The sequence below is a fragment of the Sinisalibacter aestuarii genome (genome assembly GCF_027923545.1).
In the GTDB taxonomy this organism is placed as follows: Bacteria; Pseudomonadota; Alphaproteobacteria; order Rhodobacterales; family Rhodobacteraceae; genus Sinisalibacter; species Sinisalibacter aestuarii.
The window spans coordinates 335,298-390,963 of record NZ_BROH01000001.1 but is presented as its reverse complement, the minus strand read 5'-3'; the positions used below and the strand labels follow the sequence as shown (position 1 = coordinate 390,963).

Annotated in this window: 54 protein-coding genes and 1 tRNA gene (2 of these 55 only partly in view); 24 read left to right on the top strand and 31 right to left on the bottom strand. The window is 65.2% G+C overall.

What is annotated here, in order from left to right:
• From phnE (QMG28_RS01985) to QMG28_RS01945, 9 genes are all read right to left on the bottom strand, one after another.
• Positions 1-393: the beginning of a phosphonate ABC transporter, permease protein PhnE gene (gene phnE / locus QMG28_RS01985; RefSeq protein WP_281840489.1), read on the bottom strand. The gene continues 915 nt to the left of window position 1, outside the view; only the first 393 of its 1,308 coding nucleotides appear in the window; it begins with the start codon at positions 391-393; the stop codon falls past the left edge of the window.
• 1 nt (position 394) lies between these two features.
• Positions 395-1,246, bottom strand: a complete 852-nt coding sequence (phnE, locus tag QMG28_RS01980) for a phosphonate ABC transporter, permease protein PhnE (protein WP_281840488.1) — start codon at positions 1,244-1,246, stop codon at positions 395-397.
• Positions 1,247-1,307: 61 nt separating this feature from the next.
• Positions 1,308-2,213, bottom strand: a complete 906-nt coding sequence (gene phnD, locus QMG28_RS01975) for a phosphonate ABC transporter substrate-binding protein (RefSeq protein ID WP_281840487.1) — start codon at positions 2,211-2,213, stop codon at positions 1,308-1,310.
• Positions 2,214-2,248: 35 nt separating this feature from the next.
• Positions 2,249-3,067, bottom strand: coding sequence for a phosphonate ABC transporter ATP-binding protein (gene phnC / locus QMG28_RS01970; protein ID WP_281840486.1), 819 nt, complete (start codon positions 3,065-3,067; stop codon positions 2,249-2,251).
• Positions 3,068-3,173: 106 nt separating this feature from the next.
• Positions 3,174-5,057 (bottom strand): bifunctional sugar phosphate isomerase/epimerase/4-hydroxyphenylpyruvate dioxygenase family protein, encoded by a 1,884-nt coding sequence (locus QMG28_RS01965; RefSeq protein ID WP_281840485.1) that lies wholly within the window; start codon positions 5,055-5,057, stop codon positions 3,174-3,176.
• 4 nt (positions 5,058-5,061) lie between these two features.
• Positions 5,062-6,372: a TRAP transporter large permease gene (locus tag QMG28_RS01960; protein ID WP_281840484.1), complete on the bottom strand. Its 1,311-nt coding sequence runs from the start codon at positions 6,370-6,372 to the stop codon at positions 5,062-5,064.
• The gene (locus QMG28_RS01955; protein ID WP_281840483.1) at positions 6,365-6,886 is read right to left on the bottom strand and encodes a TRAP transporter small permease; all 522 of its coding nucleotides are present in this window, start codon (positions 6,884-6,886) and stop codon (positions 6,365-6,367) included. The genes QMG28_RS01960 and QMG28_RS01955 overlap by 8 nt, the downstream gene beginning before the upstream one ends.
• A 67-nt stretch (positions 6,887-6,953) precedes the next feature.
• A complete protein-coding gene (gene dctP / locus QMG28_RS01950) occupies positions 6,954-7,931 on the bottom strand; it encodes a TRAP transporter substrate-binding protein DctP (protein WP_281840482.1) in 978 nt (325 codons plus the stop codon).
• Between the two features lie 2 nt (positions 7,932-7,933).
• Positions 7,934-8,857 (bottom strand): shikimate dehydrogenase, encoded by a 924-nt coding sequence (locus tag QMG28_RS01945; RefSeq protein ID WP_281840481.1) that lies wholly within the window; start codon positions 8,855-8,857, stop codon positions 7,934-7,936.
• Between the two features lie 207 nt (positions 8,858-9,064).
• On the opposite strand from QMG28_RS01945, the gene QMG28_RS01940 reads away from it, so the two are divergent.
• The 7 genes from QMG28_RS01940 to QMG28_RS01910 all read left to right on the top strand — a co-directional run bounded on the left by QMG28_RS01940 (position 9,065) and on the right by QMG28_RS01910 (position 16,884).
• Positions 9,065-9,673: a TetR/AcrR family transcriptional regulator gene (locus tag QMG28_RS01940; RefSeq protein WP_281840480.1), complete on the top strand. Its 609-nt coding sequence runs from the start codon at positions 9,065-9,067 to the stop codon at positions 9,671-9,673.
• Complete coding sequence (locus tag QMG28_RS01935) at positions 9,673-10,596, top strand: alpha/beta hydrolase (protein ID WP_281840479.1); 924 nt, start codon at positions 9,673-9,675, stop codon at positions 10,594-10,596. The genes QMG28_RS01940 and QMG28_RS01935 overlap by 1 nt, the downstream gene beginning before the upstream one ends.
• Positions 10,596-11,060, top strand: a complete 465-nt coding sequence (locus QMG28_RS01930) for a DUF3237 domain-containing protein (RefSeq protein WP_281840478.1) — start codon at positions 10,596-10,598, stop codon at positions 11,058-11,060. Before QMG28_RS01935 ends, QMG28_RS01930 begins: the two co-directional genes overlap by 1 nt.
• An 80-nt stretch (positions 11,061-11,140) precedes the next feature.
• Entirely contained in the window at positions 11,141-12,055 is a 915-nt protein-coding gene (locus tag QMG28_RS01925; RefSeq protein WP_281840477.1) for a LysR family transcriptional regulator, read from the top strand.
• Positions 12,056-12,145: 90 nt separating this feature from the next.
• Entirely contained in the window at positions 12,146-13,804 is a 1,659-nt protein-coding gene (locus QMG28_RS01920; RefSeq protein ID WP_281840476.1) for a sulfatase-like hydrolase/transferase, read from the top strand.
• Positions 13,797-15,887 (top strand): TRAP transporter permease, encoded by a 2,091-nt coding sequence (locus QMG28_RS01915; RefSeq protein ID WP_281840475.1) that lies wholly within the window; start codon positions 13,797-13,799, stop codon positions 15,885-15,887. Before QMG28_RS01920 ends, QMG28_RS01915 begins: the two co-directional genes overlap by 8 nt.
• Before the next feature lie 28 nt (positions 15,888-15,915).
• Positions 15,916-16,884 (top strand): TAXI family TRAP transporter solute-binding subunit, encoded by a 969-nt coding sequence (locus QMG28_RS01910; protein ID WP_281840474.1) that lies wholly within the window; start codon positions 15,916-15,918, stop codon positions 16,882-16,884.
• An 86-nt stretch (positions 16,885-16,970) separates the two neighbouring features.
• On the opposite strand, the gene QMG28_RS01905 is transcribed toward QMG28_RS01910, so the two are convergent.
• From QMG28_RS01905 to QMG28_RS01875, 7 genes are all read right to left on the bottom strand, one after another.
• Positions 16,971-20,351 (bottom strand): error-prone DNA polymerase, encoded by a 3,381-nt coding sequence (locus QMG28_RS01905; protein WP_281840473.1) that lies wholly within the window; start codon positions 20,349-20,351, stop codon positions 16,971-16,973.
• Positions 20,348-21,826 carry a Y-family DNA polymerase gene (locus tag QMG28_RS01900; protein ID WP_281840472.1) on the bottom strand — a complete coding sequence of 493 codons (1,479 nt, stop codon included), beginning with the start codon at positions 21,824-21,826 and terminating at the stop codon, positions 20,348-20,350. Before QMG28_RS01900 ends, QMG28_RS01905 begins: the two co-directional genes overlap by 4 nt.
• Complete coding sequence (locus tag QMG28_RS01895; protein ID WP_281841045.1) at positions 21,741-22,319, bottom strand: ImuA family protein; 579 nt, start codon at positions 22,317-22,319, stop codon at positions 21,741-21,743. Before QMG28_RS01895 ends, QMG28_RS01900 begins: the two co-directional genes overlap by 86 nt.
• A 118-nt stretch (positions 22,320-22,437) precedes the next feature.
• Positions 22,438-22,513: transfer RNA gene (locus QMG28_RS01890), tRNA-Thr, on the bottom strand.
• Between the two features lie 182 nt (positions 22,514-22,695).
• Positions 22,696-24,234, bottom strand: coding sequence for a heme biosynthesis protein HemY (locus QMG28_RS01885; RefSeq protein WP_281840471.1), 1,539 nt, complete (start codon positions 24,232-24,234; stop codon positions 22,696-22,698).
• A 10-nt stretch (positions 24,235-24,244) separates the two neighbouring features.
• Positions 24,245-25,438: a COG4223 family protein gene (locus QMG28_RS01880; protein ID WP_281840470.1), complete on the bottom strand. Its 1,194-nt coding sequence runs from the start codon at positions 25,436-25,438 to the stop codon at positions 24,245-24,247.
• A gap of 158 nt (positions 25,439-25,596) precedes the next feature.
• Positions 25,597-26,268 (bottom strand): uroporphyrinogen-III synthase, encoded by a 672-nt coding sequence (locus QMG28_RS01875; protein WP_281840468.1) that lies wholly within the window; start codon positions 26,266-26,268, stop codon positions 25,597-25,599.
• A gap of 73 nt (positions 26,269-26,341) precedes the next feature.
• Between QMG28_RS01875 and tsaD the strand changes: the two genes are divergently transcribed.
• From tsaD to QMG28_RS01850, 5 genes are read left to right on the top strand one after another with little or no spacing between them, the layout of a single operon-like run.
• Positions 26,342-27,439 (top strand): tRNA (adenosine(37)-N6)-threonylcarbamoyltransferase complex transferase subunit TsaD, encoded by a 1,098-nt coding sequence (gene tsaD, locus QMG28_RS01870; RefSeq protein ID WP_281840467.1) that lies wholly within the window; start codon positions 26,342-26,344, stop codon positions 27,437-27,439.
• Entirely contained in the window at positions 27,436-28,386 is a 951-nt protein-coding gene (locus tag QMG28_RS01865; protein ID WP_281840466.1) for an NAD(P)H-dependent glycerol-3-phosphate dehydrogenase, read from the top strand. Before tsaD ends, QMG28_RS01865 begins: the two co-directional genes overlap by 4 nt.
• Position 28,387: 1 nt before the next feature.
• The gene (locus QMG28_RS01860; protein ID WP_281840465.1) at positions 28,388-28,654 is read left to right on the top strand and encodes a YciI family protein; all 267 of its coding nucleotides are present in this window, start codon (positions 28,388-28,390) and stop codon (positions 28,652-28,654) included.
• A complete protein-coding gene (locus tag QMG28_RS01855; RefSeq protein WP_281840464.1) occupies positions 28,654-29,073 on the top strand; it encodes an EVE domain-containing protein in 420 nt (139 codons plus the stop codon). Before QMG28_RS01860 ends, QMG28_RS01855 begins: the two co-directional genes overlap by 1 nt.
• A 59-nt stretch (positions 29,074-29,132) precedes the next feature.
• Positions 29,133-29,528 (top strand): DUF1761 domain-containing protein, encoded by a 396-nt coding sequence (locus QMG28_RS01850; protein ID WP_281840463.1) that lies wholly within the window; start codon positions 29,133-29,135, stop codon positions 29,526-29,528.
• Positions 29,529-29,773: 245 nt separating this feature from the next.
• On the opposite strand, the gene QMG28_RS01845 is transcribed toward QMG28_RS01850, so the two are convergent.
• The 3 genes from QMG28_RS01845 to ahcY form a co-directional block, all read right to left on the bottom strand.
• Positions 29,774-30,115, bottom strand: coding sequence for a DUF2853 family protein (locus QMG28_RS01845; protein WP_281840462.1), 342 nt, complete (start codon positions 30,113-30,115; stop codon positions 29,774-29,776).
• Between the two features lie 104 nt (positions 30,116-30,219).
• Entirely contained in the window at positions 30,220-31,182 is a 963-nt protein-coding gene (locus QMG28_RS01840) for a ketopantoate reductase family protein (RefSeq protein WP_281840461.1), read from the bottom strand.
• Positions 31,182-32,573, bottom strand: coding sequence for an adenosylhomocysteinase (gene ahcY / locus QMG28_RS01835; RefSeq protein ID WP_281840460.1), 1,392 nt, complete (start codon positions 32,571-32,573; stop codon positions 31,182-31,184). Before ahcY ends, QMG28_RS01840 begins: the two co-directional genes overlap by 1 nt.
• 124 nt (positions 32,574-32,697) lie before the next feature.
• Here ahcY and QMG28_RS01830 point away from each other — a divergent pair, with 124 nt between their 5' ends.
• The 3 genes from QMG28_RS01830 (at position 32,698) to QMG28_RS01820 (ending at position 35,000) form a co-directional block, all read left to right on the top strand.
• The gene (locus QMG28_RS01830; protein ID WP_281840459.1) at positions 32,698-33,288 is read left to right on the top strand and encodes an HD domain-containing protein; all 591 of its coding nucleotides are present in this window, start codon (positions 32,698-32,700) and stop codon (positions 33,286-33,288) included.
• A 26-nt stretch (positions 33,289-33,314) separates the two neighbouring features.
• Entirely contained in the window at positions 33,315-33,761 is a 447-nt protein-coding gene (locus tag QMG28_RS01825) for a GNAT family N-acetyltransferase (protein WP_281840457.1), read from the top strand.
• Positions 33,762-34,112: 351 nt separating this feature from the next.
• On the top strand, positions 34,113-35,000 hold the full coding sequence (locus QMG28_RS01820; RefSeq protein ID WP_281840456.1) for a LysR family transcriptional regulator: 888 nt from the start codon (positions 34,113-34,115) through the stop codon (positions 34,998-35,000).
• Here the strand turns inward: QMG28_RS01820 and QMG28_RS01815 are convergent.
• The 3 genes from QMG28_RS01815 to QMG28_RS01805 all read right to left on the bottom strand — a co-directional run bounded on the left by QMG28_RS01815 (position 34,985) and on the right by QMG28_RS01805 (position 36,609).
• Positions 34,985-35,344 carry a hypothetical protein gene (locus QMG28_RS01815; RefSeq protein ID WP_281840455.1) on the bottom strand — a complete coding sequence of 120 codons (360 nt, stop codon included), beginning with the start codon at positions 35,342-35,344 and terminating at the stop codon, positions 34,985-34,987. The two genes, QMG28_RS01820 and QMG28_RS01815, sit on opposite strands and share 16 nt — an antisense overlap.
• On the bottom strand, positions 35,341-35,895 hold the full coding sequence (locus QMG28_RS01810) for an ActR/PrrA/RegA family redox response regulator transcription factor (RefSeq protein WP_281840454.1): 555 nt from the start codon (positions 35,893-35,895) through the stop codon (positions 35,341-35,343). The genes QMG28_RS01815 and QMG28_RS01810 overlap by 4 nt, the downstream gene beginning before the upstream one ends.
• A gap of 90 nt (positions 35,896-35,985) precedes the next feature.
• Entirely contained in the window at positions 35,986-36,609 is a 624-nt protein-coding gene (locus QMG28_RS01805; RefSeq protein WP_281840453.1) for an SCO family protein, read from the bottom strand.
• An 86-nt stretch (positions 36,610-36,695) separates the two neighbouring features.
• Between QMG28_RS01805 and regB the strand changes: the two genes are divergently transcribed.
• From regB to trxA, 6 genes are all read left to right on the top strand, one after another.
• A complete protein-coding gene (gene regB / locus QMG28_RS01800; protein ID WP_281840452.1) occupies positions 36,696-38,093 on the top strand; it encodes a sensor histidine kinase RegB in 1,398 nt (465 codons plus the stop codon).
• 71 nt (positions 38,094-38,164) lie between these two features.
• Positions 38,165-39,763: a PAS-domain containing protein gene (locus QMG28_RS01795; RefSeq protein WP_281840451.1), complete on the top strand. Its 1,599-nt coding sequence runs from the start codon at positions 38,165-38,167 to the stop codon at positions 39,761-39,763.
• A 42-nt stretch (positions 39,764-39,805) separates the two neighbouring features.
• Positions 39,806-40,303 (top strand): tRNA (adenosine(37)-N6)-threonylcarbamoyltransferase complex ATPase subunit type 1 TsaE, encoded by a 498-nt coding sequence (gene tsaE, locus QMG28_RS01790; protein ID WP_281841044.1) that lies wholly within the window; start codon positions 39,806-39,808, stop codon positions 40,301-40,303.
• Complete coding sequence (gene addB / locus QMG28_RS01785) at positions 40,296-43,235, top strand: double-strand break repair protein AddB (protein ID WP_281840450.1); 2,940 nt, start codon at positions 40,296-40,298, stop codon at positions 43,233-43,235. The genes tsaE and addB overlap by 8 nt, the downstream gene beginning before the upstream one ends.
• On the top strand, positions 43,232-46,609 hold the full coding sequence (gene addA, locus QMG28_RS01780; RefSeq protein ID WP_281840449.1) for a double-strand break repair helicase AddA: 3,378 nt from the start codon (positions 43,232-43,234) through the stop codon (positions 46,607-46,609). The genes addB and addA overlap by 4 nt, the downstream gene beginning before the upstream one ends.
• 34 nt (positions 46,610-46,643) lie before the next feature.
• On the top strand, positions 46,644-46,964 hold the full coding sequence (gene trxA / locus QMG28_RS01775) for a thioredoxin (RefSeq protein WP_281840448.1): 321 nt from the start codon (positions 46,644-46,646) through the stop codon (positions 46,962-46,964).
• Positions 46,965-47,107: 143 nt separating this feature from the next.
• On the opposite strand, the gene QMG28_RS01770 is transcribed toward trxA, so the two are convergent.
• Positions 47,108-47,296 (bottom strand): hypothetical protein, encoded by a 189-nt coding sequence (locus QMG28_RS01770; protein WP_281840447.1) that lies wholly within the window; start codon positions 47,294-47,296, stop codon positions 47,108-47,110.
• 123 nt (positions 47,297-47,419) lie between these two features.
• Positions 47,420-48,013, bottom strand: a complete 594-nt coding sequence (locus QMG28_RS01765) for a L,D-transpeptidase (protein WP_307726334.1) — start codon at positions 48,011-48,013, stop codon at positions 47,420-47,422.
• A 191-nt stretch (positions 48,014-48,204) separates the two neighbouring features.
• On the opposite strand from QMG28_RS01765, the gene dalA reads away from it, so the two are divergent.
• Positions 48,205-48,717 (top strand): divisome-associated lipoprotein DalA, encoded by a 513-nt coding sequence (gene dalA, locus QMG28_RS01760; protein WP_281840445.1) that lies wholly within the window; start codon positions 48,205-48,207, stop codon positions 48,715-48,717.
• Between the two features lie 12 nt (positions 48,718-48,729).
• Here the strand turns inward: dalA and QMG28_RS01755 are convergent, their stop codons facing one another.
• The 5 genes from QMG28_RS01755 to hslO form a co-directional block, all read right to left on the bottom strand.
• Positions 48,730-49,224: a L,D-transpeptidase family protein gene (locus QMG28_RS01755; protein ID WP_281840444.1), complete on the bottom strand. Its 495-nt coding sequence runs from the start codon at positions 49,222-49,224 to the stop codon at positions 48,730-48,732.
• 73 nt (positions 49,225-49,297) lie between these two features.
• Positions 49,298-50,512 (bottom strand): class I SAM-dependent RNA methyltransferase, encoded by a 1,215-nt coding sequence (locus tag QMG28_RS01750; protein WP_281840442.1) that lies wholly within the window; start codon positions 50,510-50,512, stop codon positions 49,298-49,300.
• On the bottom strand, positions 50,509-51,672 hold the full coding sequence (locus QMG28_RS01745; protein WP_281840441.1) for a CCA tRNA nucleotidyltransferase: 1,164 nt from the start codon (positions 51,670-51,672) through the stop codon (positions 50,509-50,511). Before QMG28_RS01745 ends, QMG28_RS01750 begins: the two co-directional genes overlap by 4 nt.
• Positions 51,669-52,265: a CoA pyrophosphatase gene (locus tag QMG28_RS01740; RefSeq protein WP_281840440.1), complete on the bottom strand. Its 597-nt coding sequence runs from the start codon at positions 52,263-52,265 to the stop codon at positions 51,669-51,671. Before QMG28_RS01740 ends, QMG28_RS01745 begins: the two co-directional genes overlap by 4 nt.
• A complete protein-coding gene (gene hslO, locus QMG28_RS01735; RefSeq protein ID WP_281840439.1) occupies positions 52,252-53,241 on the bottom strand; it encodes an Hsp33 family molecular chaperone HslO in 990 nt (329 codons plus the stop codon). The genes QMG28_RS01740 and hslO overlap by 14 nt, the downstream gene beginning before the upstream one ends.
• Before the next feature lie 71 nt (positions 53,242-53,312).
• Here hslO and QMG28_RS01730 point away from each other — a divergent pair, with 71 nt between their 5' ends.
• Positions 53,313-53,750 (top strand): NUDIX domain-containing protein, encoded by a 438-nt coding sequence (locus tag QMG28_RS01730; RefSeq protein ID WP_281840438.1) that lies wholly within the window; start codon positions 53,313-53,315, stop codon positions 53,748-53,750.
• Here the strand turns inward: QMG28_RS01730 and QMG28_RS01725 are convergent.
• A complete protein-coding gene (locus QMG28_RS01725) occupies positions 53,738-55,027 on the bottom strand; it encodes a PP2C family protein-serine/threonine phosphatase (RefSeq protein ID WP_307726333.1) in 1,290 nt (429 codons plus the stop codon). The two genes, QMG28_RS01730 and QMG28_RS01725, sit on opposite strands and share 13 nt — an antisense overlap.
• A gap of 145 nt (positions 55,028-55,172) precedes the next feature.
• On the opposite strand from QMG28_RS01725, the gene QMG28_RS01720 reads away from it, so the two are divergent.
• The gene (locus tag QMG28_RS01720; protein WP_281840437.1) at positions 55,173-55,481 is read left to right on the top strand and encodes an Hpt domain-containing protein; all 309 of its coding nucleotides are present in this window, start codon (positions 55,173-55,175) and stop codon (positions 55,479-55,481) included.
• Here QMG28_RS01720 and ilvA read toward each other — a convergent pair.
• On the bottom strand, positions 55,478-55,666 hold the end of the coding sequence (gene ilvA, locus QMG28_RS01715; RefSeq protein WP_281840436.1) for a threonine ammonia-lyase IlvA. It continues 1,059 nt past the right edge of the window; 189 of the gene's 1,248 nt are visible here — the last part of the coding sequence; its start codon lies beyond the right edge, outside the window — the gene reads right to left on this strand; its stop codon occupies positions 55,478-55,480. The two genes, QMG28_RS01720 and ilvA, sit on opposite strands and share 4 nt — an antisense overlap.

Below are 55,666 nucleotides of genomic sequence, written 5' to 3'. Positions count from 1 at the left end.
CAGCCCGAAGCCCGGCACCTCGTAGCTCAGCGCATTGTCGGGCAGGAAGCGCACGATATGACCGTCTCCAAGCTCGATCACCGTTGTCTCGCCATCGAGCGCAACCCAGTCGGGAGCCGTCCCCTCGGGATAAGTGCCCTTCTTCTCGCCTTCGATCGCCACTGAAACGCTGCCCGCGCGATTGTCACGGGTGACATGCACCTTGTGGCTCCAGGTATCCGACAACAGGATCGCCCCGTTGTCCCACCGCGCACGGGAGGCCAGGCCCGAAATGTCGAAGGCAAGGAAGACGTAGACCAGATAGGCGAGGATCGCGGCCGGGATGGCGATGGCGATCACCCGCTTGCGGGCAAAGCGCCGGTCGGCATCGGCGTAAAGCGCGGCATCGGCCATGTCAGTGTCCTCCCTTGTGGGCCAGTCCGTTGCGGACATGGCTCGAAAGCTGGTCGAACAAAACGATGCTGCCAAAGAGCAGGATGAAGATCGCCGCCGCCTCGTCGAACCTGCCCTGCCCCCAGGACATTGCATTTTTCAGCTCGTAGCCGATCCCGCCCGCCCCGACGAAACCAAGGATGGCCGAGGCGCGCACGTTGATCTCGAACCGCAGAAGCGCGTAGCTGAACCAGTTCGGCAACACCTGCGGCACCACGCCGAGCCACATCTGCTGGCCCCAGCGCGACCCGACAGAGGCGAGGCCCTCCACCGGCTTAAGATCGGCATTCTCGTTCACTTCCGAAAACAGCTTGCCCAGCGCGCCGACCGTGTGGAAGGCGATGGCAATCATCGCCGGCACCGGCCCGCCGCCCAGCACAAAGATCAGCACCAGCGCGATCACGATCTCCGGCACCGCGCGCATGATGTCCATCATCCGGCGAAACAGCCCGATCAGCCGCGGCCAGCGCGCGAGGCCTCGGGTCGACAGAAGCGAAAGCACAATGGCGAGCAGCGCCCCGATCAGCGTGGCCGTGGCAGCGATGTTGATCGTCTCGATCAGCGACGGCAGGAAATGCAGCATATGCCCGGGAAGCTGATCGAGCTTCGGCGCCGTATCGCGCACCACATCGGCGGGAAAGTCGAAAACCTTCGGCAGCCCATCCCAGAACCCACCCGCGTTGCGTGCATCGGCCAATCGAAAGCCGGACGCGAGCAGCAGGACGAAAATGACCAGCATCACGCCTCCATAAAGGCGCTTGCGGCGAACCAGATCGAAGTAGCTGTCGTGATGGTGGGTCGTGGGATGGGCCATATGGGCCTCCGAGCAGACGAAGGCCCCGCCGGCAAAGCAGCGGGGCCCCGATATGGAACGCTTATTCCGACTGCGACTGACGGGCCGCGATGATCGAAAGATACGCCTCATGGTCGATCGGATCGAAGCCCAGGCTTTCGCCGGCCGAGATATTGTAGGTGCATTCGGGGTCGGCGTCGTACATGCCGTCAACCAGTGCGATCATCTTGGCCTTCACATCCGCCGGCAGCGACTTGCGCAGAACCACCGGGCCTTCCGGGATCTCTTTCGAGCGCCAGATTTCCACGAGATCGTTCATGTCGATCAGACCGGCATCCACCGCCTTGCGCAGCGCGCCGGAATTGTAGCCGTCTTCCCAGGCGCCCTGGCCATCGGCCCAGGTCACGCCCGCGTCGATATCGCCATTGTTCACGGCGACGATGGTTTGCTCGTGGCCGCCGGTGAACACCACATCGCCGAAATATTCGCCCGGCGCCATGGTCACACCGTCTTTGTATTGCGGGATTTCGATCGCCGGGATCAGGTAGCCCGAGGTCGAGTTCGGATCGCCGAAACCGAAGGCTTTGCCTTCCATGTCGTCGAGTGAGGCAATGCCCGAGTCGATCCGGGCGAACCCGATGGAGTAGTAGCCGCGCGAACCGTCCATGTTGATCTTCACCAGCACCGGCTCAACCGCTTCCGGATCGGCCAGATAGGTCGCGGCGTAGCCCGAAGCGCCGAGCCAGGCCATGTCGATCGTGCCCCCCAGCAGGCCCTGAATCACGCCGTTATAATCGGCGGGGGCGAAAAGCTTCACCGGCACGCCCAGCGCTTCTTCGGTATAGGTCTTCAGGCATTCGTGGTTGGCCAGACGGTCCTGGGCGTTCTCGCCGCCGAGGATGCCGATGTTGAACCCGGCAATGTCCTGGGCCGCGAGCGGGGTGACAAGGGCCGTCGTCGCAAGGGCGGCAGCAATGAGCGTCTTCATCATGTATCTCCGTTAGGTTGTGATGAAAGGGTCGTTCAGGCGGGCGCGGCCATGCTCGCGGTGTGAGTCCGCGCGGCGTGGTCGCGAATTTCAGTCGACGTGGCTTCTTCGGAAAAGTCGGCGCCCGCGCCATAGATATCGCGCGCCACGCCGGTGGTAAGCTGCTCCGGCGTGCCGTCGAACACGATCCGCCCGTCGCGCATCCCGATCACCCGGTCGCAATAGCGCCGCGCGGTGTCGAGCGTGTGCAGGTTGGCGATAACCATGCGCCCGTCTTCCTCGTGAATACGGCGCAGCGCCTCCATCACGGTCTGGGCGTTCATCGGATCGAGCGAGGCGATGGGTTCGTCGGCAAGAATAATTTTCGGGTCCTGCATCAGCGCCCGGGCAATCGCCACCCGCTGCTGCTGCCCGCCCGAAAGCGCCTCGGCGCGCTTAGGCCCATGTTCGGCGATGCCGAGCCGGTCGAGAATGTCGATGGCCCGGTGAATGTCCTCACGCGGAAACAGGTTGAACAGCGTCGCCAGCGTCGAGCGCCGCCCAAGCGTGCCGTGCAGCACATTCGAGACGACATCCATCCGCGGCACAAGGTTGAACTGCTGAAAGATCATCGCGCAGTCCGATTGCCAGGCGCGCCGCGCCCTGCCCGAAAGCCCGAGCACGTCGCGGCCCTCGAAGGCGAGCATGCCCGAGCTGGCCTCGGTCAGCCGGTTCATCATCCGCAAAAAGGTGGATTTGCCCGCGCCGGAGCGCCCGATGATCCCGATCATCATCGGCTGGTCCACGGTGAAGCTCACGGCATCCACAGCCGTGTTTGCGCCGAACCTCTTGGTCAGCTCTTCGACAACGAGCATTGTGTCCCCTCAGGTTTTTCCCGGCGGACATGACGCTCAAACCGTCACCCTTTCATGACGTTTGCCAAAAAGTTTTATGACGCTTCGCCCGCGAAAGCCTGCAAGCCTAGCGCGCGGGCACCCCTTTTGCGCGGCCCTGCCGCTTTTGCGCGGCGATGCGGAACGGGGCATTGGGTGCACCAAACCCGGTATAGCCAGAATCGCGCTGGACGATCTCGAAGAACAGCCCGCCCGTCACCGCCCGCGCATAGCACTGGAAAAAGGCGCCGCGCTCGTCACGGTCATAAAGCACATTCGCGGCCTGCATCCGCCCGATCAGCCCGGCGGGAAAGTCGAACCGGGCGGCAAGATCGTCATAGTAGTTCTGCGGCATCGGCAGCGGATCAAAACCGCGTGCTGCAAGGGTCTCCAGCGTGGCGAAGATATCGTCGGTGGCGAGCGCAAGGTGCTGGACCGAGGCGCCAAACGTCTCCGACAGGAAACGCCCGGCAAGGGTGCGCCGGCTGTCGGCCCCGTTCAGCGTGACCCGCAGCGCGCCATCGGGCGATTCCACCACCTGGCTGCGCACCAGTCCATCGGGGTCGAACACATCCACCATCGGCGTTTTCTTCATGTCGAGCAGAGAGGTGTAGAACAACGTCCAGCTCAACATGTCTTCATAGCTCATCGTCTGAGCCACATGGTCGATCCGGGTCGGCCCCGCGCCCGCCGGGTTCGCCCCCGCTCCGAACTCCAACTCCCAGACCCGGTCGAGCCCGCTCGCCTCGTCGATGAAATGGAGGACCGAACCGGAGAAGCCACGGATCGCCGGGATATCGAGCTCACCCGGCCCGATCGGCTGGCTGAACGGCTCTGTGCCCAGCGCTTCGGCGCGCTGCACCACGGCCTGAGCATCGCTTACCGCGAGGCCAATATCGCACACCGTCGTGCCGCGCGCGTTCCACGCCGCCGCCGCATGGCCGGTTATCTCTTCGTTCAGCACGATGCGAATGCCACCCTGCTGCCAGAGCGTCACCGCCTTGTTGCGATGATTGCCTGCCCGCTCGAAGCCCAGTGTCTGCAACAGCGCCTCAAGCGCGCGCGCTTCGTCACCCCGTGTGGCGAATTCGACGAAGCTCACGCCATCCGCCGCCACCCGCGCCGGGATCGGCGGCAGATCGACTTCAAGCGCCGGTTCGGCCCTTCGCACATCGTCCATCAGCGCAATCAACGAACGGTAGCCATCGCGCGCCACGCCCTTGGTCGAGCCGCCGCGGAACTGGTCGTTGAAAATCTCAAGACTGATCGGCCCGCCATATCCGGTGGCCATCACCGCCCGCATGAAACCGGTCACGTCCAGATCGCCCTCGCCCGGCATATTGCGGAAGTGGCGCGACCAGTAGAGCAGATCCATCTCGATCGCCGGGGCATCAGCAAGCTGGACGAAGAAGATCTTGTCACCGGGAATGCGCCGGATCGTCTCCGGGTCGATCTTGCGGGCCAGCGTGTGAAAACTGTCGAGGATCAGCCCGACACTTTCATGATCGGCCCGGCGCACGATTTCCCAGGCATCGCGGTGATCGTTCACATGCCGGCCCCATGCCAGCGCCTCATAGCCAATGCGCAAACCCCGCTTCGCCGCCCGCGCGCCAAGCTCGTGAAAGTCCGCCGCCGCCCGGTCAACCCCGCCCAGGCTGGCCGGGTGCACCGAGGAGCAGACCAGCACCAGATCGGTCCCCAGTTCCTGCATCAAGTCGAACTTGCGCTCCGCGCGGTCAAACGCCTTGGCCCGCAACGGCTCCGGCAACCCCTCGAAATCGCGAAACGGCTGAAACAGGGTAATCTCCAGCCCGTGATCGCGCACCATGTTGCCCACGTCGCGCGGACTGCCATCGAAAGCAATGAAATCCTGCTCGAAGATCTCGATTCCATCATAGCCCGCCGCCGCGATCGCTTCGAGCTTTTCGACAAGCGACCCGGAAACGGAAACCGTGGCGATCGAGGTTTTCATGCCGCTACCCCTGATATCCGAGGAGGCGGGGGAGGAAGAGGACGAAATCGGGCACGAAGGTGATGATCCCGAGGGCGATGATGAGCGCGATGATGAAGGGCCAGACCTCGCGGATGATCTTGCCCACCGGCTGGCGCGTGATGTTTGAGACGATGAACAGCAAGAGCCCATAGGGTGGCGTGATCAGGCCCACCATCGCGTTTACAACGGCAATCACACCGAAGTGGACCAGGTCGATCCCCATCGCCTGAACCGAGGGGATCAGGATCGGCACGATGATAAGCAGGATTGCACCGCCCTCCAGCACCATGCCAAGCGAGAGGATCAACAGGTTGATCACGATCAGAAAGCCCGTGCGCGAGAATTCGTATTGCCCAAGCCAGTCGGCAATCGCATGAGGCACCCCCTCGCGGGCGATTACGTAGTTGAATGTCACCGCCCCCGCCACAAGCACGCCCACAGCAGCGGTCGAGCGCGCCGAGCCGAGAAGCGCGGTGTAGAACTGCCTGAGATTCACCGAGCGGTAGAAGGTGACCGAGATGAACAATGCATAGAAGGCAGCCACGGCGGCGGCCTCCGTCGGGGTGACAACCCCGCCATAGATGCCGCCGAGCAGGATCACAGGCAGCATCAGCGCGGGCGCGGCCTTGTAGGTGATCGCGGGCAGGTCGCGCAACGGCACCGCCTCGTCGGTGGGGAAGTTGCGGCGGCGCGCGATCCAGTAATTCATCAGCGCCATGACCAGCGCCATAAGCAGGCCGGGCGCGAGACCGGCCGCAAAGAGATAGCCCACCGACTGGTCGGAAACGATGGCATAGAGCACCATCGGGATCGAAGGCGGGATGATCGGCCCAACGGTCGCGGTCGCGGCGGTGATCGCAGCGGCATAGGCGGGGGTATATTTCCCGTCTTTCGTCATCATGTTGATGATGATCTTGCCCATACCCACCGCATCGGCGACGGCCGAGCCGGACATGCCGGAGAAGATCAGCGACGAAACCACGTTCACGTGCCCAAGCCCGCCGCGAAACCGCCCCACCAGCGCCTGGCTGAAGCGCAGAAGCCGGTCGGCCAGCGAGCCGATATTCATGATGTCGGCGGCGAGGATGAACAGCGGAATGGCCAGCAGCGTGTAGCCATTGAACAGGCCCTGCAGCAGCGTCTCGGGCGCCAGCGAAGGATCATAGCCCTTGGCCAGCAGATAGATCAGCGAACCCGCGACCATCGAGATGCCCACCGAGTGGCCCATGAGCGAGAGCGCCACGATCACCGCGATGGCGGTGCCGATGGCATGAGCCGCGAAGAAATCAATCATAGTCGTGGCTCCCGGCGCTGTCCTGGATGTGGAAGCGCGGCCCGGTGCCGGTCAGCCCCGCCCAGGCGGTCATCAGCGCCCGCACGATAACGGCGATGGCAAAGGGGATGTAGATGAAGAAGACAAAGTTGAACGGCCAGCGCAGATAGGCGGTGCGCTCGATCTTCATGAAGTCGACATAGTCCCAGGTGGCCGGCAGCGTCCAGGCAAAGACCGCGGCCACGAACACTCCGGTGATCACGTCGAAGCCCCGGCGCACGCCGCGCGGCATCGCATCGTAGAGCACATCGAGATGGATCACCTCGGTCTCCCGCACCACAAAGGCGTAGCCGAAGAGAATGCCCCAGAGCCAGGCAATGGCGACCCATTCCACCGTCCAGCCCACCGGCAGGTTGAGGAAATAGCGAAAGACGATCTGTAGGAGAAACGCCACGAACATGGTGAGCAGGAGCAGCGCCAGCACGTTCTGCGCGCGCCTGCCCAGCCAGCTCCAGATGGTTTTCAGCCTGTCCATTGCCCCGCGCCCCGATGATCGGGGGCAGGCGACCATGCCGCCTGCCCGATTGGATTAGCCGGTCAGTTTACTGACCCACAGCCACGATGGCCTCGACAAGCCCCTCGGGCCAGTCGGCGGAATATTTGGAGTCACGGTAGACCTGCAGGACGTGATCCTGAAACGCCTGGTTGTCGGGCATGTAGACATTGATGCCATTGGCGATGAACTGATCTTTCAGCTCGTTTTCCTGATCCAGCGTCACCTGGTCGAGCGCGGCCTGGAAATTGTCGGCGCAACCCTGAACGGTCTCCTGCTGCTCGGGCGACATCGAATTCCACTTCGACAGCGAGATGGTGAACTCGTTGGCCGCGATCAGGTGGCTGGTGAGGCCCATGTAATTGATGACCTCGTCGAACTTCATCGAATGCGTTGCCGGAAAGCCGTTATCCTGCCCGTCGACGGCGCCGGTCTGCAGCGCCGTGTAAACCTCGGTGAACGGGATCGGCACCGGGGTGGCGCCCATTGCCGTGCCGACGAACTGCCAGCCCTCGCCACCGGGGAAACGCATCTTCACCCCGTCGAGGTCGGCCGGGGTCATGTATTCGCGATCACCGACATAAGAGATATGGCGCGCGCCGATATACGGGTAGGCAAGGATCTTCACCCCGGCCTTTTCCTCGATCTCGGCTTCGAGATCGGCCAACACGTCGCCATCGTAGACGGCGCGCATGTGGTCGTAGTCACGGAACAGGAAGGGCACGCCAAGCACCGAGGTAGACGGCACCTGGTTGTAGAAATCGAAGATCGCGAGGTTGCCCATATCGAGGTTGCCGCGCTGCATGGCGGTCAGCTCAGTGCCCTGTTGGAACAGCGTCGCGCCGTGGTGCGCCTGAAAATCGAACCCGTCGCCAAGGCAGGCGGCAAACTCGTCCTGCAGGATGGTCGAGCGGATGTCGTTTTCCGAGACGGTATCGGAATAGATCAGCTCGACCTTGTCCTGCGCGAAGGCCGCGCCGGACATGAGGGCAAGGGCGGCGGTGGCCGCGGTGACATTGAAACGCATAGTTATCCTCCCTGTTGCGTCTTAGTCGTTTCCGGTGCTGAAAAGGCCTCGAACGTGGCCCGCATCCGGTTTGCGTCGGGCGTAAGCCCGGTGAAAAGCGAGAAGGCCCGCACGGCTTGAAACACGGCCATGCCGGAGCCGTCGAGCGTGCGGCAGCCTTTGGCCCGTGCGGCGCGGAGCAGTTCGGTTTCGAGCGGAAAGTAGACGATATCGGCCACCCAATGGCCTGGGTCGATCAGCTCGACCGGGATCGCCGTTCCCGGCAGTTTTGCCATCCCCATCGGCGTGGCATTGACGATACCATCGGCCCGGGCCGCGGCCCTCGCCAGATCGCTCACCGCCTCCGCGCCCACATCCGCCGCGAGGGTTTCGGCGGCGGCACGGTCGGTGTCGAAGATCATCAGCCGGGCGACGTTGAGCGACTTCAGAGCATGGGCCACGGCACCGCCCGCGCCGCCGGCGCCGAGCAGCAAGACCGTTTCCATCGGCGCGCCCGACAGGCCCTGGCGCACGCTCTCGGCGAAGCCCCAGAAGTCGGTGTTGTGGCCCGAGCGCCCGCCATCGCGAAACACCACGGTGTTGACCGCCCCCACCTTCTGCGCGGCATCCGAAAGCACATCGAGATGGTCGATCACCGCGCGCTTGTAGGGGAAGGTCACGTTGACGCCGGCAAACCCGGCCGCCTCGGCTGCATCGAGCATCTCCGCCAGCGCCGGCTCCGGGCCGGGCAACGCATCGGGGTCGATCAGATCGTATTGCAGCGCGAGGCCCTGCGCCCGCCCCTCGGCCACATGCATCGACGGCGTGCGCGACAACTGGATACCCTTGCCGATCAGCCCGACACGCATCGGCGCGCCGCTGTCGGGCACGGCGGATACCCGGCTGTTGCTGGCAAGGCTGAACGCCATGTCGATCTGTCCTCCCATGCGCCGGTTCCCTGCCGAACGCCTCACCTTTTTGTTCTTGGTGGTTAATTGTGTCAATCATTTTGTACGGTACGGTTCATTTTAATTGAACTAGGAAGTTAAAAATTTTCATGTTAGGGATAGGCCGTTGCTGGGAGGAAAGACGTGAATAAACCACTGAAAGATAGTGGAAAAACAAAGTCAGGATGGAAGCAGAATCCAGAGGCCGTGCAGCAAGACATTCTGCGCGTCGCGACCACGGAATTCGCCGAACATGGCCTTTCCGGCGCGCGAATCGACGAGATCGCCGCAAAGACGAAAACGTCGAAGCGGATGATCTACTACTATTTCGGCGATAAGGAGACGCTCTATGCCCGCGCTCTCGAATCCGCCTATGCCAAGGTGCGTGAGGGAGAAGGCAAGCTCGATCTCGCCGGTCTTCCGCCCGACGAAGCGCTGGCCCGGCTCGTCGCCTTCACCTTCGATCATCACCGGAAGAATCCCGATTTTATCCGCATGGTCATGATCGAAAACGTCCACCACGCGGATTATCTGTCGCAGTCCAAAGTGATCCGCGGGCTGAACGTCGCCGCCATCGACAAACTCACCGAAATCATCCGCAGGGGCGAGGCCGCCGGCACATTTCGTCCGGGTCTCGACCCGACCGAATTGCACTGGCAAATCTCAGCGCTCAGCTTTTTCAACGTCTCCAACAAACCGACATTCTCCGCGCTCTTCGGCAAGGCGCTCTATTCACGCGCCGGGCAAACCGCCCTGCGCGACCACGCCGTCGAGATGATCCTGCGATATGTCTGCGACAGGGAAGGAACCCGCTGATGCTGAACCCCGAACTGAAGCCGTTCCTCGACCGCTGGGGGGCCGAATGGGCAGCTCTGAAACCGGGCGCAAAGCCCGCAGACCGGCGCGCGCATTTTGAAGTGGTGGCCGCCAATATGCGCCTGCCCACGCCGGATGAGGTCGATACCGAGCAGGAACATTGGGTTGGCAGCCCGTCCGGTCAGGTGCGCGTGCGCATCTTCCGCCACGCTTCGGGCGGCAGGCAGGATGCCCTGATCTACATGCATGGCGGCGCCTGGATGCAGGGCAGCCCCGAAACCCATTGGGACATCACCGCGCGTATTGCCGCCTGGAACCGGCAGACGGTGATTTCGGTCGACTACGCGCTCGCGCCCGAACACCCCTTCCCCGCCGCTTTCAACCAGGTGGTCGCCGTGGCGCATTGGGCGCACGACAATGCGGAAACGCTCGGGATCGACCCTGCCCGGATCGCCATCGGTGGCGACAGCGCGGGCGGCAACCTTGCGGCGGCTGCGGCGATCGAGCTGCGCGGCGCGGTGCCACTGATCGGGCAACTCCTGATCTACCCGGCCTGCGATTTCGATATGGCCCGCCCGTCAATGATCGAGAACGCCGAAGCGCCGCTTCTGCAAACAAGGGGGATGGATCAGGTCAATGCGATGTATTCGCCTGACACGACGCTGCTTTCGTCCGACCCGCGCGTCGCCCCGCTCGTCGCTGAAAGCCACGCCGGGCTGCCGCCTGCCTATATCGCCGTCGCCGAGAACGATCCCCTGCGCGATTCCGGCCTGGCTTATGCCGCCGCTCTTGAAGCCGCCGGCGTGCCCCTCATGCTCGATCATGGCGAAGGGATGATCCACGGCTACCTGCGTGCGATGGAGTATTGCGCCGAGAGCATGGCATCGCTCCGCCGCATGTCCGGCTGGCTGGCGGCTCTGTAATGGGGCCGGTGCAGCCGGGCCTTGAGCCCGCCTTCACCATCGAGGCCGATATCGCCGCGCCGCGCTCCGCCGGGATCGGGCCGGAAGGCGAACGGCTGCACATCCCGATCACCGGCGGGCGGGTGCTGGGCCCGAAGCTCACCGGCCGCATCCTGCCCGGCGGCTCCGACTGGCCGCTGATCACCCCCGATGGCAACAGCCGCATCGAGGCCCGCTACACGATCGAGGCCGAGGACGGCACGCTGATCTATGTGGTGAACAAGGGCATCCGCGTCTCTTCCGATGCGATGCGCGAAAAACTGCGGGCGGGCGAACCCGTCGCGCCCGACCAGTTCTACACGCGCGCCGCGCCTGTCTTCGATGCACCCGACGGCCCTCATCGCTGGCTCAGCGAACGGCTGTTCGTCTGCTCCCTCGCGCCCGCCGGACGAACAATCGTGATCAACGTGTATTGCGTGACCTGACACCACGCTCCTCCCGGCAACGGCATACACCCCATCCGCTTTCCCCCCGTAATGTGCTACGGGATCCGGGAGGAGGCGCCATGAAAGCCGGATATGTTGAAATGATTGTCGCGATTGCCGATGCCGGCAGCCTGCGTGCCGCCGCCGATAGAATCGGCAAGACGCAACCGGCGATCACCAAGGCGCTTCGCAACGCCGAAGAGGAGCTGGGCGACCGGATCTTCACCCGCGCACCCCGTGGTGTGGAGCCAACCGAGATCGGCCGCGCGGTGATTGCCCGGGCCAGGGTGATCCAGGCCGAGCTGCGCAAGCTCGACGAAGAGGTAAGCCAGATCCAGGGCGCGCGCTCGGGCAGCCTGCACGTAACCGTCTCGCCCCTCGCCGCCGTGCGCATCGTGCCCAAGGTGATGGACAGGTTCCGCCGCCTCTTTCCCGGCGTCCATGTGCAGATCGCGGGCGGCCATCCGCCATCGACCACCGCAACGCTGCGCTCCGGCGATACCGATATCGTCATCGGCCCCGTGCCGGATGAGAACGAGCGCTCGGGCCTGTCCGTGCGACCGCTTCTGTCGTCGCCGATTTCGGTGATTACCGGCAAAGGCTCCCGCTATGCCGGGGCAACGCATCTTGCCGCGCTGCGCGATGCCGAGTGGATCATGATCGGCCCGCGAAAGCGCATTTTCGGGATTCGGCGGGATTTTCTCCGCCTCGGGCTGGAGCCGCCAGTGCCCGTGACCACCTCCGATTCGATCACCAGCCTGCTGGCCATGATCGAAGGCAGCCACCGCGTTTGCTCCTTCCCGACCCTGCTGCTGGAAGAGATCGAGCCGCGCTGGCAGATCGTGCGCCTGCCGCTGCAAGACGATGTAACGCCAGTGGAAATCGGGCTGATGGTGCGCGCCGACAGGCCGCTGACGCCCGCCGGGCGGGCCTTCGTCGATGCCGTCGCCGCGCAGGCGGAAAAGATGGTCGCATCACCCACCGATAACCAGTAGTTATAACGATGAAGATAATTCGCTTCTTGGTTATCTCGATCGACGTATAATCCTCCCCCATCCGGACGCAGATCCGGCCAGGGAGGAAAAATGAATATCCTGTTCGTCATGTACGATCAGCTCCGGTTCGATTACCTGAGCTGCGCCGGGCATCCGCATCTGGAAACGCCCAACTTCGACCGGCTGGCCGCGATGGGTGTCCGCTTTACCGAAGCCTACGTGCAATCGCCGATCTGCGGCGCGAGCCGGATGAGCTTCTATACCGGCCGCTATGCCAGCTCTCACGGCGCGCAATGGAACGGCTTTCCGCTCCGGGTGGGCGAAGTGACACTGGGCGATCACCTGCGCAAGCTCGGGATGCAGAGCTGGCTGATCGGCAAGACCCATATGAAGGTGGACGCCGAAGGCATGGCACGGCTCGGCCTCAGCCCCGACAGCATGATCGGAGCGCGCCAGGCCGAATGCGGCTTCGATGCCTGGATCCGCGATGACGGGCTTTGGGGCCAAGGCCCTGACGGGTTCTACGACCAGAAACGCTCGCCCTATAACGAATACCTCAAATCCAGGGGCTATGACGGCGAAAATCCCTGGGCCGACTATGCCAATGCGGGCGTGGACGACGAGGGCAACATCGCCTCCGGCTGGATGTTCATGAATGCCGACAAGCCCGCCAACATCCGCGAGGAAGACAGCGAAACGCCCTGGCTCACCTCCGAGACGATGCGCTTCATCGAGCAGGCGGAGGGCGACTGGATGGCGCATGTGAGCTACATCAAGCCGCACTGGCCCTACATCGTGCCCGCGCCCTACCACGACATGTACGGCGCCAACCACGTGCCCGCCGCGCGCCGTCACGAGATCGAGCGTGAAGATCCGCACCCGATCTACGGCGCCTTCATGGCCAACAAGGTGGCCAGCGCCTTCCAGCAGGACATTGTCCGCGAAAAGGTGATCCCCGCCTATATGGGCCTGATCAAGCAGGCCGACGATCAGTTCGGCCGCCTGCTCGACTGGCTGGAAGAAACCGGGCGGCTCACCGACACGATGATCGTGGTCACCTCCGACCACGGCGATTATCTCGGCGATCACTGGCTGGGCGAGAAGGATATGTTCCACGAGCCCAGCGTGAAAATCCCGTTCATCGTCTACGACCCGCGCTCCGAGGCCGACGCCACCCGCGGCACGACCTGCGCCGCACTGGTGGAAAGCATCGACCTTGCCGCCACCTTCGTCGAGGCTGCCGGCGGTATCGTGCCGAACCACATCATCGAGGGCCGCTCGCTGATGCCATGGCTGCACGGCGAAACGCCCGACACCTGGCGCGATTTCGTGGTCAGCGAATACGATTACTCGGTCACACCGATGCGCACCACACTGGGCGTCAGCGCCAGCGATGCGCGGCTCTTCATGGTGTTCGACGGGCGCTACAAGCTGATCCACGCCGAGGGTGGCTTTCGCCCGATGCTGTTCGATACCGTCGCCGACCCGGACGAATTCCACGATCTCGGCGCCGATCCGGCACAGGCGGAAACCATCGCGCGCCTCTACCAGATGCTTGCGCAATGGGGCCGGCGCAACGCCCAGCGCGTCACCCGCTCCGATGCCGAGATCGACGCGATGCGCGGCTCGTCGGCGCGCAAAGGCATCCTCCCCTTCATGGTCGATGGCAGCGAAGTCGCCACCGACCTGACCGTGAAGTACCGGGGACCGGCACGGCAAATCCATCTCGTGGATGACGATAATGTCTGATCACCTGTTCCCCAACCCGACCGACAAGCGGATCGCCAATATCGTCGCCGTCGCGCTCGCCGCGGTCGCCATCGTCTACGCGGCCTCCGGCCCGCTGAACGACTTCGTCAACTGGTTCATCTCGACCACCACGGACGGCTTCGCCGAAATGTCGCGCCGCGATCAGCGGTTGCTTCTGCGCGAGCACTGGCTGGGCGCGGCGCATCGCGTGTTCGAGCAGGATTTCCTGCGCCCCACCGGGCTCATCATCGGCCTGCCCATCGTGCTCTCCTTCGTGATCACCACGCTCACGATCCACCGGGCCCCGCGCCTGCGCGCGGTCAACTGGGCGCTCGCGGCACTATCCATCGCCGCCTTCACCGTCTGGATCATCAAGATCTTTGCGATGGATGGCGGCCAGCTTCCCTCGATCGCCCCGCTCGATTACATCGTCTTCCCCGTCGCCGCCGCGATCACTCTGTATATGACCTGGCGCATGTTCGGCGGTTTCATCGTCGCCTTCTGCCTGTTCTGGGTGGTCTATTTCTTCATTCGCGGCTGGCTGCCGGACTGGACGGGCATTCTCGCCGGGTCGGAGGCGAGCATGGGCCAGAACCTGCGGCAGATGATGCTGGGCTTCTGGGCGCAAACCGGCGGCATGTTCGGCCAGCCGGTGCAGGTTGTCACCGCCAATGTGCTGGTTTTCATCGTCTTCGGCTCGGTCCTGATGGCCTCGGGCGCAGGCGATCTGCTGATGAAAATCGCCAACCGGCTCACCGGCGGCCTCACCGGCGGCGCGGCCCATGCGGCCATCGCCTCTTCGGCGCTGTTCGGCACGCTTTCCGGCGCGGCGATCTCCAATGTGGTCTCCACCGGCGTGATGACCATCCCCGTCATCAAGCGCGCCGGTTTCAAACCGGCCTTTGCCGGCGCGGTCGAAGCCGCCGCCTCGACCGGCGGGCAAATCATGCCGCCGGTGATGGGCGTGGTCGCCTTCTTCGTCGCCGGCCAGATCGGGCTCGAATACCGCTACATCGTGGTCGCGGCCATCGTGCCAGCGATCTTCTACTACCTCGGCACCTTTCTTGCGGTCTATTTCGAGGCCCGCAAACTCGGGATCGGCGCGCTGCCCGGCGAAGAGCGCCCCCGCCTCACCCGGCGCGATTGGGTGCAGAACCTCGTATTCGTCGTCCCGCTCGGCACGCTCTCCTATTTCCTCTTCGCCCAGCCCTCGGTGCCCAAGGCGGGCTTCTACGGGATCGTTGCGGCGCTCGTCTCGTCCTGGGTGCTGTTCCCCGACTTCCGCAAACGCGGCAAGCTGTGGAACGCGCTGGTGGATGCCGGGCGGATGTCGGCCTCGATCATCGTGGTGGTGACGGCAATCGGCCTGATCGTCGGGCTGATCCAGATTTCGGGCTTCGCCGGGCGGCTCTCGCTGCTGCTCGCGCAAGTGGCGGAGGGGCCGCTGCCGGTGGTGCTGCTCGTGGTTGCCTTCGGGGCCATCGTGCTCGGCATGGGCCTGCCGCCCGGCGCCACCTATTTCATCATCGTCATCGCCCTCTCCTCGGGGATCGACACCGTGGGCCTCGCGCCGCTCACGCTGCATCTTTTCGTGGTGGTCTTCGCGATGATGTCGACGGTGACGCCACCCGTGGCGCTCGCGGCCTTCGCCGCCGCGCCCATCGCCAACGCCAACCCGATCCGCACCGGCTTCGAAGCCGCCAAGATCGCGCTTGCGGGCTTTCTCGTGCCCTTCGTCTTCGTCTACCACCCGGCGGTGCTCTACAAACTGCAGGTGCTGTTCGAATGGTTCGGTGAAGAAGCCGTGAGCAGCCGCGCGATGATCGACATCACCACGGTGAGCTGGGGCGATCTCGGCTGGATTGTCGTCGCTTTCGTCCTTGCGATGTGGCTCATCGCCTCGGGCCTTGCGGGCCATGACCGCGCACGGCTCGGCACGCCCGAACGGGTGGCGCGTGTCGTGGTCGGCCTGGCCGCGCTCGCGCCGCAAATGATCGTGGCCGGCCCCGCCGCCGCTGTCGGAATCCTGCTCATCTTCCGGGAATGGGCAGCCAATCGACTGACCGCACGCAAAACGGCGTGACGGCAGCACAACATCCAGGGAGGACAACATGAAACACCAGACCCTAGCCGCCGGCGCTGCCGCGCTTCTCATCGCGGGAGCGGCCAATGCCGAAACCTTCAAGATGGCCACGATCGAACCGAGCCTCGGCCCGGCGATTGTGATGTCGACCTTCGCCAACCTCGTGACCGATGCGCTCGACGATGTCGAAATCGAGGTCGCCGGCGGCGGCGCGGCCACGCTGCACATGCTCGAAGTCGGGCGCGGCAACCTCGATATGTCGATGGTATCGCCGTCGATCTACCCGCTGATGCAGGGCGGCAAGGCGATGTATGCCAACGAGCCGGACGCCCCCGCGCTGTCGGAAAACCTCGCGCTGATCATGTGGTTCCCCTACGGCCAGTATCACTACACGGTGCGCGCCGATTCCGGCATCGAAACGCTCGATGATATCGAAGGCACCACCGTGTTCCTCGGCCCGGCGGGCGGCGGCGCCTATGCCACCGCGAAAGACTGGATCGAGGCCACCACCGGGCTTGTCGCGGGCGAGGATTATGAAGCGATCACCGCCAATTGGGCGACCGGGTTTCAGTCGTTCCAGGACGGCAAGATTGATCTCTACGTGAACGGCTGCATGGACCCGTGCCAGCAGTTCCTGCAGATCACCGAAACCGAAGACATTCGCTTCATCGGCCCCGAAGACTGGTCGGGCGAAGCGGTGGAGGCGTTTCTCGGCAGGTTCCGCACCCTCGCGGAAGTGGCCGCCGGTGCCTATGACGGGCAGGTGAACGAAACCGCCGTAATGTCGCATGACACGAATGTCGGCATCGGGGTGCGCCGCGATCTGGATGATGAGACCGTCTACCAGATCACCAAGGCGTTCTGGGAAAACCTCGAAAGCATCACCTCGGATGCGCCCTGGGCCAAAGCGATCTCCATCGAGGTTGCGGTGAAGGATTTCGGAATGCCGCTGCACCCGGGTGCGATCCGCTATTATGAAGAAGTCGGCGCGCTCTGAGTGCCGCTGCATCGCCTCGCCCGGTCGCCGGGCGGGGCACCGCGCAACGCGGAAGCGCATATGATCCGCTTCCCCCGCCGAAAACATCAATGAAAATCCCGGCTTGGAAAGAGCCGCTTGGCCTGTTCCCTGGGGTGCGTTGCGCGCGGCGCGGGCAGGCTGCGCGGCGCGTTGTCTGTTTGCGGGGTTGTGCGGCCAACCGCATTGTCCATCGGGTGGCCGAGATCGGACAGGCGGTGAGACAGATCCTCGATCTGCTGGGCGATCAGATGCACGACAATGCCTTCGCGCTGCAGATACCCCGTCACACGCAAGAGCCGCCCGCCCATGACGATCCGGCGGAACCGCTCATAGGTTTTGGGCCAGACCACCACGTTTGACACGCCGGTCTCATCCTCCAGCGTCAGAAAGATCACACCGGAAGCGGTGCCGGGGCGCTGGCGGGTGATGACCAGGCCACAGACACTGACCCGGCCCGGCGGGATCGTGGCCAGCTTGTCATGCGGCGTCAGGCCGGGAATTGTCGGGCGCAAAAGCTCCATCGGGTGGGCGCGCAGGGTCAGGCGCATGGACACATAATCCTCCACCACCTCTTCGCCCAGATGCATTGGCGGCAGCATCACCTGCGGCTCACGGATGCTTTCACCGTCGACCGGATCGTTGAACAACGGCAACGGCGCCAGCCCCCGGATCGACCGCACATGCCAGAGCGCATCGCGCCGGGTCAGGCCCATATCGGCAAAGGCATCCGCCTCGGCCAGACGTTCCAGCACCGCAGGGGCCACCCCGGCACGGAGCCAGACGGCTTCCGGATCGCGGTAGCCATTGCCACGGGCGGCCACGATCCAGCCGGCATCCTCCTCGCGGAAGCCCTTGATCTGACGAAAGCCCAGCCGCAGGGCCAGCGCTCCATCGGGGCGGCGCTCCAGCGTGTTATCCCAATCGCTGGCATTCACGCAGATCGGGCGCAGCTCGACCTGATGCTCGCGGGCATCGCGCACGATCTGGGCCGGGGCGTAGAAGCCCATCGGCTGAGAATTCAGCAACGCGCAGGCAAAGATTGCCGGGTAATGGCATTTCAGCCAGGCCGAGACATAGGCGAGCATGGCAAAGGCGGCGGCGTGGCTTTCTGGAAAGCCGTAATCGGCAAACCCTTCGATCTGCCCGAAACAGCGTTCGGCCACCTCCTGATCATAGCCGTTTTGCAGCATCCCGGCGATGAACTTGTCGCGGTGCGCACCGATCGTGCCCATTCGCCGGAACGAGGCGAGCGAACGGCGCAGATGGTCGGCCTCTTCCGCGGAGTAGCCCGCCCCGACCACGGCGATTTGCAGGGCCTGTTCCTGAAACAGCGGCACACCGAGCGTGCGCCGCGTCACCGCTTCCAGTTCCGGCCCGAACGGCTCCGCCTTTTCCAGCCCTTGCCGCCGCTTGATATAGGGCTGCACCATGCCGCCCTGGATGGGGCCGGGGCGCACGATGGCGACTTCGATCACCAGATCGTAAAAGGTGCGGGGCTGCATCCGGGGCAGAAAGTTCATCTGTGCCCGGCTTTCCACCTGAAACACGCCCACCGCATCGGCGACACAGAGCATGTCATAGGTGGCGGCATCTTCCTGCGGAACGCTGTCGATCGTCAGCCGTTGCCTTTCATGCCGCTCCATCAGTTCGAACGCCCTGCGGATACATGACAGCATCCCCAGCCCCAGCACATCGACCTTGAGGATATTCAGCGTATCAATGTCGTCCTTGTCCCATTCGATGATGGTGCGGTCCTCCATCGCCGCATTCTCGATGGGAGCCAGCTCATCGAGCCGCCCCTTGGTGATGACAAATCCGCCAACATGCTGCGACAGATGGCGGGGAAAGCCGATGATCTCGCGGATCAGCCGGATGGTCTGGGCAAGGCGGCGGTCGGCCGGATCGAGGCCAAGCTCCCTGATCCGCTCCGGATCGGCGCCGCCATTGGACATGCCCCAGATTTGCCCCGACAGGCCCGCCGTCACGTCCTGGGACAGACCCATGACCTTGCCAACCTCACGGATGGCGGCCCGGCTTCGGAAATGGATCACCGTGGCGCAAAGCCCGGCCCGCTCCCGCCCGTATTTTGCATAAATCCACTGGATGACCTCTTCGCGCCGCTCATGCTCGAAATCCACGTCGATATCGGGCGGCTCGCCCCGGTGTTTCGAGATGAACCGCTCGAACACCATGGCGATCTGGTCCGGCGATACATCCGTAATGCCAAGCAGATAACACAGGATCGAATTGGCCGCAGAGCCGCGCCCCTGGCAGAGAATGCCTTTTGAACGGGCAAACTGGACGATATCGTAGACTGTCAGGAAATAAGCCGGAAAATTGAGTTCCGTGACAAGCTTCAGTTCCTTGGCGATCAGGTCCAGCACACGCTGAGGGGCACCCTCGGGATAGCGCCGCTTCAGCCCGTCCCTTGTCAGCCGTTCCAGCCGTGCCTGCGGCGTTTCATCTTCAGAAATCTCGTCCGGGTAGTCATAGCTGAGTTCACTCAGGCAAAAACTGCACCCTGCGGCGATTTCAAGCGTGCGGCGCAGGGCGGCGGGGTGGTCGCGAAACACCCGCTCCATATCCGCGCGTCCCTTCAGCCGACGCTCGGCATTGGGCAGGGCGCGGGTGCCGATCTCGTCGATGGTGATATGCTCGCGCATGCAGGTCAGCACATCGGCCAGTTGCTTGCGGTGCCCCCGGTGCATCAGCACATCGCCCACCGCGACCATCGGGGCGGAACTGCGCTGCGCCAGCCGGGCGCAGGCGTTCAGATAAGCCTGATCGGAGCCGTCATAGCGCGGCGCGGCACCCAGAAAGACATGGCCGGGAAAGCGGCGCTGCATCTGCTGAATATGCGCAAGGCTGGCATCAAGCCCCCGTTGCGGCAGGGCGATCAGGATCATGCCGGTGCAGGCATTGAGCAGATCGGCCCGGTCGAGATGGCATTCCCCTTTCTCCGCCCGCCGTTTGCCAAGGGTGAGCAGCCGGGTGAGCCGCTGATAGGCGGCACGATCCCGCGGCAGCGCCACCCACTCCACCGGACTGTCGCGCAGCACCAGGCGGCAGCCGACGATCAGCTTCGGCAATCGCCCCGCCTCTGGCCGTTCAATCGGGCTGGGCCGGCCAACCTCCTGACGCGAGCACTGGTCGACCCGATGCTGTGACGTGATCCGAATGGCATTCTCAAGACCGTGCTGCAGTTCCTGCAGCGCCCGGTAAGCACGCACCACACCCGCCAGTGAGTTACGGTCCGTGATCGCGATGGCAGACAGGCCCAGTTCAGCCGCCCGCACGACCAGTTCTTCCGGGTGCGAGGCCCCGGTGAGAAACGTGAAATTCGTGGTGACGCATAATTCGGCATATCCGGCCTCGCCACGCTGCCCGGGCAAGGCATCGAAACGGACAGCGTCAGCCCGTTGATGATCGCGCGCAATTTCGATCATGCGAATTCCCCCTGCACGAACCAGCCGGGGTTTTGTGGCGTGTAAAACAGCCACAGCCGCCGCCCTTGCCGGGTTTCCACATGCCAGTAATCGCGTATGCCGCCGCGCCAGCTTTCATCCGCGAGCCACCATTCCGGGGCGATGCGTTCCGGCCCGGTGGCCCGCGCCGTGGTCAGAAACATGCGCCGCCAGCGAAATTGCCGGGGCGGACGGGAACCCGTCCCGCCGATGGGTTCGGGCGAAAACAGGCGCAGGGGGCGCGGGCGCGGGCTGATCCACGGCCCGCCCGGCGCCGAATAGGCGGCAGCGGCGATGATGAAGCCCCGCTCGGGGATGTGGCTGTCGGCAGGCAGGAAGCGCTGGACGTTCTCCAGCCCGATCCGGGTGCCGATCCGGCTGACAAGATCGTCCAGCTGATCGGCCCGCCCCGAAGACACATGGCTGACCTGATGCACGGGCAGCGGTTCGACCTGCACCGCCTCCAGCCGAATCTGGTCGATGCCATAGCCCGCATCCACCTCGCCCACGCCACGTTCGAACAGCGGCAGGATACGGGCCGCATCGCGCAACGGGCGGGCAAGGCGCACTTCGACGCTCCGGGCCTCCTGATCGACCCGGCGCAAGGTCAGGCTCAATATCCGGGCCCCGGCCTCTTGCGCCTTCAATTTCTCGCAAAGCCGATCCAGCAAGCGTGATGTTGCGGCCATCACATCGTCAAACAGGCCAACAGGATCGGGCAAGGTCATACGCACCCCGTAATGGGGTGGTTCGGCCAGCGGGGTAATCTGCTCCGGCTGGCGGCCAAACGCCTGATCCAGCCGCATCATCAGGCCCGGCCCAAAGCGGCGGGCCAGCGGAGCGCGGGCCGCGGCTTCCAGATCGCCGATTGTGCGCAAGCCCAGGCGCTGCAGGGCAATGCAGGTTTCGTCCGCCAACCGGAGCGCGGCAACCGGCAACGGCCCAAGGGCCTGCAGCATGTTGTCCGGCGCCGCGATTCCCTCGGAATGATGCGCAAGCGCCCAGGCCGCCCCGCGCGTGCCGGCCAGCCCGATCCGGGCCGCAAGCCCCGCCCGATCCAGCCGCATGCGCATATCCGAGAGCATGGCCGCCTCACCCCCGAAAAGATGGGCTGCGCCGGTAATATCAAGCACCAGCCCGTCCGGCTCTTCAAGCCCGACCCAGGGGCAATAGCGCGTGGCCCATCGGCGCAGGATGTGCAGGAAGCGCCGATCCGCCACCGGGTTCGCCGGGCGGCTTTGCAGCGCCGGGCAAAAGGCGCGGGCATCGGCATAGGACATGCCACGATGCAGCCCCTGCCGCTCCGCCTCCTCATTCAGACAATAGAGCCGGTTGGCATTGTTCTGCTTCAGCGTCAGCGCGAAGGGGCCGTCAATCGGATGCGCGCGAAGAACCCGGTCGCTCGCCAGCCGGGGAAACCACATCGAGACAACGCGCCGCTGCATTCCATCGAACATGCCAGGCCCTCAATGTTCCTGATTTGTTCTTAATAATTTCCCAACGCATCAGAGTCGAGTCATCCGCATCGAAAACCGGGGCGCAATGCCATCGCGTTTCCGCGGCATTGCTGCCCATCCCTTCGGGGATCAGGCATAAACCTGTCGAATTTCCCGCCTTCGCCGCAAGCTGCAGCCGCCGCCCCTCGCGCAGATCGAGCGGGCGCGTGATCTCGATCACAACAAGCGGCACCGCCCCGTCCTTGAGCGCCTCTTCCGCAACGGCGAGGCTCTCGCTCTGATCCCTGGTCCGGGCCATCAACATGCAGGCCGGATCGAAAAAGGCCGCCAGCCCGACAGGGTTTATCATCTCCCCATGCCACCCCTCGCGCACCCAGAGTATCTGCCCGGCCCGAACGGCGGACACGGCGGCAAAACTCACCGCACCCGGCCCGGACACTTCATGAACACGCGCTTTGCGCAAGGGAAAGTGGATGAGATCAGGCGAAACCATATTCATCACAATAACCAGGACACCCGGCCCCGCACACCCGAATTCTGCACCACATCAGGGCCGCATATGAGGCAAGCCCCAAGCGTCGATTTCAGGGAGACGCGGCTTCAGAGAAGGATGGTGCCGGTGAAGGGACTCGAACCCCCGACCCCATCATTACGAATGACGTGCTCTACCAGCTGAGCTACACCGGCATCCTTCTCTTCACGGCCCCACCATGGGCCTACTCGTTACTGCGCGCCGCTTGTAAGCGACTGGTTTGAAACGTCAATCGCGCGCAGACTTGCCGCTTGCGAATGTGGTGTTTGCCAGTTGGGCCGCACCGCCACGCTTCAGGTGCGCGTCCTTTAACACCGCAAAAAGAGGCTGTGTAGCCCTATTTTTCGTGCGGAGCCTCCACCTCGGGCGCATATTCCGCAACGCCGTCTCCCTCTGGGTCCGCGTAATCCGCATGGGGCGGCCTGGCGAAGCTTTCTTCCGGTGGCATCTCGGTGCCCTTCACAGGGCTGGCCGGCGCAGCCTCTGCGGGAACGGCGGGGCCGGCGCCCACCAGCAGCGGCAGCATCCCGGCGCCGCCGGGCATCTTCACTTCGCCCTCCACCGGCACCTTCCAGCTCAGCGTGTCGAAGGCGTCGCAGCCAAGGCAGACCGGCGACCAGTCGGAATGGACCTGCCCGCATTTGTCGCACACCCATTGCGGCCCGCGCGAGGCGGTTACCGCTCTGGCCAGCCAGCCGCGCACCGCATCGTCGCTCGCCCCCTCGCCGCGCTCGATGGCAGCCATCAGGGTGAGCACGCGCTGGGTGGGATCGGTCTCGGCCAGATCGCCCAGGGCGGCACGGGCGGCCGGAAAGTCTTCCGCCGCGATGTTGAGCTCGGCGAGCAGCATCCGCGTTTCGGGATCGTCCGGGTGATGCCGGGTGACCTGGCGAAACCGCTTGAGCCGCTCGGCGGGAGTTTCATCCGGCTCGATGGCCGCGAAGGCCGCCGCAAGGTCGGGGTGCGGATGAGCCTGCCAGGCTTTCGAGAGCACCCGCTGCGCATAACGCGGATTGCCTTGCTCGGTGTAGCTCTTCGCCGCCAGCACGGCCGACGGGATCAGGTCGGGCGAAAGCTTGTTCGCCTCGATCGCCGCCTCGCGGGCACGGATCGAATTGCCCTCGGCAAAGATCTCCTTTGCCTCCTGCAGCGCCAGCACCGCGTCGCGCCGCTTGCCCACATCCTTGGGCAAAGCCCCGGCTTTCACCTTGGTGCCGATGGTCTGGCGTGCCCCGGCCCAGTCGTTCTGCGTCGCCTGCAGGGCCAGCAGCACATCGCCCGTTTCGGCATGGCGCGGCTTCAGGGCAAAGGCCTTTTCGGCCAGCTTCATCGCCGTCTCGGTATCGCCCGCCTCCAGCTTCTGCTTCATGATCCCGCGAATACCCACGAAGCGCGTGCGCTCATCCGCCAGCAGCCGCTTGTACATCGCTTCCGCCTTCTTGCGGTCGCCCGCCATCTCGGCGGCCTGCGCGGTGATCAGATTGGTCAGTTCCGGGCGATGCAGAAACTTTTCGGCCCGCGCCGCCTTCGCCATCGCAACCCGCTCTTCGCCGGAGGCCAGCGCCATCAGCCCATCGGCCAGCGCCTCGAACCCTTTGCGCTCGCGGTTACGGTCGAAATAGCGGCTGATTGCCGTCTCGTCGCCGTTGAGAAAATGCACAAGCGCCACCAGCAGGCTCACCAGCTTCATCAGCAGCCAGACCGCCACCACCAGGGCCACAAGCCCGATCACCGCCTGCAACGGGCCAAGATTGTATTCCGTCGCACCGATGGCGATGCGCACGCCGCCTTCGGTTTCCATGATCATGCCGGCGCCCAGCGCAGCCGCCGCGATGATCACGACGAACAGGATGATCTTCAACAGGGACCAAAGCATCAAATCACCCTCATTTCGCGTTCAGTTCCCGGGCCAGCGCTGCACCGGCATCGACTGCGGCTCGCCGCGTCTCGGCCTCTGCGCGCCACGCAGCCATGGCGGGCTGGCCCGCCGCCGGCAAAGCGTCAAGCTCGCGCAGCACCACCGCCAGATCGCCCTGCCGCAGCGCCGCCTCGGCCCGCGACAACACCGCATCCGCATCGTCGCCCTCTTTCGCTTCCAGCGACCGGGTGCCAAGCTGGGTGCGCATAAAGGCACTAAACCGGCTCATTTCGCCGCTTTCCACCGCCGCGCGCACCGAAGCATCCAGCGCAGCGCGGGCCGCTTCGGGAAAGCTTTCCTGAAGCCCTGCAAGCGTTGGCACGCCGGTCTCGGCAAATCCGGCAAGCGCCGCCGGGGCCTCTGTTCCGGTGCTTTCCGCCAGATCGGCCAGCGCCTCGGCAAACGGCTGACCCGTCTCAAGTGCCGCCGTCACGCGGGCCAGCGCCGCACGCCCGGCAGCCGCCTGCGCGGCCTCGGCCGCCTGAGCCTGCAATTCGACGGCACTTCCTTCCGCCGCCTGAACCTGAGCCAACTCATCCTCGAACAACTTGCGCAGCGCCGCCAGTTCCCGCTCATAAGCCTCTGCCGCCATCCGGGCCGCAGCGGACCCTTCCGGCGCCAGCCGCTCAACCGCGGCCAGACGCGTTTCGATCTCGTCAAGCCGGGCATCTGCCGCCGTCAGCGTTTCGTTGAGGCCGCCGATCTGGGCCGAAAGATCGGCGCGCAACGCGTCGAGGCCGGAATCGCTCCGCAACGCCGCCACCGCATCGGACATGCCGGCCATGGCCTGCTGCAACGCCGCAATATCGGCGCCCTGCGCCTCGACCGCCAGCGCAACCGGATCTTCCTCCGGCGCCACGCCGGGAAACGGCCAGCCCTCGGGCACCACATAGCGCGCCGCCACAAATCCGATCGCCGCCGCCAGAACACCGCCGATCACGAAGCCGGACAAGGCCGCCGCGCCACCGCGTGGCTTTGCCGCCGGGGCTGCGGAATCCTTCGGTGGCTCCGGGGTTGCCCCGGCGTCGTCCGTCGTGGGGGTCTCCACCGCGTCGCGCGGTTCCGGGGCAGCGTCCTGTTCGGGTTTGGCCTTCGGCTCCGGCGGGGGCGGAGGCGCGGTGGGCTCTGCCGGGGTTTCTTCGATCACGACGGCATCTTCCACCGGCTCATCTGCCCTGGTCGATCGCTTCGCGGCCGTTTTCGACTCGGTTGATGATGATTTCGGGGCTTTCGCCATCGTCCCACCTTTCGAATCTCTACTTCGGCAAGCCTTGCCCACCGCCTGAACCTAACCCCGGCCCCCGGTGGCCTCAAGCAGTCTCAACCGCGCAGGGCGGCCCGGATGGCGTCAAGCATCGCCGTTCCCGTGGGTGTATCGACAACCGCGGCATCGCCCCCCGTCTCGTCGTTCCACGCCTGCGCCACCGCCGGGCTCATGGCGATTACGCCCACATTCGGGCCGACGCGGTCGATCTGGGCGCCGACCAGCCTTGCCGACCGGGGCGAGTAGAGCGGCAGGATCACCGGAGCAGCGCCTGAGAGAGCCGCCAGTGCCGCGCCTGAGAGCGGCAGCCGCTCCTGCCGGTAGATCACCGCTTCATCTGTCTCTGTTCCTGCCAGACTCAGCCGTTCCGCAATCTTGCCCCGCGCATGTTCGCCGCGCAGATGGAGCAGCGGCCCGGCCCCGTCGAACCGGGCGATGAACTCTTCGGCATCGGTCGCCACCAGCCGCAGATCCGCGCCGGCAGCACGCGCCGCATCCGCCGTGCGCACGCCCACGCACCAGGCGGGAACGTCATCCAGCCGGGGCACGAAATCCAGCGCATTGGCCGATGTCAGGATCACGCCCGCATAGCCATCGAGCCGCGGCACCGGCCCCGCGGCGGCGATCCGCATCACCGGCGATACGATCACCGGCACCGATCCGCCAAGCGCGGCCGCGATCTCGCGCGATTGCGCCTCCGGGCGGGTGAGCACGAGCGTGGGGGTCATCTCTGCCTCGCGGGATTGTCTGGGGCCTTCGGCGGTGTTACCCCGGCCCGAACCCCATCGCAACCGGCGCACCATGTCCGATACCGTCACCATCCTGGGCCTCGAATCGAGCTGCGACGATACAGCCGCCGCAATCGTGCGCCACAGGGCGGGGCAACCGCCCGAGATCCTCTCCAGCATCGTGGCCGGGCAGGCCGAGCTGCACGAGGCCTTCGGCGGCGTCGTGCCCGAGATTGCCGCCCGCGCCCATACCGAAAAGCTCGATCTCTGTGTCGAGGAGGCATTGGACGAGGCCAGGCTCTCGCTGAGCGAGGTGGATGCCATCGCCGTCACCGCCGGGCCGGGCCTGATCGGCGGCGTTCTGGCCGGGGTGATGCTGGCCAAGGGCATCGCGGCGGGCACCGGACTGCCGCTGATCGGGGTGAACCACCTCGCGGGCCACGCCCTCACCCCGCGCCTGACCGATGGCGCGGCCTATCCTTACCTCATGCTCCTCGTCTCGGGCGGGCATTGCCAGTTCCTGCTGGTCGAAGGCGAGGAAGACTTCACCCGTCTCGGTGGCACCATTGACGACGCCCCCGGCGAAGCCTTCGACAAAACCGCCAAGCTCCTCGGCCTGCCGCAGCCGGGCGGGCCTTCCGTCGAGGTCGAGGCAAAATCGGGCAACCCGGCGCGCTTCAAACTGCCCCGCCCGCTGCTCGACCGTCCGGGGTATAACATGTCTTTCTCCGGCCTCAAAACGGCGCTCCTGCGCGAACGCGACAAGCTGGTCGAACGCGATGGCGGGCTGCATGTGCAGGACCGCACCGATCTGTGTGCCTCGTTTCAGGCTGCGGTGGCCGATGTGCTCGCCGAAAAATCGCGCCGGGCACTGGCCGAATACATGGGCAGAAAGCCGGCGCAGCCCGTTTTCGCGGTGGCTGGCGGCGTTTCGGCCAATATGACGATTCGTGCTGCATTAGAGACTGTTTCTGCCGCTGCCGGCGCGCAGTTTCTCGCCCCGCCGCTGCGGCTCTGCACCGACAATGCGGCGATGATCGCCTGGGCGGGAATCGAACGCTTCCGCGCCGGGCACCGCGATGACATGTCGCTTATGGCGCGCCCGCGCTGGCCACTGGACCAGGCTGCCCCCGCCATGCTTGGATCGGGCAAGAAGGGAGCGAAGGCATGAGCGAGATTTCCGTCCTCGGCGCGGGCGCATTCGGCACCGCATTGGCGATTTCGCTCGCCCGCGACGGGCGCGCCGTCACCCTCTGGGCCCGCGATCCGCGCGACATGGCAGAGGCGCGCGAAAACGCCCGCCGCCTGCCCGGCTTCACCTTTCCCGACACGCTGACCGTCACCGGCGATCTCGAAGCCGCCACAGCCGCGCCGATCGTCCTGCTCGCCCTGCCGCTCCAGCAAACCGCCGCGTTTCTCGAAGAGCATGCGGCCCTGTTCCGGAATCAGGTACTTGTCTGCTGCTCCAAGGGGGTCGATATGGCCACCGGGCGCGGCCCCGCCGAGATCATCCGCGAGACCTGCCCCGGCGCAACGCCCGCCGTGCTCTCCGGCCCCAGCTTCGCGGTCGACATCGCCGCCGGCCTGCCCACCGCCCTCACCCTTGCAGCGGACGATCCCGAACCGCTGCAACACGCGCTCACCACCGCCAATATCCGCCTCTATCGCTCCACCGATCTGATCGGCGTCGAGCTCGGCGGGGCGTTGAAAAACGTGATCGCCATCGCCTGCGGCATCGCCATCGGCGCGGGGCTGGGCGAAAGCGCCCGCGCGGCGCTGATGACGCGCGGCTATGCCGAGATGAACCGCTTCGCCCAGGCCCGTGGCGCCCAGCCGGAGACGCTGGCGGGCCTGTCCGGCTTCGGCGATCTGGCGCTCACCTGCACTTCCGAAAAGTCGCGCAACTTCGCCTATGGCCTCGCGCTCGGGCGCGGCGAACCGGGTGCCGAGGGGGTGACCATCGAGGGAAAATCCACCGCCAAAGCAGTCTCTAACGCTGCCAAGCAGGCGGGTATTGATATGCCCATCGCCAATATCGTCGTCGCGCTGGTGAGCGGCGCCGTAACCGTACCGCAAGCCGTGGAGATTCTGCTTTCCCGGCCACTCAAGGAGGAATGACATGTATGCCATCATCTGCACCGACAAACCCGGTGCGCTCGACATCCGCAAGGCCAACCGCGAAAAGCACCTCGCCTATCTCGAAGCCTCGCCCGTCTTTGCCGCCGGTCCGTTCCTTGATCAGAACGGCGACATGTCGGGCTCGCTCGTCGTGCTCGATCTCGACAGCCGCGCCGAGGCCGAGGATTGGGCCGCGAACGACCCCTACGCCAAGGCCGGGCTGTTTGCCAAGGTGCGGATCGAGCAGTTCAAAAAGGTGATTGGCTGATGGCGCACTGGCTCTTCAAATCCGAACCCAATACCTGGGGCTGGGATGATCAGGTCGCAAAAGGCGATGCGGGCGAAGAATGGGACGGCGTGCGCAATTATCAGGCGCGCAACAATATGCGGGCGATGAAGCTCGGCGATCTCGGCTTCTTCTACCATTCGGTGAACGAAAAGCGCATCGTCGGCATCGTCGAGGTCTGCAAGGAGGTGCACCCCGACAGCACCACCGACGATCCGCGCTGGGAATGCGTCGACATCAAGGCCGTGCGCGGCCTCGCCAACCCGGTGACGCTTGATATGTGCAAAGACGATCCGCGGCTGGCCGATATGGTTCTGGTCAACAATTCCCGCCTCTCCGTGCAACCCGTGACGGAAGCGGAATGGCAGGTGGTTCTCGAACTCTCTGGCGAAAAGAGCTAGGCGAACGGCCCATCCCACGCTCATACTGCGGCGGAATGACGCAGTTGGGAGGGGAACCCATGGAAGTTGTGAACGTTTTGGTCGCCGCGGCGGGATCGTGGGTCTTTGGCGCCATCTGGTACATGCTGCTGTCGAAGCCCTGGCTGGAGGTTTCGGGAATCGAATGCGACGAAAACGGCAAGCCAAAGGGCGGCGGCAGCCCATTGCCCTTCGTCCTGTCAGCCATCGCCATGATTCTCGTCGCCGGGATGATGCGCCACATCATCGCCGAAGCCGAGATCACCACGCTGATCAAGGGGATCATGGTTGGCGGCGGGATCGGCCTGTTCATGATCTCGCCCTGGATCATGATCAACAACGCCTACGGCATGCGGCCCTTCAAGCTCAGTCTGATCGACGGCGGCTATGCCACGATCGGCTGCATGATCATCGGCGCCATCCTGGTGCTGTTCTGAAAAAAGGAGGGTTCCGACCGGAACATCGGAACCCTCCTTCCACCCCACGTGCTCCCTCAGCACCACACGTGTCTCTGAAAAAAGGTCCGACCATCCTGGCCTTGAGACGACACTAGGCAAATCCATCGCGTGCCGCAACGCCGGAATATCTGGAATTTCTTTCAATTCCAGCCTGTTAACTTTTCTTCTCGTTAACAAAAAAGCGGCCGGAAACCCGGCCGCCCTGAGAAACGAGGATGGAACGATCAGCCGTAAACGGCTTCCTTCCCGAAATGCTTCACCAGCATGTAATAGATCACGGCGCGATACTTGTTGCGCTCCGAGCGGCCATAGGTGTCGATCACCGAATTGATCGCATCCATCAGCTGCGGGCCATCGGCAAGGCCGAGTTTCTTGATCAGAAAGTTCTTGCGGACGGTCTCAAGCTCGCTCTCCTGCGTCGCCGCGACGGTCTCGGCATCGGCATCGTAGATCGCGGGGCCGCATCCGATCGTCACCTTGGTGAGCAGGCCCATATCCGGCGTGATACCGCACTTGTTCTTCAGATCGTCGGCATATTTGGCGATAAGTTCATCGCGTTTGCCCATGTTCTTTACTCCCAGTTCCAGAAAACGTTTCAACCACTGGTTTCAAGGGTAAGCCCGGGCGGCACGAATCCAAAGGGAATTATCCCGCGCGTTTCCCCCTGCGCTCAGCCCAGCGCGGGAACATCGCTGAGCGGCACGCTGCCCGGCGCCGCGCCCTGCCGCGCCAGCCGGGCGGCCAATCCGGTGAGCCAGGCATTCACCGGCGTCGCCACCCCGTGCAAACGCCCGAGCAGCACGATCTCGCCGTTGAGCCAGTCGGTCTCCACCGATCCGGTGCCCCGTTCGAGGCTTTGCGCGGTCGAGCTGCCAAACGGCTCCACGCCCGGCACATCCGACATGCTCATATGCTTGACCCGGCGCGCATCGCTCACGCCAACGTCCTGCCAGGCGATCCCGGCAGCCGTCAGCACCGCCTCGGCTTCCGCACGCGCGCGCGCCTTGAGCGCGCCGGTATCGGCATCCGGCCCAAAGGCCGCGCCGACGATGTTGTTCAGGTTCAGCAACAGCTTGCCGTATTTCGAAGCCATCACGCTATCGCTCACATACCCGGCGATGTTGCCCGCGGTCACCGCCTCGGCCAGCGCAATGTCGGCAGCGTCATGCCCGCCCACGGCACGGCCGATGTCAAACACGCCAAATTGCGGTTTGGAATAGGAGATCACCTCGCCCGGCCGCCGGAAGGCGACGGGCATCATCACCGTCACGCCGTGCACATTGGGAAAGAGCCTGAGCGCCCGGCGCTCGTTCGCCACACCGTTTTGCAGGCAGAAGATCGGCTGATCCGTCACCCCCGCCGCCCGCAGCGCCTCAAGCGCCATATCGGTATGCTGCCCTTTCATCGCGAGCAAAATGGCATCACCCGCGCCGATCCGGGCGGCTTGCGGCGAATCCACCACATCGAGCGCAACGGTGAAATCCTGCTCCGGCGACCGCAGCCGCAGCCCGTGCGCGCGAATCGCGTCAAGCTGCGCGCCGCGGGCAATCGCCGTCACCGGCTGGCCGGCATGGGTCAGAGCGGCCGCGACCGTGCCGCCGATCGCCCCGGTGCCGTAGACGACGATCCGCATCAGTAGCGGTAATGCTCGGGCTTGAACGGCCCTTCGACCGCCACGCCGATGTAATCCGCCTGCTCCGGGCGCAGGGTCGAGAGCTTCACGCCGATCTTGTCGAGATGCAGCCGCGCCACCTTCTCGTCGAGATGCTTGGGCAGGATGTAGACCTCGTTCTCATACTCATCGCCCTTGCTGAACAGCTCGATCTGCGCCAGCACCTGATTGGTGAAGCTCGCGCTCATCACGAAGGACGGGTGGCCGGTGGCGTTGCCAAGGTTCAGCAGACGGCCCTCCGAGAGCAGGATGATCCGCGCGCCCGAGGGCATCTCGATCATATCCACCTGGTCCTTGATGTTGGTCCATTTGTGATTCTTCAGCGCGGCCACCTGAATCTCGTTGTCGAAATGGCCGATATTGCCGACGATCGCCATGTCCTTCATCTCGCGCATATGCTCGATGCGGATCACGTCCTTGTTGCCGGTGGTGGTGATGAAGATATCGGCGCTCGAAGCCACGTCTTCCAGCCGCACCACCTCGAACCCGTCCATCGCCGCCTGCAATGCACAGATCGGGTCGATCTCCGTCACCTTCACCCGGGCACCGGCACCGCGCAGCGAGGCCGCCGAGCCCTTGCCCACATCGCCGTAGCCGCAGACCACGGCCACCTTGCCTGCCATCATCACATCGGTGGCGCGGCGAATGCCGTCGACCAGCGATTCCTTGCAGCCGTATTTGTTATCGAATTTCGACTTGGTAACGCTGTCATTCACGTTGATCGCCGGGAAGGGCAGAAGCCCCTTGTTCATCAGCTCATAAAGCCGGTGCACGCCGGTGGTCGTTTCTTCCGACACACCCTGGATCTTGTCGCGTTGCGCGGTAAACCAGCCGGGGCTCTCGGCCAGGCGCTTGCGGATCTGAGCAAACAGCGCCTCTTCCTCTTCCGAGGTCGGCGCGGCGATCAGGTCTTCCTCGCCGTTCTCCACCCGCGCCCCGAGCAGGATATAAAGCGTCGCGTCGCCGCCATCGTCGAGGATCATGTTGGCGCCGTCGTCGAACTGGAAAATCTTGTCGGTGTAAGACCAGTATTCCTCGAGCGTCTCGCCCTTGATCGCAAAGACCGGCACGCCCGAAGCCGCAATCGCCGCCGCTGCATGGTCCTGCGTCGAGAAGATGTTGCACGAGGCCCAGCGCACATCTGCGCCCAGCGCCGCCAGCGTTTCGATCAGCACCGCTGTTTGCACCGTCATGTGCAGGCTGCCCGCGATCCGCGCGCCTTTCAGCGGTTTCGATGCGCCGTATTCCTCGCGCAGTGCCATCAGGCCCGGCATTTCGGTTTCGGCGATATCGAGTTCCTTGCGTCCGAAATCCGCCAGTGAAATGTCTTTCACGATATAATCCTGGGTCACCCTGGTGCCTCCGTGCAAAAAGCCGTTTGCCGGGGGTTATCACCACCGGGTTTGACAGGCAATGTGCACCGGATTGACTTGGCCACCTGTCCCGCCATTGTGACCCGCAAAACTGGAGGCGAAAATGGCACCACCCCGCGCCTGGCAGCGGATGCTCTCGGGGCGCAGGCTCGACCTGCTGGATCCGACGCCGATGGATATCGAGATCGAAGACATCGCCCACGGCCTCGCCTTCGTGGCGCGCTGGAACGGGCAGACCTTTGGCGACTGGCCTTATTCGGTGGCCGAGCACTCGCTGCTCGTCGAGGCGCTTTATGATCGGATGAATCCGGGCGCGCCCGCGAAGTGGCGGCTGGCGGCGTTGCTGCATGATGCGCCGGAATACGTGATCGGCGACATGATCTCGCCGGTGAAGGCGGCGGTGGGGCCGGGCTATGGCGAGCTGGATGCGCGGCTGCAGGCGGCGGTGCATATCCGATTTGGCCTGCCGGCTCAGGTGCCGGCGGCGATCAAGAAGGCGATCAAGAAGGCCGACCGGGTCTCGGCCTGGCTGGAGGCGACTCAGATTGCCGGGTTTTCTGCGGCTGAGTCGGACAGGTTTTTCGGCACGCCCGATCCGGCGGTGATCGAGGGGATGCGCCTTTATCTGCGGCCGCCGAAAGAGGTGCGGGAAGCCTTTGTGGCGCGGCATGCGGCTTTGCTGGCGCAGCTCTAGACGGGCAAACTCGCACATGGTGCCAAGTGATTGATTATATTTCTGATAGCGCTAACTTCATCCTTCGCCCCGCGACGCTGGCCGATACCCGCCAGATGGCCGGGCTGGCGGGCGGCGCGACCGGTGCGCAGGCGCTTGCGGACTGGATGGACGACGGATCGGCCTATGCCGCCTGGCATGTCGCCGAAGACCCTACCGGCAGGCTACTTGGCTTCCAGCGGATCGGCGCAAAAGCCGATCTGACGAGCGGCGCCTGCGAGATCGCCACCTTTCTCCGCGACGGTGCCGCGCTGGCGGTGGGCAGCCGGCTGTTCGAGGCGACCGCAGAGGCCGCGCGGCTGCTGGGCTATCGCTGGATCGACGCACGCTTTGCCCGAGGCAACGAAGGCGCCGGCATCTATTATCAAAGCCACGGCTTCCGGCTGCTGGGCGAAACCGCCGACAGCATCACGATGCGCTATGAGATTGACTGATCTGAGGGGCCCGGGCGCCTGGTCTTGCCCGACGCGCCTCAACCGACGCGCGTGACAGGCACCCTGCCGACATACCCAAAGTTACAAAGACGGGCGGCGGCGAAGCTGCCTGTCAAGCTCGGCCCGGGCTGCGTCGCGCAAGCGGCGCTCTTTTTGCCGAATGCGTTGCTCGCGCTCATATTGTGTCTCTTTTCCATCAGAAAAGCGTGTGGCGGTCCGAATAACCGCGTGCATGACTCCCAGCATCGAAACCTCCTGCTTGCGTTCTGTATGACGGCGATATTGCACCCACTGGCCGATTCGGCGAAGCTCGGATGGTTTTTGAATTGTAAGCTGTGCTAACAGTCATACATGGATTGGTCGCGCATCCCCTCACTCGCCGCCCTGCGCGCCTTCGACGCGCTGGCGCGGCATGGCGGCTACAGCGCCGCCGCGCGTGAGCTGAATGTCACCCATGCCGCCATCGCCCAGCATGTGCGCACGCTGGAAACCCATTTCGGCGAAGCGCTCGCCGCCCGCGACGGGCGGACGATCCGGCTGACCGATACCGGCATCGAGCTTGCCGCCGCGCTCGCAGACGGTTTTGCGAAGATCGAGGACGGGGTGACCCGCATCCTCGACCGGAATACCAGCCGGCCTGTCGTCGTGAGCCTGACGCCGACCTTTGCCGAAACATGGCTGATGCCGCGCATGGGCACGTTCTGGGCCGCCCATCCGGAGATCGAGGTGCGCCTTGTGCCCGGTATCGCCCTTGTCGATATGCGCCGGGACGGGATCGACCTTGCCATTCGCTTCGGCGACGGCGACTGGCCGGGCTACGAGGTCGAACCGCTCGACCTGAGCCAGTTCGTGGTTGTCGCCGGGCGCGGCTATACAGAGGCGCGCGACCTCGCCGCGCTGGGTGACCTGTCGCGGCATTACTGGTTTTTTTCCGGCGCTTCGCGCGAACAGGCCGTCTGGGGGCGTGAAATCGGTGTTGATTTCGCGCAGGTCCGCTCAGAAGAGATGGCCAATAACAGCATTGCGCTCAGCGCCGTTCGGGCCGGGCTGGGGCTTTCGATTCAATCGCGGGCACTGGTCGAGTCCGACCTCGCGGCAGGTGTGCTGTACAGCCTGTTCGAAGGCGATCCGGCGGGGCTTGGCTACCATATCGTGACCCGGCCCGGTGTGCTTTCGCCGGGCGCGCGGACATTCCGCGCCTGGCTCAGAACGCTGGCCCGGATTCAGCCGCAGGTCTGACCGGCCCGGTCGGCGGCGGTCCGCCAGCCGACAAACCGCTCGGCGGTGAAGGTCAGAATCAGCCCCGCCCAGTCCCGCTGCGAAGCGATGGCGGCGGGGCAGCCGATCAGGCTGACATCGCGGCCCCGGCCCAGTTCACGGTCGAGCGCCGTAATCACCCCGGAGGGGGCGCGGCCGAAATCAATCCGCTGAGACCGGCCATCGACGGCAAGCCCGTTGCGATCCGGCGTAAAGGTTACGCCCGTGCGCGCCGACATCGGCCGGTCGCCGCCGCCATCCGCACAGCCCGCCAGCATGGCGCCCAGCACAAACAGGGCCGGCCACAGCGCCCGCGCCGGGCTCATTTCGGGCTGCGTTTGGCCAGAATACGCTGCAGGGTGCGCCGGTGCATGTTGAGCCGCCGCGCGGTCTCGGACACGTTACGGTCACACAATTCATAAACCCGCTGGATATGCTCCCAACGCACGCGGTCGGCGCTCATCGGGTTATCCGGGGGCAGCGGCAGTTCGTCGCCATTGGCCAGAAGCGCCTTGACGATATCGTCGGCATCCGCCGGCTTCGACAGGTAATCGGTGGCACCCACTTTCACCGCGGCCACCGCCGTGGCGATGGCGCCATAGCCGGTCAGAACGACGATGCGCGCTTCCGGGCGACGCTCGCGAATGGCCTCTACCACATCGAGCCCGTTGCCGTCTTCGAGGCGCAGATCGACCACGGCATAGGCCGGCGGCCGCGAGGCGACGCTTGCCTTGCCGGCAGCGACGGATTCGGCCGTTTCCGTTTCGAAGCCGCGCTTTTCCATCGCGCGAGACAGGCGCCGCAGAAACGGCTCATCGTCATCCACCAGGAGAAGCGATTTGTCTTCGCCGATATCCAGCAGCTCATCATCCGACATGAAAGGCCCTCACAAGCTGTTCGCACGTTTCGGGCACACTAGGCGCATGGCCGCCGCAGGTCAATTTATCGCAGAGATGGAATATGTCCGTTAATTCGCGTTATCAATGAAACACTTGACCCGGTCGGCCATGTTCTGCGGCAGCGTATCGCGTTTGAAAAACTCGACAAATCCCGTCTCGGGCAGAACGAGATAGGTGAAGGTGGAGTGGTCGATCAGGTAGAAATCCGGGTCCGGGTTTTCTTCCTTTTTGAAATAAGTCTTATAGGCGCGGCTGGCGGCCTGGATCTGCTCCATCGTGCCGGTATAGCCCAGCGCCTGCGGATGCAGGTAATCGGTGAAATCGCGCAGCCGTTCGGGATCGTCGCGCTCGGGATCGACGGAGATGAACGACATCTGCATGTCGTAGCCATCGTTGAGCAGGATATCGAGCGCCTCGGCGTTGCGCGCATTGTCCTGCGGGCAGACATCCGGGCAGAAGGTGTAGCCGAAATAAAGCAGCGTCGGCTTGGTGAACATCTCGGCTTCGGTCACCTGCTGGCCGTTTTCGTCGATCAGCGAGAGCGGACCGCCGATCGAGGCAACGCCGGTGCCGATCTGGGTTTCACGGCATTGGGCAAAGGGATCGTCACTTGACGGGCGGGTAAACCACCAGGTGGCCCCGACCAGAACGACCACGCCAAGCGCGGCGATGGCGGCGATAGCATTGCGCATGAAACCCTCCTGTTTCGCGGCCCCATTGATCGACGATACATCGCCGCCTTACAAGGGGCAGGTTGACGCAATCGAAGAGCGGGATCATGGCAGACAGTGCGGCGCCCCTGTTTCTGGAAGACAAGACCAACGGCTGGGTAAAGCTGCGCACGCTGACCACGCTGCGCTGGGTGGCCGTTGCCGGCCAGATCGCAGCCATCGGCATCAGCCAGCGCCTGTTCGATCTGGATATCGACCTCGGCCTGTGCTCGGTCGCGGTCGGCCTGTCGATCGTCGCCAATGTGATCTTCCATTTCGTCTACCCGGAGAACAAGCGCCTGAACGAGCGCGAGGCGACCATGATGCTGGGCTTCGATACGGTGCAGCTCGGCATACTCCTCGGCGTCACCGGCGGCATCAACAACCCCTTCGCGCTGCTGATCATGGCACCTGTCACCGTTGCGGCCACCGCCCTTTCGCTGCCGGCGACGCTGGCGGTGGGGCAGGCGGCCATCGTGATCCTGACGGTGATCTCCTGGCTCCACCTGCCGCTTGTGACCACCGGCGGCGAGGTGCTCGACATGCCGACGATCTTCGCGCTTGGCTACTGGATCGCCATCGTTGTCTCGATCGTCTTCATCGGCATCTATACGCGGCGGGTGAGCACCGAGATTCATTCGATGAGCCAGGCGCTGCTCGCCACCCAGATGGCGCTGGCCCGCGAGCAGAAGCTGACCGATCTCGGCGGCGTGGTGGCCGCGGCGGCGCATGAGCTCGGCACGCCGCTCGCCACGATCAAGCTGGTCTCGTCGGAAATGCTCTCCGAGCTTGAGGAAGGCAGCGACCTGCGCGAAGACGCCACCCTGATCCGCGACCAGGCCGACCGCTGCCGCGACATCCTGCGCTCGATGGGGCGGTCGGGGAAGGACGATCTGCATCTGCGCCAGGCCCTGCTCGGCGCGGTGATCGAAGAGGCGGCGGAGCCGCATCGCGGGCGCGGCAAGGAGATCATCCTGCAAACCGGCGACGGCGAGGCGCTGCCGGAAGAACAGCCGATGATCCTGCGCCGCCCGGAGCTGATCCACGGGCTGCGCAACCTGATCCAGAACGCGGTGGATTTCGCCACCAGCACGGTCTGGGTCGAAGCCTGCTGGAGCGACAGCAAGATCTCGATCCGGATCATCGACGACGGCTCGGGCTATCCGCCGCATCTGCTCGGGCGGATCGGCGATCCGTTCATCCGCCGGGGCCCCCGCCGCGAGCCCGATTCGAGGCGGCCGGAATATGAGGGGATGGGGCTGGGGCTTTTCATCGCCAAGACACTGCTGGAGCGGACCGGCGCCGAACTTGCCTTTGCCAATGGCAGCGACCGGTTCACCGGCAGGTCCTGCCCCGGCGAGCGCTGCGGTGCGATTGTCGAGCTGGTCTGGCATCGCGGCAAGGAGGGCATCGAGGCGCCGGAGAGGATGCCGGCGCTGGGCGAGAATCTGCGGTTCGAAAGCTGACGGGCGGCCTTAATCCTTCATTAACCATCCGGCCCTAGGCTCGCGGCAGCAATCCTGTGCCGGAGCCAACCATGCCAGCCACCCTTGCCGCCGTGTCGATGATCGTCGTGGCATTCTCCGTGGCCTATGCGGCGCTGACGGCCTTTGCCCTGCTCGACCGGCGCCGCACCAGCCAACTGCGCCGCTTTTCCGATGCCGAGCGCGATGCCATCGTCTTCATCTTCGAGAATGAAACGCTGCTCGCGGCGACGCCCGCGGCACGCCGGTTGCTGGAGGCCGCGCCACGGCATGGCGCCGTCTGGACCCATCTCGCCGAACTGCTCGGCCCCCGCTTTCCGCGCCTGACCGACCGGATCAAGGATCTTGCCGAACTCGGGCAGATCGACCTCGTCTCGGCCGACGGCGCCAGCCGTCTGCGCGCGGAATGGCATGACGGCGTGGCCCGGCTCACCCTGGAGCCCGCCGATGGCGGCGATACCGCCGCCCGGATCGACTCGCAAAGCTACATGATCATGTCGCAGGAACTCGACAGCCTGCGCGCCCTTGCCGAATACACGCCCTTGCCGCTGTGGCGGGAGACGGCATCGGGCACCATCACCTGGTGCAACGCCGCCTATCTCGACCTGACCGAAAGCGCCGCCGCCGGGGCGGAGGCACAGGGCTGGCCGCCCGCGCCGCTGTTCGCCCTTACCGACGAGACTCTCATCGAGGGCGAGTCCGGCCTGCACCGCGTTGCCCTCGCGCCGGCGCAGGAGGAGCGGCGGCGCTGGTTCGACGTGACCCTGCACACGCTGCCCGGCGGCGACAGGTTCGGCACCGCGATCTCTTCCGACCGGCTGGTGAAGGCCGAAAGCGCGCTCAAGGAATTCGTGTCGACGCTGACCAAGACATTCGCCGCGCTGCCCATCGGGCTGGCGATCTTCGACCGGAGCCGTGAGCTTGCCCTGTTCAACCCGGCGCTGATGGACCTTACCGGCCTGCCGGCGGACTTTCTGATCTCGAAACCCGGCCTTGCCACCTTTCTCGACAAGCTGCGCGAGGCGCGGATGATGCCGGAGCCGAAGGACTACAAAAGCTGGCGCCAGCAGATGTCGGACCTCGTCGCCGCCGCCGAACGCGGTGCCTATGAGGAAACCTGGGCGCTGCCCACGGGCCAGACATATCGTGTGACCGGCCGGCCGCATCCGGATGGCGCCGTCGCGCTGCTGTTTGAGGATATCTCGGCGGAAATCTCGGTCAGCCGACGGTTCCGCGCCGAACTGGAGACGGGGCAATCCACGCTCGACGCGCTGCCGCAGGCGATTGCCGTATTCACCTCCGGCGGCGTGCTGTCTCTGTCCAACGCGGCCTATGCCCGGCTCTGGGGGCGCGATCCTTCCACGTCACTGCAGGATATCACCTTCACCGATGCCCTGCGCGGCTGGCAATCGGCCTGCGCGCCAAGCCCCGTCTGGGACGAGTTGCACCGCTTCATCATGCTGACGGGCCACCGCCGGGCATGGAACGCGCGCATATCGCTGAGCGACGGGCGCACGCTGGAATGCCAGGTTTCGCCGCTCGCGCATGGTTCGACACTGGTGGCCTTTTCCGAGGCCGCCGCAACGGTGGCGGCACAGGTGCAGGAGCCGCCAGAGGCCGGGCTGTTCGCCAATGCCGGAGCCGGCGCCTGACTTGGCGCTTGCCCGGCCCTCCCTGTGCGCTACAAACGGGACATGCCCGCGCCGTTTCACCGCCTGACATTTCATAGTCCCGATGCGACGGCCCGCTTCGCCGGGGCCCTCGCGCCCCTGCTCGTGCCCGGCGACGTGATCCTGCTCGAAGGCCCGATCGGCAGCGGAAAAACTCACCTCGCCCGCGCGCTGATCCAGTCGCGCCTTGCCGCTGACGGCGCTCCGGCCGAAGACGTGCCCTCGCCCACCTTCACGCTGGTGCAGACCTATGACACGGGCAAGGTCGAGATCTGGCATGCCGATCTGTATCGCCTCACCCATCCCGACGAGGTCGAGGAGCTGGGGCTGATGCAAGCCTTCGATGAGGCGATCTGCCTCGTCGAATGGCCCGACCGGCTCGGCGATCTCCGCCCGGCCGGCGCATTGACCCTGATCTTCGAACCCGGCGACAGCGCCGAGAGCCGCCGCGTCAGCTTTGCCGGGCCGCCGGGATGGGGCGGCAGGATCGCCTCCGCGCTCGGGGAGAGTGACGATGTTTGAACACGACGACCGCCCGCGCCTCTTTGCGCTGCCGCCCGGCGTGGACTTTCCCCGCGCCGTGGCGGAAGGGCTGCGCGCCCGCTTTGCCGGGCAACCGCCCGAGGCGCTCGCCCGCGTCAGCCTGTTCGTCAACACCCGCCGGATGCAGCGCCGCCTGTCGGAGCTGTTCGACGAAGGCCCCGCCCTCTTGCTGCCGCGCATCCGGCTTGTGACCGATCTGGGGCAGGACGCCGCTTTTGCCGATCTGCCGCCCGCCGTTTCGCCGCTGCGGCGGCGGCTGGAGCTTGCCAGCCTCGTCGCCCGGCTGCTCGACGCGCAGCCCGACCTTGCCCCCCGCGCGGCGATCTACGATCTGGCCGACAGCCTTGCCGCGCTGATGGACGAGATGCAGGGCGAAGGCGTTAGCCCCGAGGCGATCCGCGCGCTCGACGTGTCGGACATTTCCGGCCACTGGCAGCGCAGCCTGACCTTTCTCGGCGCGGTGGAGGCGTTTTTCGGCGAGGCCAGCGAGGAGCCACCCGATCTGGAAGCGCGCCAGCGCCGGGTGATCGAGCGGCTGGTTGCGGGATGGGAGCGTGACCCGCCGAAAGACCCGGTCATCGTGGCCGGCTCCACCGGCTCGCGCGGCGCGACGCAGATGCTGATGCGCGCCGTCGCCCGGCTGCCGCAGGGTGCGGTGATCCTGCCCGGTTTCGATTTCGACATGCCCGCGCCGGTCTGGGCCGCGCTGGACGATGCCCTCGCCGCCGAGGACCATCCGCAATTCCGCTTCGCCCGGCTGATGCAGGCGCTGGAGATCGGCCCCGACCGCGTGCGCCGGTGGAGCGATCACCCGCCGCCGAACCCGCGCCGCAACGCGCTCGTTTCGCTCGCTCTGCGCCCGGCCCCGGTTACGGATCAATGGCAGGTGGAAGGCCCCGGTTTTGCCGGAATAGACACGGCTTCGGACGGGATGACGCTGGTCGAGGCGCCGTCGCCCCGGGCCGAGGCGAGTGCCATCGCCCTGATCCTGCGGCACGCCGCCGAAACCGGCACCGAGGCCGCGCTGATCTCGCCCGACCGGACGCTGACGCGCCAGGTGACTGCCGCGCTCGACCGCTGGCGGATCGAGCCCGACGATTCCGCCGGCCGGCCGCTGCCGCTGACCGCGCCCGGCCGCTTCCTGCGCCATATCGCCGAGATGACGGGCACCACCATCACCGGACCCGCGCTGGTCGCCCTGCTCAAGCATCCGCTGACCAGCACCGGCGGCGGCGCGCGCAACGATCACCTGCGGCTCAGCCGCGACCTCGAGCTGGAGGCACTGCGCGACTCGATGCCCTACCCGACGCGCGCGGCGCTTCTGCGCTGGGCCGGCGAGAAGGGCGAGCGCCTGGCCTGGGTGGCGTGGCTGAGCGATGTGCTCGACGAACTGGCCCGCGCCGGCACCCGCCCGCTTGCGGACCATGTCGCCCAGACGCTGGCGCTGGCCGAACGGATCGCCGCCGGGCCGGGCGGCGAGGGTGCGGGCGGGCTGTGGGACAAACCGGCGGGCCGTGAGGCAAAGCGGATCACCGACGAGCTGCAGCGCGAGGCGCCGCATGGCGGCAGCTTCAGCCAGGCCGATTACCGCGATCTTTTCGCCTCGGTGCTGAACAAGGGCGAGGTGCGCAATCCGGTGCAGCCGCATCCCGGCATCCGGATCTGGGGCACGCTGGAGGCGCGGGTGCAGGGGGTGGAGCTGGTCATCCTCGGCGGGCTCAACGAAGGCACCTGGCCGGAAACGCCGCCGCCCGACCCCTGGATGAACCGCAAGATGCGGCACGATGCGGGGCTGCTTCTGCCGGAACGGCGGATCGGCCTTTCGGCGCATGATTTTCAGCAGGCGATCGGCGCGGGGCGGGTGGTGTTGACCCGTGCCATTCGCGATGCCGAAAGCCAGACCGTGCCATCGCGCTGGATCAACCGGCTGGTCAACCTGATGAGCGGTATGTCTGCCGAGGGAGAGGCCGCGCTTGCGGCGATGCGGGACCGGGGCAGGGACTGGCTGGACAAGGCGGCGCTGCTCGATGAGGCCGTGCCGGTGCCGCCCGCCCCGCGCCCCTCGCCACGCCCGCCGGTCGAGGCGCGCCCGCGCCAGCTTTCGGTGACCCGCGTCACCACGCTGGTGCGCGACCCCTATGCCGTCTACGCCGACAAGGTGCTGCGCCTGCGCCCGCTGCGCCCGCTGCACCAATCGCCCGATGCCCCGCTGCGCGGCACGATCCTGCACCGGGTGATGGAGCGGTTCGTGAAGGAAACGCCCGCGGGTGAGGCGCCGAAGGACGGCCATGCGCGGCTCATGACAACGGCAGAGGAGGTGCTTGAGGCCGATGCGCCCTGGCCGGCGGCACGGGTGCTCTGGCTCGCCCGGCTCGCGCGTGTGGCGGATCAGTTTCTTGCCGGGGAAGCCGAGCGGCGCAGCCGCGCGACGCCGGTGGAGTATGAGATCCGAGGCAGGCTTGAGTTCGACACGCTCGGCTTTGCCCTGACCGGCACCGCCGACCGGATCGACCGCGACGAGGCCGGTGCGCTTTACATCTACGATTACAAGACCGGCCATATCCCCACCGAGGCCGAGCGCGAACATATCGACAAGCAGCTCTATCTCGAAGCGGTGATGGCGCGGGCCGGGGCCTTCGACAAGCTGGCGGCGGGCCGGGTGGCCGAAGTGGCCTATATCGGGCTTGGGGCAATGCCGAAATTCGAGCGGATCAGCATCGGCGACGAGGATATCTTTGCCACGCGCGACGAGCTTGTCGCCCTGATCGGCAAGTACATGCACCGGGCGCAGGGCTACACCGCGCGCCGGCTGGCGGAGACGCAACGGTTCGCCGGCGATTACGATCACCTCTCGCGCTATGGCGAGTGGGATCATTCGACACCGGCAACACCGGAGGAGGTGGGCGGATGAGTCTGGACGACGCCACGCTGCGCCAGATCGAGGCGGCCGATCCCTCGGCCAATACCTGGCTGTCGGCCAATGCCGGCTCGGGCAAGACGCGGGTGCTCACCGACCGCGTCGCCCGGCTGCTGCTTGCGGATGTCTCGCCGCAGAACATCCTGTGCCTGACCTATACCAAGGCCGCCGCGAGCGAGATGCAGAACCGGCTGTTTGAGCGGCTCGGCGCCTGGGCGATGAAGCCGGATGCCGAATTGCGGCAGGAGTTGCGCAATCTCGGCGTTGAGGATGTGGCGGACCTGTCGCGCGCACGCCGGCTGTTTGCGGGCGCGATCGAAACGCCGGGCGGCCTGAAAATCCAGACGATCCATTCGTTCTGCGCCGCGATCCTGCGCCGCTTTCCGCTTGAAGCCGGGGTGACGCCGCAGTTCAGGGAAATGGACGACCGCACGGCAAAGCTGCTGCAGGCCGAAGTGCTGGACGACATGGCATCGGGCGCCGAGCGGCAGCGGCTGGAAGCGCTCGCCGCCTTCTTCACCGACACCGAATTCTCGCGGCTGACGCGGGATATCGTCTCGAAGCGCGATGCCTTCGCCGATGCGGTGACCGCCGATCAGGTCTGGGGATGGTTCGGCTTGCCGCCGGGCTTTGACGCGGCCGCGCTTGAGGCGGATACCTTCGCGGTTGGCGACGGCGCCTTGCTGGCCGGTCTGGTGCCGATCCTTGCGGACGGATCGCCGACCGACGCCAAAGCGGCAGAGAAACTCTCGGGCCTGGACCCGGCGGTGCTCGCCTTGCGCGATCTGCCCATTCTCGAAAGCGTGCTGCTCACCGGGAAGAGCGCGAAAGAGCCATTTTCGGCCAAGACGGGGTCTTTTCCGACCAAGGCAACGCGCGAGGGGCCAGCCGCACCGCTCATGCCCGCGCTCGACGATCTGATGAGCCGGGTCGAGGCCGCGCGGCCCCTGCGCCTGGCGCTGGATGCCGCCGGCAAGACGTTCACACTCCACGCCTTCGCCCGGCCATTCATCGAAGAGTATGAAGCGCGAAAACACGCGCATGGCTGGCTGGATTTCGACGATCTCATCACGCTTGCCGGGCGACTTCTGAACGATCCCGGCCTTGCCGCCTGGGTGCTCTACCGGCTCGATGGCGGGATCGACCATATCCTTGTCGATGAGGCGCAGGACACCAGCCCGGCGCAATGGCGGGTGATCGAAAGCCTCGCGCGCGAATTCACCGCCGGCGAGAGCGCGCGCTCGGACCGGGAGCGCACGCTGTTCGTCGTCGGCGATCTCAAACAGTCGATCTATTCGTTTCAGGGCGCCGACCCCGCGGAATTCACCCGGATGCACAGCCAGTTCGACGCCGCCTTCAAGGAGGTCGGGCGCGGGGTGGCGGAGCTGCAGCTGGAATATTCGTTCCGTTCGTCGCGCGCGGTACTCGATCTGGTCGATCACAGCCTGAAAGACGCGCCGGGCCTTGGCAGCCTCGTCAAGCATATCGCCTTTGACAATAGCCGCCCCGGACGGGTGGATCTCTGGCCGCTGGTCGAAGCGCCCGAGAAGCCGGAAAAATCCGCCTGGACCGACCCCGTCGACGTTGCCGCACCGGAGGACGCGCCGGTGATCCTGGCCAATGCCGTGGCCGATGCGGTGGCGGAAATCCTCAAAACAGGGTCTATTCCGGCAAAAAATGGCGGGATGCGTGCCGTGCGGCCGGGCGATGTGATGGTGCTTGTGCGCCGCCGCTCGGAGCTGTTTCACCAGATCATCCGGGCCTGCAAAACGCGCGGACTGGCCGTGGCCGGCGCAGACCGGCTGCGCATCGAGGCCGAGCTTGCGGTGCGGGACATAACCGCGACCCTCGCCTTTCTCGCCACCCCGGAAGACGATCTTTCTCTCGCCGCCGCCCTGCGCTCGCCCCTCTTCGGTCTGACCGAAGACGAGCTGTTTCGTCTCGCCCATGGGCGCGGCAAAGGCAGCTATCTGTGGAATGCCCTGCGCGCCGGTGCGGCGCATCCCGACGCCATCGGGGCCCTGACCGACCTGCGCGACGAGGCCGACTTTCTACGCCCTTACGACCTGATCGACCGTATCCTCACCCGGCATGACGGGCGGCGGCGGCTGATTGCCCGGCTCGGCCCGGAAGCGGAAGACGGGATTGATGCACTTCTGGCGCAGGCCCTTGCCTATGAGCGCATGGAGGTGCCGAGCCTGACCGGCTTTCTCACCTGGCTCGCGGCGGAAGACGTTGAGATCAAGCGGCAGATGGACAATGCCGGCGACCAGATCCGGGTGATGACGGTGCATGGCGCGAAAGGGCTCGAATCACCCTTGGTGATCCTGCCCGACACCTCGAAGCCGCGGAACAATTCCGATGGAAAGCTGATCGACATCGGCGGGCAGATGGCCTGGCGCATGGCGCAGGATCATGCGCCCGCCGCCATCGCAGCGGCGCTGGCAGCGGCGAAGGAGCGGGATTGGGAAGAGCATATGCGCCTGCTCTACGTCGCCATGACGCGGGCGGAAAGCTGGCTGATCGTTGCCGGTGCGGGCGATGTGGGCAAGGCGGGCGAGGCGGTGAGCTGGTATCGCATCGCCGAGGCCGGGATGCAGGTTGCGGGCGCCGTGGCCCACAATTTTCCGACCGGGGAGGGATTGCGCTTCGAGCGGGGCGAGTGGCACGGCGAGGTTGGGCCTGACGCCGCGCGCGCGCGCAGCAGCGCATCGCTGCCCGATTGGGCATCGGCCCATCCCGGCCTGCCGGAAACGCCCGCCGCCGCGCTGACGCCGTCGGATCTGGGCGGCGCCAAGATCGTCGGCGGCGGCGATGACGATGAGGCGGATCCGGAGGCGGCCCTGCGACGGGGCCGGCAGATTCACCGGCTGCTCGAATTTCTGCCGGGCTATGACCGGGGCGAATGGCCGCAGATCGCCGAAGACCTTCTGGCCTTCGGCGAAGACGCCGCCGGACCGGAAGAGGTGGCGGATCTGCTCGCGGAGGCGCGCGGCGTTCTCGATGCGCCCGGGCTTGCCCCGCTATTCACGGCGGACGCGCTGGCCGAGGTTGAAATCTCGGCCCCCGTCTCGGTTGCCGGGGCAAGGCGGCTGCATGGCGTGATCGACCGGCTGGTGATCGGGCCGGATCGCGTGCTGGCGGTGGATTTCAAGACAAACCGCATCGCGCCCGACCGCGCGGAAGACACGCCCGAGGGGATTCTTCGCCAGATGGGGGCCTATGAGACGGCTTTGGCCGGGGTCTTTCCCGGAAAGCGAATCGAGACGGCGGTGCTCTGGACCCGCGTGGCAAAGCTCATGCCGCTGCCGCCCGGGCTCGCGCTGCGCGCTTTTGGCCGACTTGACGGAACGGGTGACCCTACCTAGGTTCGCTTCAACCCACTTTTTTAGGAGTCTTCCAATGACCACCCACACCGTGACCGACGATACCTTCGAACAAGAGGTCCTGAAGAGCGACATTCCCGTTGTCGTCGACTTCTGGGCGGAATGGTGCGGCCCGTGCAAGATGATCGGCCCGGCCCTCGAAGAACTGGCCGAGCAATATGACGGCAAGATCAAGATCGCCAAGGTCAATGTCGACGAAAACCCGGCCTCGCCGGCGATGATGGGCGTGCGCGGCATCCCGACACTGTTCATGTTCAAGGACGGTCAGGTGATCTCGCACAAGATCGGCGCGGCACCGAAAGCCGCTTTGGAAACCTGGATCGCCGACGCGATCTGAGGCACGCAGATTTCAGCGAAACGCCCGGGAGCAGCCGCTTCCGGGCGTTTTTCTTTGCGCACCAGGCCGCCGCGCAAAAAGAAAACCCCGCCAAAGGCGGGGTCCCCTTCCGGATCCGAAGATCCGTATGTCTCAGCTCTGGATCAGAGGAGCCAGATCGCGGCGCCAACGGCGGCGATGAAGAGCAGCGGAACGATGATGCCGGCCGACGACGAAGAGGTCGTGGTTTCGACAACGATTTCCGGCTCAACGATCGGGTCGGCAAGCGAGCCGGCCTGAGCAGCGGTGGCGGCGAGAGCGGCAACGGCCGCAACAAGCATGACTTTTTTCATCTCAATCTCCAATTGTCCTTCCAGCGCGAACGCCGGAACAAGGGTAGTTCTGTACCTCGTGAGCCTAGAAAACCGAACCGTAGGATTTTTTCAACAGGATTCGGCAAAAACGTGTATGTGGTGTCAGATTAGCAACACCTGCGTGCCCACCTTCGAAAGCGCAAAAAGCTCTTTGATATGTTCGTTGTAGAGGCCGATGCAGCCGTTGGAACTGCGCCGCCCGATCTTGCGCGTATCGTGCGTGCCGTGGATCCGGTAATACTGCCAGCTCAGGTAGAGCGCATGTGTGCCGAGCGGGTTGTCCGGCCCCGGCGGAATGTAGGACGGCCATTCCGGGTTGCGCTGCAGCATCGACGGCGTCGGCCGCCAATCCGGACCCTCGACCTTGCGCACCACCGATGTGCGGCCGCGCCGGGTCATTTCGTCGGTCATCGGCACCGAAGTGGGGTAGAGCTTGTAGATCGCCTGATCTTCCGACCAGTAATGCAACGCCCGCGACGTGGTGTCGACGAGGATCGCGCCGTTCCGGGTGTTGGAGAAGTAGGGCCGCCAATCGAGCGACCGGAAGCTTGAGATATTGCGGCGCACCACTTCCGAGATGTCGCGCTCGACCTCGGTGGAATTTGCGTCGGTATCCTGCGCGATGGCCGGCGCGGCCAGGAACCCGCCTGCCGCGGCGGCGGAGCCGGCAAGAAAGCTCCGGCGGCCAATGTTCATTTTCCCGCGACCACTCATGGGGAATCCAATCCTAGATTGCCTGCGTATTCGGGCCGATATATATGGCCCGGTGCCTGCTGCCGCAAATCAAACAAGCGTCAAACCGCCAAATTTGCTCTGGTTGCGCGGGTTGAAGTTTTTCGTGGGCCGGGCAGAATGCCCCGCAAGTCTTAAGGAACTGGGAACTCAGCATGAAACGCGCTCTCGCCTTGGTTGCCGCTCTCGGGCTCACGCTCGCGGCCTGTGACTCGCCGGCTCCGGTTCGGCTCGGCCCCGATGGCAAGCCCTTGCCGACCGTTCACCGGATTTCGTCCTTCGAGAACAACCGCGTCACCTACACGATGCTTGATTCGGTCAACCAGCTGCGCCAGGCCGCCGGCGCGGCGCCCATCGAGCTGAACTCGCAGCTCACCGCCGCCGCCGCCACCCATGCGCGCGACATGCATGTGCAAAACCGGCCCTGGCATTTCGGCTCCGACGGGTCTTCGCCGCTCGACCGCGTGGCGCGCACCGGCTATCCGGGCCAGATGCTGGGCGAAAACATCTCGGAAACCTTCGAGACCGAGCTTGAAACCCTCGCCGCCTGGATGGAGCAGAAAGATACGCGCGACGTGATCCTCGACCGCCGCGCGCGCTACATGGGCTTTGCCTGGTATCAGGAAGACGGCGGCAAGGTCTGGTGGACGCTGCTGATGGGGAGCTGACCCGGCACCGCCTTACGGATAAATCTCGATTGGCGTGCCGACGTTCACCATCGCATAGATATCTTCGATCTCATCGTCGCTGACGGCGATACAGCCCGCCGTCCAGTCCGGCTTGTTGCGGTCGCGCCAGTCGGTCGGGCCGCCATGAATGAAGATATCGCCGCCCGGATTATTGCCCGCTTCCTTCGCGTCCTCGCGGTCCGTGCTGTCGGGATAGTTGATCCCGAGCGACAGGTGGAACTCGCTGTTGGGGTTCTTGCGGTCGATGATGTAGCTGCCCTCGGGCGTCTTGCCGTCGCCCTCGCGCTCCTTGTCGCCCTCCGGCGCGAAACCGAGGTCGATCTGGTGCGTGGCCAGCACCGTCTCGTCATGCATCAGATACATCATCCGCGATTCCTTGTAGACAAGCACGCGGGTAACCTCCGGGCCATCATAGGTTTTGAACTTCGAACAGGAGGCGAGGCCGACCAGCCCGACCATCGACAAAACCAAGAGGAACGCTCGCATCTGCCTGCCTTTTCGCATTTGTTTTGTTCGCACATACAGGATTTTGGCCGCACCGGGAAGCGGGCACGCATCGCTACCTGCGGAAATGCGCCGCCAGCTCGACATGGGTCGACCAGCGGAACTGGTCGACAACCATCAGCCGCTCCAGCGTGAACCCCGCCTCGATGAGAATGCGCGCATCCCGCGCGAAGGTTACCGGATTGCATGAAACGGCGGCGATGCGGGTGGCGGACGAGGCCGCAATCTCGCGCGTCTGGGCTTCGGCACCGGCGCGCGGCGGGTCGATCACGATCGCATCGAACCGGTCAAGCTCGTCCGGCATCAGCGGATGACGGAACAGATCCCGCGTTTCGGTAGTGACCCGCTTCAGCCCCTGCGCCTTGCGCCATCCGGCATCGAGCGCCGCCATCATCGCGGCGGATGCCTCGACGGCATGAACTTCGGCCTGCCCGGCAAAAGGCAGCGAAAACGTGCCGCTTCCGGCAAACAGATCGACGACCCGGCGCGCGTCGCCCACTCCTGCCAGAACCTCGCGCCGGAGCGCCGCCTCGCCCTCCGCCGTTGCCTGCAGAAAGGCGCCGGAAGGCGGCACGACCAGCGCCGCGCCAAACCGCTGCGCCGGCGGCACCGCCATCGCGACAAGCTCGTCCTCCCAGGTGAGGCGCGCGAGCCCGGTCTGCCCGGCAATCTGCGCCAGGGTCGATTCGAGCACGGGATCGAGCGGCTTTCCGCCGGTCACCACAACGTCCGGCCCGGTTTGCGAGAGCGCCACGGCGATCCGCACCGTGCCCTTGCGCGACCCGCCCGCTTCGACGAGCGCCTCCATTGCGGGAAATGTGGCGATCAGGTCCGGATGCAGGAGCAGGCAATCCGGAATCGCGGTGAGCGCATCGGATCTGGGCGCATGGAAGCCGATCAGAACCCCCGTTTTCATGCGCCGAGCCGAGAGCACCGCGCGCCGCCGGGATCGGGGTGGAGATGTCTCTATTTCAGCCAGATTCGCGTCAATTCCCTGCGCGGCGAGGGCGGTTTGGACCACATCCATCTTCCAGCGCGCGACAAAATCGTCAGAGGCATGTTGCAGCGCGCAGCCGCCGCAGGATTTGTAATGCCGGCATGGCGGCCTGACCCGATCCGGCGACGGCGTGACGATCCTTGGCCTGTCGATCCGGTTGCCGTCCAGCTCACCCTCGACCCGCTCGCCGGGCAGGGTGCGGGGCGCGAAGACCGGGCCGGGCGCGATCCCGTCGCCCTGGTGGCCGAGCCGCTCGATGGTGACCCCGGTCATGACCGGTTCGCGAGCAAATCATCGCGCCCGAGCGTGAAGCCGGAGGCGATCCAGCGGTCTTCCAGCAGGCGCATCCGGTTGCCCAGCGCCTGCCCCTCGAAATCCGGCATCAGATCACGCGGCCTGACCGGAAAAACGGCCTTCGCACCCGCCGCCAGCCGCGCCAACAGATCGGCCGGCGGCGTGGTTTCCAGCAAGGCGGCGGAAAGCAGCGCCACGTCGCGCCCCTCGTCGGCGCCGAGCCGGTAGCCCAGCTCTTCCGGCGCGGCGAGGCTGCCGCGATGTTCGACAAGCCGCCCCAGATGCCGCGCTTCGGCCTTCGACAGCCGCAGACGATCGGCGTAATGGTCGCCGCCAAGGCAGGCGAGGCGGCGCAACGGGTCCGGTGCCACGCCCAGCGCCTGCTCGTGATGGACGAGGATCGGCAGCGCCACCGCATCCGCGCCGGGCAGGACGCGGTGCAGAACGCCTGCCTGCACCATCGCCGCCACGCTCGGCCCCGGGTCGGGCGCGGCAAGGAGCTTTTTGATTTCCGCGCCCACCCGTTCGCGTGAAAGTGTCTCTAATCCGGCGGAAAGCTCGGCAATAGCAGCCAATGCCGCCTCATCAATCCCGTTTTCCGGATCGCCATACCAGGCGTGGAACCGGAAGAACCGGAGGATGCGCAGGTAATCCTCGCGGATCCGATCGCAGGCATCGTCGATGAAGCGTACCCGCCGCGCGGCGAGGTCGGGCAACCCGCCCAGCGGATCGGTGATCCGACCGTCCGGAGCGGCATAGAGCGCATTCATCGTGAAATCGCGCCGATGCGCGTCTTCCTCGATGGAGCCGGCATAGGCGACGACGGCGCGCCGCCCATCCGTTTCCACATCCCGGCGGAATGTCGTCACTTCAAACGGGGCGCCATGCACCACGACGGTGACCGTTCCATGCTCGAACCCGGTCGGCACCGGATGGAAGCCCGCGAGCTTTGCCAGCTCCGTCACCTGTTCGGGCGTGGCGTCGGTGGTGATGTCGATATCGGTGATCGGCTCGCCGAGAAGCGCGTTGCGCACGCAGCCGCCGACGAACCAGGCCTGATGCCCGGCCCGCGTAAGCATGGCGCATACCGCCTGCGGCCCCTCGGCGCGGAGCCAATCGTCGGTGATCCGGGCGCTCATCGGCTGAGATCCTCCGCCAGCGCCCGCAGCATCCGGGCCGTCGCGCCCCAGATGTAATAGGGGCCGTAGGGCACCACATAGAAGCGCCGCCGCGTGCCGCGGAAGAACCGGGATTCGACCATGAAATTCGCCGGATCGGCGATATGAGCGAAGGGAACGGTAAACACCTCATCCACCTCGCCCGTTTCCGGGATCGGCTCGAATGTGTCTCTGATCCAGCCCAATACAGGCGTTACGTTGAACCCGGTGATCGTCTCATGCGCTGGCATCGTGCCCAGCACCTCGACAATGTGCCGCGGCAAGGCAACCTCTTCCTCGGCCTCGCGCAGCGCCGCATCCACCGCGTCGGCATCGCCCGGATCGAGCTTGCCGCCGGGAAAGGCGATCTGGCCGGGATGGTGCTTGAGGCCGGAGGCGCGCTTGGTGAGCACCAGGCGCGGGCCCTCCGCCGCCTGCTGGAACGCCACCAGCACGGCGGCCGGGCGCAATGTCCGGTTGGCGGGGCGAAATTCAGGGTTCAGGTCGAAGTCCGACGACGGCGCGCCGCCGTTTGCGGCCGCACGCAGCCGGGTGATCGGATCAGCCGCCGTCACCCTTTGCCTCCTCGGCTTCGAACCCGAGCGTCTTCGGGTCGAACTCGTAATGCGCGCCGCAGAACTGGCAATCGGCGGTTACGATGCCCTCTTCCGTCGTCATATGGCCGATATCTCTCTGCGAGTAGATCGACAGGCTCTGGCGCACCCGGTCTGCCGAACAGGTGCAGCCGAAGGCCACCGGCACCGGATCGAAGACACGCGGACGTTCCTCGTGGAACAGGCGCACGAGCGTGTCGGTGGGCTGGATCGTGGGGCCGATCAGCTCATCCGCCGTCACCGTCTCAAGCAGGATATTGGCGCGCGACCAGGCTTCCAGCTCGTTGTCATCGGTGAGCAGATCGGCGGCATCGAGCAAACCGCCCGCACCGGAGCCGCCCTCTTCCTTCATGCGCGGCGGCACGCCCGGCATTTTCTGCAGCATGAGGCCGCCCGCGCGCCAGCCATCGGCGGCACGCTCGGAGGTGAGGGCAAAGCGGGTGGGCAGCTGCTCCGACTGGGCAAAGTAGGTCTGCGCGCAATCGGCGAGCGCATGACCGGCGATCGGGGTCAGGCCGGAATAGGGCGTGGTGCCCTTGCCCTGGTCGATCAGCACCGCGAAATAGCCGCGCCCGATCTGCGGAAACGGATCGCCATTCGGGTGCAGCCGGTCTTCGTCATAGCTCGCATAGGCGCGAATGCGGCCCGGCTGGCCCTCTTTCTCGGGCGCGTAATAGTCGGTGGCCACCAGCCGGGCCGGACCGTCGCCGCGCACCTGCAGCGAAAGCTTCCAGCGCAGCTTGATCGCCGGGCCGATCAGTGCGGTGAGAATGGCGGCCTCAGCCACCAGCGCCTCGATGGCGGGCGGGTAATCGTGCTGCGACAGGATATTGTCCAACACACCGTCAAGCCGCACCGCCCGGCCGCGAATATCGCTCCGGTCGAGCTGAAACGGCAGCACCGTATCGTCCCATGCAATCTTCGACCCAAGGCTCATTTGCGCATTCCCCGTTGCCTTTCGCCCCGCATACCCCGTCTATGGAACCGGAGCAACCGAGGGAGAGTCCGATGATCCGGCGATATGGTGACCCTGTGCGCCGAGACAAGAGCTACCGGCTGCGCGCCGGGGCCTATGCCATCCTGCCGCGCGGCGACGAGGTGCTGCTTACGCACCAGTCACGGCCCTATCCCGAATTCCAGCTTCCCGGCGGCGGGATCGACCCCGGCGAAAGCCCGCTTGCCGCGCTGCACCGCGAGGTGCTGGAAGAAACGGGCTGGCGCATAGCCGGGCCGCGCCGGCTGGGTGCCTTTCGCCGCTTCACCTATATGCCGGAATACGAGATCTGGGCCGAGAAACTGTGCCATGTCTACATCGCCCACCCGGTGCGCCAGGTGATGGAGCCGAGCGAGCCCGGCCATGTCGCGCTGTGGTCGCAGGGCCGGGTTGCTGCCGAGATCATCGGCAATGAAGGCGACCGGGCATTTCTGGAAGGCTATTTTGGCTGATCGTGCGGCGCACCGCGCCAGGTGATCATCGCGCAGGACAGATCGTCGGGAAAATCCGGCGCACCACAGAACATGTCGAGATCCCAGACCAGCGCTTCGAGAAAGTCGCCGGTTTCGAGATCGCGATTGCGCTGGATGATCTCGACAAACCCGGACTCATCCAGCATCTGGCCATCGTGGCCGGTGCATTCGGTGAAACCGTCGGAATAGAACAACAGCCGCTCGCCGGGGCGAAGCTGAACCTGCCATTGGCTGAACGCGGCATCGTCCAGCAGCCCCACCGGCATACCGCTTTCGCCGATATATTCCACGCCCCGCTCCGGCCGCAGAAGGGCCGGGTTCGGGTGCCCGCATTGCGCAATGTCGACAATGCCGCTGCGCAGATCGAGATAGCCGATCAGAAAGGTGAAATAGAGATCCGAGCGCATGTCTTCGAGCATGAGGATGTTGAGCAGCGTCGCCACCTCCTGCGGCGGGCGGGCGATGTAGCGCCCGTCCGTATCGCGCACCAGTGCGATATTCTGCTCCGGCGCCCCGTCCGACAGGTAGCTTGCAAGCCGCGCGGTCAGCAGCGCCGAGGCGATGCCGTGACCCGACACGTCGATCGAAAACATCGCCACCTTGTCGGCGCCCGCCCGAAAGAACCCGACCAGATCGCCGCCGACATGGCCGGACGGCTTCAGCAGCAGCGAAACGCTGGCGGGGCCGAAATCCCGGTGCCGTTCGCGCAGGAGCGCCTGCTGCATCTTGCGCGCCTCGAACAGATCGCGATCCAGCGCATCGTAAAGCCCGCTGATTTCCTGCAAGGTGGACGAGATCAGCCGGTTCTTGTCGCTGAGTTCGCGCTCCATCGTCAGAATCCTGTCGCCCGCGCTGATCCGCGCGAGCAGTTCATCGGCGTTTACCGGCTTGGTCAAAAAATCGTCGGCCCCCACATCGAGCCCCTGGGCGACTGCGCCTTTCTCGGTCTTCGAGGTCATCAGGATGAAATAGATATAGCGCTCCGCCCCCAGCGCACGGATGCGCCGGCACAGAGCCAGCCCGTCCATCCCCGGCATCATCCAGTCCGACAGGATAAGATCGGGCGGATCGGCCTTTGCGATCTCATACGCCTCATCCCCCGATGCCGCCTCGGCCACCGAAAAGCCCTGCCGGGTGAGCGAGGAGGCGAGCAACAGCCGCTGCGCGCGTGAATCATCGACCACCAGCACGCGGTGGATCGCGCCAAGGCGCCGGCCGCTCGGCCCCGTCTGCGGGGCTGACATCATGGTGGTCATCTCCGACCTTTCGGGACATGTTCGCCGCCCTGGATAGCCCATACGCCTCTAACGCCCGGTTAAACCTAAAATTTTCACGCCACGGCCCGGACGTAACCGAATCTTAGGCCCGTACTGCGATCTTGCGGCGCAAAAGGAGAGCGGCATGGTCGATTGGCAGCGCGTGCGCATGTTGAAGGACGAAATCGGCGAGGAAGATTTTGCCGAGGTGGCTGCGCTGTTCATCTCGGAGATCGACGATGTGATCGCCCGGCTGAAATCGGCGCCGGAGCCGGACCGGCTGGAACATGACCTGCACTTCATGAAATCTTCGGCGCTGAACCTCGGCTTTTCCCGCCTCGCCGCGCTGTGTCAGGAGGGCGAGCGCCGCGCCGCGGATGGGGCGGCGGACATCGACCTTGCCCCGATCTTCACGGCCTATGCGGCATCGAAAACGGCTTTTCTGGCCGGTTAGAGTATGAATTCGCCGATCACGTCATCCTCGGTCACATCCGTATAGGTGAACCCCTTCTCGTCGAGCCGGGCGAACAGGCGCAGGAAATTCTCGGGCGCTTTCGTCTCGATCCCGATCAGCACGGTGCCGAAGTTCCGGGCCGACTTCTTGAGGTATTCGAACCGGGCGATATCGTCGTCAGGGCC

What these genes read in the sequence shown, in the direction of transcription:
- phnE (WP_281840488.1), bottom strand. Translation starts at nt 1,246, where the DNA reads ATGGCCCATCCCACGACCCACCATCACGACAGCTACTTCGATCTGGTT.
- QMG28_RS01935 (WP_281840479.1), top strand. Translation starts at nt 9,673, where the DNA reads ATGCTGAACCCCGAACTGAAGCCGTTCCTCGACCGCTGGGGGGCCGAA.
- QMG28_RS01805 (WP_281840453.1), bottom strand. Translation starts at nt 36,609, where the DNA reads ATGCGCAATGCTATCGCCGCCATCGCCGCGCTTGGCGTGGTCGTTCTG.
- QMG28_RS01725 (WP_307726333.1), bottom strand. Translation starts at nt 55,027, where the DNA reads ATGACCACCATGATGTCAGCCCCGCAGACGGGGCCGAGCGGCCGGCGC.
- QMG28_RS01850 (WP_281840463.1), top strand. Translation starts at nt 29,133, where the DNA reads ATGGAAGTTGTGAACGTTTTGGTCGCCGCGGCGGGATCGTGGGTCTTT.
- QMG28_RS01945 (WP_281840481.1), bottom strand. Translation starts at nt 8,857, where the DNA reads ATGGGAGGACAGATCGACATGGCGTTCAGCCTTGCCAGCAACAGCCGG.
- QMG28_RS01845 (WP_281840462.1), bottom strand. Translation starts at nt 30,115, where the DNA reads ATGGGCAAACGCGATGAACTTATCGCCAAATATGCCGACGATCTGAAG.
- QMG28_RS01865 (WP_281840466.1), top strand. Translation starts at nt 27,436, where the DNA reads ATGAGCGAGATTTCCGTCCTCGGCGCGGGCGCATTCGGCACCGCATTG.
- dctP (WP_281840482.1), bottom strand. Translation starts at nt 7,931, where the DNA reads ATGCGTTTCAATGTCACCGCGGCCACCGCCGCCCTTGCCCTCATGTCC.
- QMG28_RS01750 (WP_281840442.1), bottom strand. Translation starts at nt 50,512, where the DNA reads ATGACCGGGGTCACCATCGAGCGGCTCGGCCACCAGGGCGACGGGATC.
- QMG28_RS01905 (WP_281840473.1), bottom strand. Translation starts at nt 20,351, where the DNA reads ATGATCGAAATTGCGCGCGATCATCAACGGGCTGACGCTGTCCGTTTC.
- QMG28_RS01830 (WP_281840459.1), top strand. Translation starts at nt 32,698, where the DNA reads ATGGCACCACCCCGCGCCTGGCAGCGGATGCTCTCGGGGCGCAGGCTC.
- QMG28_RS01930 (WP_281840478.1), top strand. Translation starts at nt 10,596, where the DNA reads ATGGGGCCGGTGCAGCCGGGCCTTGAGCCCGCCTTCACCATCGAGGCC.
- QMG28_RS01820 (WP_281840456.1), top strand. Translation starts at nt 34,113, where the DNA reads ATGGATTGGTCGCGCATCCCCTCACTCGCCGCCCTGCGCGCCTTCGAC.
- hslO (WP_281840439.1), bottom strand. Translation starts at nt 53,241, where the DNA reads ATGAGCCTTGGGTCGAAGATTGCATGGGACGATACGGTGCTGCCGTTT.
- QMG28_RS01720 (WP_281840437.1), top strand. Translation starts at nt 55,173, where the DNA reads ATGGTCGATTGGCAGCGCGTGCGCATGTTGAAGGACGAAATCGGCGAG.
- QMG28_RS01755 (WP_281840444.1), bottom strand. Translation starts at nt 49,224, where the DNA reads ATGCGAGCGTTCCTCTTGGTTTTGTCGATGGTCGGGCTGGTCGGCCTC.
- addB (WP_281840450.1), top strand. Translation starts at nt 40,296, where the DNA reads ATGTTTGAACACGACGACCGCCCGCGCCTCTTTGCGCTGCCGCCCGGC.
- QMG28_RS01795 (WP_281840451.1), top strand. Translation starts at nt 38,165, where the DNA reads ATGCCAGCCACCCTTGCCGCCGTGTCGATGATCGTCGTGGCATTCTCC.
- QMG28_RS01900 (WP_281840472.1), bottom strand. Translation starts at nt 21,826, where the DNA reads ATGTTCGATGGAATGCAGCGGCGCGTTGTCTCGATGTGGTTTCCCCGG.
- QMG28_RS01920 (WP_281840476.1), top strand. Translation starts at nt 12,146, where the DNA reads ATGAATATCCTGTTCGTCATGTACGATCAGCTCCGGTTCGATTACCTG.
- QMG28_RS01965 (WP_281840485.1), bottom strand. Translation starts at nt 5,057, where the DNA reads ATGAAAACCTCGATCGCCACGGTTTCCGTTTCCGGGTCGCTTGTCGAA.
- QMG28_RS01765 (WP_307726334.1), bottom strand. Translation starts at nt 48,013, where the DNA reads ATGAACATTGGCCGCCGGAGCTTTCTTGCCGGCTCCGCCGCCGCGGCA.
- QMG28_RS01960 (WP_281840484.1), bottom strand. Translation starts at nt 6,372, where the DNA reads ATGATTGATTTCTTCGCGGCTCATGCCATCGGCACCGCCATCGCGGTG.
- QMG28_RS01955 (WP_281840483.1), bottom strand. Translation starts at nt 6,886, where the DNA reads ATGGACAGGCTGAAAACCATCTGGAGCTGGCTGGGCAGGCGCGCGCAG.
- tsaE (WP_281841044.1), top strand. Translation starts at nt 39,806, where the DNA reads ATGCCCGCGCCGTTTCACCGCCTGACATTTCATAGTCCCGATGCGACG.
- phnD (WP_281840487.1), bottom strand. Translation starts at nt 2,213, where the DNA reads ATGAAGACGCTCATTGCTGCCGCCCTTGCGACGACGGCCCTTGTCACC.
- QMG28_RS01875 (WP_281840468.1), bottom strand. Translation starts at nt 26,268, where the DNA reads ATGACCCCCACGCTCGTGCTCACCCGCCCGGAGGCGCAATCGCGCGAG.
- QMG28_RS01915 (WP_281840475.1), top strand. Translation starts at nt 13,797, where the DNA reads ATGTCTGATCACCTGTTCCCCAACCCGACCGACAAGCGGATCGCCAAT.
- tsaD (WP_281840467.1), top strand. Translation starts at nt 26,342, where the DNA reads ATGTCCGATACCGTCACCATCCTGGGCCTCGAATCGAGCTGCGACGAT.
- QMG28_RS01730 (WP_281840438.1), top strand. Translation starts at nt 53,313, where the DNA reads ATGATCCGGCGATATGGTGACCCTGTGCGCCGAGACAAGAGCTACCGG.
- QMG28_RS01810 (WP_281840454.1), bottom strand. Translation starts at nt 35,895, where the DNA reads ATGTCGGATGATGAGCTGCTGGATATCGGCGAAGACAAATCGCTTCTC.
- QMG28_RS01895 (WP_281841045.1), bottom strand. Translation starts at nt 22,319, where the DNA reads ATGGTTTCGCCTGATCTCATCCACTTTCCCTTGCGCAAAGCGCGTGTT.
- QMG28_RS01745 (WP_281840441.1), bottom strand. Translation starts at nt 51,672, where the DNA reads ATGAGCGCCCGGATCACCGACGATTGGCTCCGCGCCGAGGGGCCGCAG.
- trxA (WP_281840448.1), top strand. Translation starts at nt 46,644, where the DNA reads ATGACCACCCACACCGTGACCGACGATACCTTCGAACAAGAGGTCCTG.
- QMG28_RS01855 (WP_281840464.1), top strand. Translation starts at nt 28,654, where the DNA reads ATGGCGCACTGGCTCTTCAAATCCGAACCCAATACCTGGGGCTGGGAT.
- dalA (WP_281840445.1), top strand. Translation starts at nt 48,205, where the DNA reads ATGAAACGCGCTCTCGCCTTGGTTGCCGCTCTCGGGCTCACGCTCGCG.
- addA (WP_281840449.1), top strand. Translation starts at nt 43,232, where the DNA reads ATGAGTCTGGACGACGCCACGCTGCGCCAGATCGAGGCGGCCGATCCC.
- QMG28_RS01815 (WP_281840455.1), bottom strand. Translation starts at nt 35,344, where the DNA reads ATGAGCCCGGCGCGGGCGCTGTGGCCGGCCCTGTTTGTGCTGGGCGCC.
- regB (WP_281840452.1), top strand. Translation starts at nt 36,696, where the DNA reads ATGGCAGACAGTGCGGCGCCCCTGTTTCTGGAAGACAAGACCAACGGC.
- phnC (WP_281840486.1), bottom strand. Translation starts at nt 3,067, where the DNA reads ATGCTCGTTGTCGAAGAGCTGACCAAGAGGTTCGGCGCAAACACGGCT.
- QMG28_RS01925 (WP_281840477.1), top strand. Translation starts at nt 11,141, where the DNA reads ATGAAAGCCGGATATGTTGAAATGATTGTCGCGATTGCCGATGCCGGC.
- QMG28_RS01885 (WP_281840471.1), bottom strand. Translation starts at nt 24,234, where the DNA reads ATGCTTTGGTCCCTGTTGAAGATCATCCTGTTCGTCGTGATCATCGCG.
- QMG28_RS01860 (WP_281840465.1), top strand. Translation starts at nt 28,388, where the DNA reads ATGTATGCCATCATCTGCACCGACAAACCCGGTGCGCTCGACATCCGC.
- QMG28_RS01840 (WP_281840461.1), bottom strand. Translation starts at nt 31,182, where the DNA reads ATGCGGATCGTCGTCTACGGCACCGGGGCGATCGGCGGCACGGTCGCG.
- QMG28_RS01770 (WP_281840447.1), bottom strand. Translation starts at nt 47,296, where the DNA reads ATGAAAAAAGTCATGCTTGTTGCGGCCGTTGCCGCTCTCGCCGCCACC.
- QMG28_RS01910 (WP_281840474.1), top strand. Translation starts at nt 15,916, where the DNA reads ATGAAACACCAGACCCTAGCCGCCGGCGCTGCCGCGCTTCTCATCGCG.